General features: G+C 69.7%; 47 protein-coding genes and 9 pseudogenes. 32 read left to right on the top strand and 24 right to left on the bottom strand.

The window, feature by feature from the left end; translation table 11 throughout:
* Positions 1–89 precede the first annotated feature (89 nt).
* Positions 90–1,010, top strand: a complete 921-nt coding sequence (locus ACN6LD_RS17665) for a Rieske 2Fe-2S domain-containing protein (RefSeq protein WP_445043668.1) — start codon at positions 90–92, stop codon at positions 1,008–1,010.
* Positions 1,011–1,085: 75 nt separating this feature from the next.
* Positions 1,086–1,324: pseudogene (locus ACN6LD_RS17660) on the top strand (transposase); the annotation flags it as partial.
* 547 nt (positions 1,325–1,871) lie between these two features.
* On the opposite strand, the gene ACN6LD_RS17655 reads toward ACN6LD_RS17660, so the two are convergent.
* Positions 1,872–2,240: a hypothetical protein gene (locus tag ACN6LD_RS17655; protein ID WP_445043667.1), complete on the bottom strand. Its 369-nt coding sequence runs from the start codon at positions 2,238–2,240 to the stop codon at positions 1,872–1,874.
* Between the two features lie 70 nt (positions 2,241–2,310).
* Complete coding sequence (locus tag ACN6LD_RS17650; protein WP_445043666.1) at positions 2,311–3,375, bottom strand: DUF5937 family protein; 1,065 nt, start codon at positions 3,373–3,375, stop codon at positions 2,311–2,313.
* Between the two features lie 56 nt (positions 3,376–3,431).
* Between ACN6LD_RS17650 and ACN6LD_RS17645 the strand changes: the two genes are divergently transcribed.
* A complete protein-coding gene (locus ACN6LD_RS17645; RefSeq protein ID WP_319188790.1) occupies positions 3,432–4,715 on the top strand; it encodes an MFS transporter in 1,284 nt (427 codons plus the stop codon).
* A gap of 300 nt (positions 4,716–5,015) precedes the next feature.
* On the opposite strand, the gene ACN6LD_RS17640 is transcribed toward ACN6LD_RS17645, so the two are convergent.
* Positions 5,016–5,255, bottom strand: coding sequence for a hypothetical protein (locus tag ACN6LD_RS17640; RefSeq protein ID WP_319188792.1), 240 nt, complete (start codon positions 5,253–5,255; stop codon positions 5,016–5,018).
* 207 nt (positions 5,256–5,462) lie between these two features.
* Between ACN6LD_RS17640 and ACN6LD_RS17635 the strand changes: the two genes are divergently transcribed.
* The 9 genes from ACN6LD_RS17635 (at position 5,463) to ACN6LD_RS17595 (ending at position 19,166) form a co-directional block, all read left to right on the top strand.
* Positions 5,463–9,287, top strand: a complete 3,825-nt coding sequence (locus tag ACN6LD_RS17635) for a hypothetical protein (RefSeq protein ID WP_445043665.1) — start codon at positions 5,463–5,465, stop codon at positions 9,285–9,287.
* Between the two features lie 333 nt (positions 9,288–9,620).
* A complete protein-coding gene (locus ACN6LD_RS17630) occupies positions 9,621–9,803 on the top strand; it encodes a hypothetical protein (protein WP_445043664.1) in 183 nt (60 codons plus the stop codon).
* 450 nt (positions 9,804–10,253) lie between these two features.
* The gene (locus tag ACN6LD_RS17625) at positions 10,254–10,622 is read left to right on the top strand and encodes a DUF6191 domain-containing protein (RefSeq protein WP_319188797.1); all 369 of its coding nucleotides are present in this window, start codon (positions 10,254–10,256) and stop codon (positions 10,620–10,622) included.
* Positions 10,623–10,678: 56 nt separating this feature from the next.
* Positions 10,679–11,665, top strand: coding sequence for a HEAT repeat domain-containing protein (locus tag ACN6LD_RS17620; RefSeq protein ID WP_445043663.1), 987 nt, complete (start codon positions 10,679–10,681; stop codon positions 11,663–11,665).
* Between the two features lie 464 nt (positions 11,666–12,129).
* A complete protein-coding gene (locus tag ACN6LD_RS17615; RefSeq protein WP_445043662.1) occupies positions 12,130–12,726 on the top strand; it encodes a hypothetical protein in 597 nt (198 codons plus the stop codon).
* Between the two features lie 932 nt (positions 12,727–13,658).
* Complete coding sequence (locus tag ACN6LD_RS17610; protein ID WP_319188803.1) at positions 13,659–15,017, top strand: hypothetical protein; 1,359 nt, start codon at positions 13,659–13,661, stop codon at positions 15,015–15,017.
* A gap of 418 nt (positions 15,018–15,435) precedes the next feature.
* On the top strand, positions 15,436–16,776 hold the full coding sequence (locus tag ACN6LD_RS17605; RefSeq protein WP_445043661.1) for a radical SAM protein: 1,341 nt from the start codon (positions 15,436–15,438) through the stop codon (positions 16,774–16,776).
* Positions 16,773–17,789, top strand: coding sequence for an aminotransferase class I/II-fold pyridoxal phosphate-dependent enzyme (locus ACN6LD_RS17600; protein ID WP_445043660.1), 1,017 nt, complete (start codon positions 16,773–16,775; stop codon positions 17,787–17,789). Before ACN6LD_RS17605 ends, ACN6LD_RS17600 begins: the two co-directional genes overlap by 4 nt.
* An 84-nt stretch (positions 17,790–17,873) precedes the next feature.
* Positions 17,874–19,166, top strand: coding sequence for a hypothetical protein (locus ACN6LD_RS17595; RefSeq protein WP_445043659.1), 1,293 nt, complete (start codon positions 17,874–17,876; stop codon positions 19,164–19,166).
* A 188-nt stretch (positions 19,167–19,354) separates the two neighbouring features.
* On the opposite strand, the gene ACN6LD_RS17590 is transcribed toward ACN6LD_RS17595, so the two are convergent.
* From ACN6LD_RS17590 to ACN6LD_RS17580, 3 genes are all read right to left on the bottom strand, one after another.
* A complete protein-coding gene (locus ACN6LD_RS17590) occupies positions 19,355–21,352 on the bottom strand; it encodes a WD40 repeat domain-containing protein (RefSeq protein WP_445043658.1) in 1,998 nt (665 codons plus the stop codon).
* A 201-nt stretch (positions 21,353–21,553) separates the two neighbouring features.
* A complete protein-coding gene (locus ACN6LD_RS17585) occupies positions 21,554–22,150 on the bottom strand; it encodes an NADPH-dependent F420 reductase (RefSeq protein ID WP_319188813.1) in 597 nt (198 codons plus the stop codon).
* Positions 22,151–22,190: 40 nt separating this feature from the next.
* Positions 22,191–23,024 carry an inositol monophosphatase family protein gene (locus tag ACN6LD_RS17580; RefSeq protein WP_445043657.1) on the bottom strand — a complete coding sequence of 278 codons (834 nt, stop codon included), beginning with the start codon at positions 23,022–23,024 and terminating at the stop codon, positions 22,191–22,193.
* Between the two features lie 134 nt (positions 23,025–23,158).
* On the opposite strand from ACN6LD_RS17580, the gene ACN6LD_RS17575 reads away from it, so the two are divergent.
* Positions 23,159–24,058 carry a LysR family transcriptional regulator gene (locus ACN6LD_RS17575; RefSeq protein ID WP_445043656.1) on the top strand — a complete coding sequence of 300 codons (900 nt, stop codon included), beginning with the start codon at positions 23,159–23,161 and terminating at the stop codon, positions 24,056–24,058.
* A gap of 109 nt (positions 24,059–24,167) precedes the next feature.
* Here the strand turns inward: ACN6LD_RS17575 and ACN6LD_RS17570 are convergent.
* From ACN6LD_RS17570 to ACN6LD_RS17560, 3 genes and pseudogenes are all read right to left on the bottom strand, one after another.
* Positions 24,168–24,314, bottom strand: a pseudogene (locus tag ACN6LD_RS17570) (Rv2578c family radical SAM protein); the annotation flags it as partial.
* Between the two features lie 9 nt (positions 24,315–24,323).
* The gene (locus tag ACN6LD_RS17565) at positions 24,324–25,067 is read right to left on the bottom strand and encodes an MFS transporter (RefSeq protein ID WP_445043680.1); all 744 of its coding nucleotides are present in this window, start codon (positions 25,065–25,067) and stop codon (positions 24,324–24,326) included.
* 217 nt (positions 25,068–25,284) lie between these two features.
* Complete coding sequence (locus ACN6LD_RS17560; protein WP_445043655.1) at positions 25,285–25,767, bottom strand: ester cyclase; 483 nt, start codon at positions 25,765–25,767, stop codon at positions 25,285–25,287.
* Between the two features lie 47 nt (positions 25,768–25,814).
* Between ACN6LD_RS17560 and ACN6LD_RS17555 the strand changes: the two genes are divergently transcribed.
* Together ACN6LD_RS17555 and ACN6LD_RS17550 are read left to right on the top strand one after the other, a co-directional pair.
* Positions 25,815–26,399, top strand: coding sequence for a PadR family transcriptional regulator (locus tag ACN6LD_RS17555; RefSeq protein ID WP_319188817.1), 585 nt, complete (start codon positions 25,815–25,817; stop codon positions 26,397–26,399).
* Between the two features lie 21 nt (positions 26,400–26,420).
* The gene (locus ACN6LD_RS17550; RefSeq protein ID WP_445043654.1) at positions 26,421–27,401 is read left to right on the top strand and encodes an NADPH:quinone reductase; all 981 of its coding nucleotides are present in this window, start codon (positions 26,421–26,423) and stop codon (positions 27,399–27,401) included.
* A gap of 57 nt (positions 27,402–27,458) precedes the next feature.
* On the opposite strand, the pseudogene ACN6LD_RS17545 reads toward ACN6LD_RS17550, so the two are convergent.
* The 4 genes and pseudogenes from ACN6LD_RS17545 to ACN6LD_RS17530 form a co-directional block, all read right to left on the bottom strand.
* Positions 27,459–27,756: pseudogene (locus ACN6LD_RS17545) on the bottom strand (Tn3 family transposase); the annotation flags it as partial.
* A gap of 211 nt (positions 27,757–27,967) precedes the next feature.
* Complete coding sequence (locus tag ACN6LD_RS17540) at positions 27,968–28,189, bottom strand: DUF7489 domain-containing protein (protein ID WP_445043653.1); 222 nt, start codon at positions 28,187–28,189, stop codon at positions 27,968–27,970.
* A gap of 324 nt (positions 28,190–28,513) precedes the next feature.
* Complete coding sequence (locus tag ACN6LD_RS17535; protein WP_445043652.1) at positions 28,514–28,900, bottom strand: hypothetical protein; 387 nt, start codon at positions 28,898–28,900, stop codon at positions 28,514–28,516.
* Positions 28,901–29,970: 1,070 nt separating this feature from the next.
* On the bottom strand, positions 29,971–31,038 hold the full coding sequence (locus ACN6LD_RS17530) for an ArsR/SmtB family transcription factor (RefSeq protein ID WP_445043651.1): 1,068 nt from the start codon (positions 31,036–31,038) through the stop codon (positions 29,971–29,973).
* Positions 31,039–31,269: 231 nt separating this feature from the next.
* On the opposite strand from ACN6LD_RS17530, the gene ACN6LD_RS17525 reads away from it, so the two are divergent.
* The gene (locus tag ACN6LD_RS17525) at positions 31,270–31,623 is read left to right on the top strand and encodes a hypothetical protein (protein WP_445043650.1); all 354 of its coding nucleotides are present in this window, start codon (positions 31,270–31,272) and stop codon (positions 31,621–31,623) included.
* A 247-nt stretch (positions 31,624–31,870) separates the two neighbouring features.
* Positions 31,871–32,458: pseudogene (locus tag ACN6LD_RS17520) on the top strand (transposase); the annotation flags it as partial.
* 19 nt (positions 32,459–32,477) lie between these two features.
* On the opposite strand, the gene ACN6LD_RS17515 reads toward ACN6LD_RS17520, so the two are convergent.
* Entirely contained in the window at positions 32,478–32,882 is a 405-nt protein-coding gene (locus tag ACN6LD_RS17515) for a hypothetical protein (protein ID WP_445043649.1), read from the bottom strand.
* A gap of 1,651 nt (positions 32,883–34,533) precedes the next feature.
* Positions 34,534–35,034, bottom strand: a complete 501-nt coding sequence (locus ACN6LD_RS17510) for a 2'-5' RNA ligase family protein (protein ID WP_445043648.1) — start codon at positions 35,032–35,034, stop codon at positions 34,534–34,536.
* 342 nt (positions 35,035–35,376) lie between these two features.
* On the opposite strand from ACN6LD_RS17510, the gene ACN6LD_RS17505 reads away from it, so the two are divergent.
* Positions 35,377–35,838, top strand: a complete 462-nt coding sequence (locus ACN6LD_RS17505) for a hypothetical protein (RefSeq protein ID WP_157876416.1) — start codon at positions 35,377–35,379, stop codon at positions 35,836–35,838.
* Between the two features lie 275 nt (positions 35,839–36,113).
* Here the strand turns inward: ACN6LD_RS17505 and ACN6LD_RS17500 are convergent, their stop codons facing one another.
* On the bottom strand, positions 36,114–36,764 hold the full coding sequence (locus ACN6LD_RS17500; protein WP_445043647.1) for an NADPH-dependent F420 reductase: 651 nt from the start codon (positions 36,762–36,764) through the stop codon (positions 36,114–36,116).
* Between the two features lie 74 nt (positions 36,765–36,838).
* Between ACN6LD_RS17500 and ACN6LD_RS17495 the strand changes: the two genes are divergently transcribed.
* Both ACN6LD_RS17495 and ACN6LD_RS17490 read left to right on the top strand, forming a co-directional pair.
* A complete protein-coding gene (locus ACN6LD_RS17495; protein ID WP_319188831.1) occupies positions 36,839–37,228 on the top strand; it encodes a winged helix-turn-helix transcriptional regulator in 390 nt (129 codons plus the stop codon).
* Between the two features lie 529 nt (positions 37,229–37,757).
* Complete coding sequence (locus ACN6LD_RS17490) at positions 37,758–38,225, top strand: Pycsar system effector family protein (RefSeq protein WP_445043646.1); 468 nt, start codon at positions 37,758–37,760, stop codon at positions 38,223–38,225.
* Positions 38,226–38,738: 513 nt separating this feature from the next.
* Here ACN6LD_RS17490 and ACN6LD_RS17485 read toward each other — a convergent pair.
* The 6 genes from ACN6LD_RS17485 to ACN6LD_RS17460 form a co-directional block, all read right to left on the bottom strand.
* On the bottom strand, positions 38,739–39,152 hold the full coding sequence (locus tag ACN6LD_RS17485; RefSeq protein ID WP_445043645.1) for a VOC family protein: 414 nt from the start codon (positions 39,150–39,152) through the stop codon (positions 38,739–38,741).
* 525 nt (positions 39,153–39,677) lie between these two features.
* On the bottom strand, positions 39,678–40,256 hold the full coding sequence (locus ACN6LD_RS17480; protein ID WP_319188837.1) for a GNAT family N-acetyltransferase: 579 nt from the start codon (positions 40,254–40,256) through the stop codon (positions 39,678–39,680).
* A gap of 279 nt (positions 40,257–40,535) precedes the next feature.
* Positions 40,536–40,853 (bottom strand): hypothetical protein, encoded by a 318-nt coding sequence (locus tag ACN6LD_RS17475; protein WP_319188838.1) that lies wholly within the window; start codon positions 40,851–40,853, stop codon positions 40,536–40,538.
* 338 nt (positions 40,854–41,191) lie between these two features.
* The gene (locus tag ACN6LD_RS17470; RefSeq protein WP_445043644.1) at positions 41,192–41,842 is read right to left on the bottom strand and encodes a DUF7691 family protein; all 651 of its coding nucleotides are present in this window, start codon (positions 41,840–41,842) and stop codon (positions 41,192–41,194) included.
* A 1,023-nt stretch (positions 41,843–42,865) separates the two neighbouring features.
* The gene (locus tag ACN6LD_RS17465) at positions 42,866–43,606 is read right to left on the bottom strand and encodes a vWA domain-containing protein (protein ID WP_445043643.1); all 741 of its coding nucleotides are present in this window, start codon (positions 43,604–43,606) and stop codon (positions 42,866–42,868) included.
* A gap of 666 nt (positions 43,607–44,272) precedes the next feature.
* Complete coding sequence (locus tag ACN6LD_RS17460) at positions 44,273–45,085, bottom strand: hypothetical protein (protein ID WP_445043642.1); 813 nt, start codon at positions 45,083–45,085, stop codon at positions 44,273–44,275.
* A 242-nt stretch (positions 45,086–45,327) separates the two neighbouring features.
* Between ACN6LD_RS17460 and ACN6LD_RS17455 the strand changes: the two genes are divergently transcribed.
* From ACN6LD_RS17455 to ACN6LD_RS17440, 4 genes and pseudogenes are all read left to right on the top strand, one after another.
* Positions 45,328–46,674, top strand: a complete 1,347-nt coding sequence (locus ACN6LD_RS17455) for a HEAT repeat domain-containing protein (RefSeq protein ID WP_445043641.1) — start codon at positions 45,328–45,330, stop codon at positions 46,672–46,674.
* Between the two features lie 417 nt (positions 46,675–47,091).
* Positions 47,092–47,697 carry a TetR/AcrR family transcriptional regulator gene (locus ACN6LD_RS17450; RefSeq protein WP_445043640.1) on the top strand — a complete coding sequence of 202 codons (606 nt, stop codon included), beginning with the start codon at positions 47,092–47,094 and terminating at the stop codon, positions 47,695–47,697.
* 954 nt (positions 47,698–48,651) lie between these two features.
* On the top strand, positions 48,652–49,440 hold the full coding sequence (locus ACN6LD_RS17445) for an alpha/beta fold hydrolase (RefSeq protein WP_445043639.1): 789 nt from the start codon (positions 48,652–48,654) through the stop codon (positions 49,438–49,440).
* Positions 49,439–49,588 (top strand): annotated as a pseudogene (locus ACN6LD_RS17440) (IS701 family transposase); the annotation flags it as partial. The gene ACN6LD_RS17445 and the pseudogene ACN6LD_RS17440, both read left to right, overlap by 2 nt.
* Before the next feature lie 639 nt (positions 49,589–50,227).
* On the opposite strand, the gene ACN6LD_RS17435 reads toward ACN6LD_RS17440, so the two are convergent.
* A complete protein-coding gene (locus ACN6LD_RS17435) occupies positions 50,228–50,743 on the bottom strand; it encodes a hypothetical protein (RefSeq protein WP_445043638.1) in 516 nt (171 codons plus the stop codon).
* A gap of 412 nt (positions 50,744–51,155) precedes the next feature.
* Between ACN6LD_RS17435 and ACN6LD_RS17430 the strand changes: the two are divergent.
* The 7 genes and pseudogenes from ACN6LD_RS17430 to ACN6LD_RS17400 all read left to right on the top strand — a co-directional run.
* Positions 51,156–51,415, top strand: a pseudogene (locus tag ACN6LD_RS17430) (response regulator transcription factor); the annotation flags it as partial.
* 115 nt (positions 51,416–51,530) lie between these two features.
* A pseudogene (locus ACN6LD_RS17425) lies at positions 51,531–51,947 on the top strand (MFS transporter); the annotation flags it as partial.
* Positions 51,947–52,060, top strand: a pseudogene (locus ACN6LD_RS17420) (AMP-binding enzyme); the annotation flags it as partial. The pseudogenes ACN6LD_RS17425 and ACN6LD_RS17420, both read left to right, overlap by 1 nt.
* Positions 52,061–52,104: 44 nt before the next feature.
* Entirely contained in the window at positions 52,105–52,608 is a 504-nt protein-coding gene (locus ACN6LD_RS17415; RefSeq protein WP_319198397.1) for an MBL fold metallo-hydrolase, read from the top strand.
* Between the two features lie 168 nt (positions 52,609–52,776).
* On the top strand, positions 52,777–53,355 hold the full coding sequence (locus ACN6LD_RS17410) for a TetR/AcrR family transcriptional regulator (RefSeq protein ID WP_319193510.1): 579 nt from the start codon (positions 52,777–52,779) through the stop codon (positions 53,353–53,355).
* A 40-nt stretch (positions 53,356–53,395) separates the two neighbouring features.
* Positions 53,396–53,611, top strand: a pseudogene (locus ACN6LD_RS17405) (alkene reductase); the annotation flags it as partial.
* Between the two features lie 353 nt (positions 53,612–53,964).
* The gene (locus ACN6LD_RS17400) at positions 53,965–54,537 is read left to right on the top strand and encodes a TetR/AcrR family transcriptional regulator (protein WP_319193508.1); all 573 of its coding nucleotides are present in this window, start codon (positions 53,965–53,967) and stop codon (positions 54,535–54,537) included.
* A 252-nt stretch (positions 54,538–54,789) separates the two neighbouring features.
* Here ACN6LD_RS17400 and ACN6LD_RS17395 read toward each other — a convergent pair whose 3' ends face one another.
* Entirely contained in the window at positions 54,790–55,659 is an 870-nt protein-coding gene (locus tag ACN6LD_RS17395; protein ID WP_319193506.1) for an alpha/beta fold hydrolase, read from the bottom strand.
* Between the two features lie 625 nt (positions 55,660–56,284).
* Between ACN6LD_RS17395 and ACN6LD_RS17390 the strand changes: the two genes are divergently transcribed.
* Positions 56,285–56,476: TetR family transcriptional regulator (locus tag ACN6LD_RS17390; RefSeq protein ID WP_445043637.1), on the top strand; the 192-nt coding region annotated here is incomplete at its 3' end.

Raw genomic sequence — 56,476 nt, 5'->3', positions numbered from 1 at the left:
GACAGGCCTAGCATCTGCGCATGCTTTCACGTCGCAGCCATGACAACTTAGCCTCTCTTCCGCGCGATCCCCGAGCTGACCGCTATCCGATGCCGACCGTGCCGTACGGCTGGTACGCGGTGCTGCGCAGCCGCGAACTGCGACCAGGAAAGGTCGTCAGCCTGCACTACTTCGGGCGGGCGCTCATCGCCTTCCGGGGAGCCGACGGCCGGGCAGCTGTCCGGGACGCGCACTGCCCGCACTACGGCGCACATCTCGGCGCGGGCGGGAAGGTGGTGGACGGCACGGTGGAATGCCCCTTCCACGGGTGGCGGTTCGGTGCCGACGGTCGGTGTGTGGAGGCGCCGTTCGCGGTGCACACGCCCAAGGTCTCCCTCGACGGGTTCCCGGTCCGTGAGCACAGCGGGCTGGTCTTCGTCCACGCCGGTCCGGGCGAGCCGTCGTGGGAGGTGCCCGAGATCCCCGAGACGGGATCGCCAGAGTTCGCCGCGCCCATCGACGACACCTGCCGGGCACGCGTCCACATCCAGGAGATGCGCGAGAACATCGTCGACGAGTCCCACTTCCACTTCATCCACGGCCAGAGCGAACCCCCTGTTCAGGAGTGGCGGGCGGACGGCCCGTTCGCCGAGGCGCGGGGCCGGATCTCCCGCCGCGTCCTCGGCCGGAACATCGACAACACCTTCGACGCGTTCATGTACGGGCCCGGCGTCATGGTGGTTCGTACCCACGGCCCCGTGCTGTCGGTGACCGCCGTCGCCCTCAGCACTCCCGTCGACGACCGCACGAGCGAACTGCGGATGCTGTACTACATCCGCAAACCGGCGCGGCTGCCGTTTCTGACACCCCTGGCCAAGCTCGTCTTTCGCATGGCGGCCTTGGACGAGGTGCGCGAGGAGGTCGGGATCTGGGACCACAAGATCCACCAGGCTCGCCCCGTCCTCCTTCCCCACGAAAAGGGCATCAAGGCGCTGCGCCGCTGGTACGCGCAGTTCTATCCGACCGCCTGACCGACCTGGAGCGTGTCTCTTTGGTGGGCTCATCGGTTATCGGATGCGCCTGTCCGACCAGTGATCACTGATGCGATGCGGGACCGGATCGAGCCGCTGACGCCGGTCGATCCGGTCCGCGGACGGCGGTGGGCCGACCACCGCCGCACGCTCGAGGTCATCGGTGGAAGTACCGCACCAACTCGCCCTGGCGGGACCTCCCCGAGGATCTCGGTCCGTTCCAGGCCGCCCACAAGCGGCTGATCAGGTGGGCCGTCGACGGCACATGGGAGAAGATCCTGGCCGCCGTCCTCGCGGCGGCGGATGCAGTCGAGCGGTGCGTCGACCGCCCCAAGCAGTGGCGCGGTCTGGCCACACGATGCGACAGACTCGCCATCGCCCACCAGGCCGCTCTCCACCTCGCCGCCATCCTCATCTGGGCACGACACTGACCCAGGAGACATAACCTGGGCCGGATGAAGACACGGCGGCGGAACTCTCCCGGGGTGAGCGGGCGCAGTGCCGTTCGTGGGAACCGAAGGCTCCAGGGCAACAGGCCGTCGGTCCGCGAACGGGAGACGTACTTCCTGCTTGTGGATCAAGGAATGCGCTTTGCCGAGGCGGCCAGGACCGTCGCTGTCAGTACCGAACCGGCGAGTGATGGCGCAACGGACGAGGTACCTCGGATCGGTTCACGGCAGCACCACCGCTCAACGCGGCACCCGTCGAAGAACCGCGCGATCCCTCCGGGCGCCGACCTTTCGGTCCACCTCGTGAGCACCTTGATGCGGTAGCAGCCGAGTTGAACAGCCGCCTTCGCATGACGCTCGGCCGGGCAACGCCGGCTGATCGTCTGCACGAGTCGACGGCTTCTCCGTCGAACTACTTGGGGTCCTCACTCTCCCAGGGGTAGACGAAGAGGCCAGGCCAGACGCCCCATGCCTTCAACACAGCAATCAGCTCGGACTCGTCCGTGGCGTCAGCGGACCCGATGAGGACTGCTCCGACGTCGTAGTCGAAGCCGTCGATGCGTTCGCAGTCGTACTCCCAGTGCTCAGGGTGGAAGCTGCGTTCGGCGTCGCTGCGAATCCATCCCTCGCCCTGCGCCCGGGCATCGGGAACGCTCTTCTCGGGGCGGACGTCCACAAATGCCCGGTGGCCCGGCCTGGATGCCGGGACTTCCGCAACCAGCCTCCTGCCGAGACGGAGCGCGGTGAGTTTGTCCACGGGCCAGCTCGATCCGTCGTTCATGAGGCGTCATTCTGGTCTGGCGACGCATGGGCGAGCAGCGCGGCCGTGAACGAACACGCCGCCGGCGAGGTCACAGTGCACGACGCGCCCCTCGGCGTTCACCGGCAGCCTGTGAGTATCGGGTCTTCGTGTTCGCGGCGGACGGCGGTGAGCCCGACTCCGCAGCCTCTGTCAGTGTCTGGCCGGCCCGGGTGCGTGCGTACAGGACCAGCCTGCCTGCGCGGTGGGCGCTCACCAGGCCGGCGTTCCGCAGGGCGGTGAGGTGCTGGGACGTGCCGCCGGGCGTCAGGCCGGTACGGCGGGCGAGTTCGGTGGTGGATGCGGGCGCGGTCAGCTCGGTCAGGACCATCGCGCGGGAGCGGCCCAGCACCCCCGCCAGGGCGTCGGGGACGGTCGCGGGCCGGGTGTGCCAGAGCGTGCCGACGGCACGGGGTGGATAGCGCAGCGAGGGCTGCCACGGTTCGTTGAGTACGGAGAAGACGCGTGGCCAGACGAAGACGGAGGGCACCAGCAGCAAGCCCTGGCCGTCGAGCCGGCGCGCTCCGCGCACGGTGCGGTGATCCAGGTGCAGGGTGCCTTGAGCCCAGGTGACCTGCGGGTCGAGGTCGGTGAGCAGGTGCTGGGCGCCGCCGTCGACCAGGCGGCCTGCGCGGTAGCGGATGTCGCTCTCCAGCAGGGTGAGAATGCTCGACCAGTACGGGGCCAGCGCCAGCTCCCAGTACGCCTCGATCGCGTCTGCCAGCCGCGCGAGCTCGGCGGCCGGATTGCCGCGCAACGCCGCCATCCGGGCTTCCGGCACCTCGGCCGTGGTGTGCAGAAGCGCCGGCGGCATGGCCCGCACCGTGGCAAGCTCCATCTCCAGCGACGGCAGCGGCGTCGTGGGTGCCGGGCAGATGAACCCCGGGATGCGGCCGGCCCAGGGTGAGCGCACGGGCACCGGGACGAGGTCGAACAGCGGGCTCAGGTCGAGACCGGCCGCCGCCAGCCGGGGGCGTACCTGGTCCGCCCAGGTGCGGTGCAGGCCGTGTTCGTCCGCCCCCTTGAGCACCCTGACGCTTGCCACCACCTCCCACAGCGGGGAGATCGCGAAGCGGGTGCGGGCCACGTCCTCCATGGCGAATTCGATCTCGATCATTCAGCCCAGCGTAAATCTCTATGGAGAGCCGCACAGCGTCCCGCACCGTACGCCGCATGACCGAAGCCCCAGATTCCCCGTGGCGCATCGGCGCCTTCCGCACGCTCTTTGCCGCAAGCGCCCTCAGCCACCTCGGCAGCAACGTCGGTTATGTGGCGATACCGCTGCTCGCCGTCACCGTGCTCGACGCCGGCCCCGGCCAGGCCGGTGCGTTGGCTGCGCTGTCCACCGCCGCCTTCCTGCTCATCGGGCTGCCCGCGGGCGCGTGGGTGGACCGCATGTCCGGGCGCCGCCTGCTGGTTGCCGCCGACGCCGCTCGCGCGGTGTTGCTCGCCTCGATTCCGCTCACCTGGTGGCTGGGCGTGCTCTCGCTGCCGCAGCTGTACGCAGTGGTGCTGTTGACCGGCTGTGCCACCGTGTTCTTCGACGTAGGCTCGCAGAGCGTTCTGCCCGAACTGGTCGGCCGCGAGCACCTCGTACCGGCGAACGCGGCCATCGTCAGCCTGATGGCCGGCGCCAACATCGCCGGCCGCGGCGCAGGCGGCTTTATGGTCCAACTCCTCACGGCGCCCTTGGCGATTCTCGGCGGGGCCCTCGCCTACCTCGCCTCCGCCTGCGGCCTCACCGGCATGGCCCGCCACCACCCTCGCACGAAGCCCTCGACCGCCGGGCGACGGCTTCGAACCGAGATCGCGGACGGGCTGCGCCACGTCTTCGGCACCCGCGAGCTGCGGCCTCTGGCGCTCACCGCGACCCTCACCAACCTCGGCGCACAGATGATCAACGCCATGCTGCCGGTGCTGTTCAGCCGCGAACTGCACCTGTCCGCCGGGGCACTCGGCCTGTACTGGGCAGCCGGCGGCCTGGGCATCCTGCTCGGCGCCCGCCTCGCCCGCCCCCTTGCTGCCCGCCTCGGCCACGGCCGTACCCTGGCCCTGGCCGGGCTGTGGTTCGCACCCGCCGCGCCGGCCGTTGCACTGGTCGACACCGGTCCGTGGCTGTGGGTGGCCGGAGCTGGATGGCTGGCCGCCATGACCAAGACGGGCATCGACAACGTCCTCGGCGTCACCCTGCGCCAGCACCTGACTCCGGACCCGCTGCTCGGCCGTATGAACGCCACCTTCCGTTTCCTGCTCACCGGCGCCCTGGCCGTCGGCTCCGCCTTGGGCGGCCTCATCGGTGAGGCCGCGAACGTACGCATCGCCGTGTGGGCAGGCGCGGTGTGCCTGGCCGGCGCCTTCCTCCCGGTCTTCCACTCCCCCGTCCGTGCACTCCGAGAGCTGCCGGCAACTGCTGCGCTGCCCCACCGGACATCGGCGACGTCCGCCACCGAAGCGTGAACCCGGCGCCGCCCGCACGCCCGTCTCGTGGGCCGACCACCGTGCCCGGCCGGGCGAAGAAGAGCGCTCGGGGGCCGGCTGAAGCGCTCAGGCACAGTGGCGCCCGCTTACCGCCCGTCTCGGTGACCACCCGTAGCAGGCCGACGACCGCACCGGCCGCCGTCGGCCGGGCAACGCTCCGTTTCCTTCTGGCCGCGGTCAGCGCGACCGGGAGAGCGGCCCCGCTTGCGCGGCGAGAAGGTCGTGCAGAGGCCGGGACCGCCGGTGGCGGTGCACGACGGGATCAGCGGGTGCGCCGTATCAGCGCTGCTGGATCCACCAGATGATCCACTCGGTCCCGCTCGCGCCCAGGGCGCCGGCGGCGCCGCGGACGATGCCGTGGCCCGCCGTACGGGCGAGGGCGCGCAGACGGCGGCGGCGACTGACGTCCAGCAGCTGGCGCAGCCGGGCCCGGAACTCGGACACGATGCGGCGCGGTGTGCCGTTGCCCTGGTGGCGCCGGGTCGAGGCAGGCCGGTCGGTGCGGATCCACTGGCTCATGTTCATGGTCCTGTCCGTGAGGAGGAGCGGGCCGGCCGGCGCCTGTGACGGCACGAATACTGCGCTTCCGCCGCCCCCCGACGGCGCGTTGTGCTGTCCTGTGTCCGGGAGGGGAGACAGGCACGTCGGCTGACCAGCGGTTCCGTGCCGGTCGCCGAGCCCGTCACAGGACACCCGGCGGACAGGCAGAAGAGGCGGAGAGCGTTTGTGGCGAGGGGCGAACCGACGAACCAGGGGCGGTGGCCCGAGTCCGGACCGGTGCGGGACCTGCTCCTGCACCTCGACAAGATCCGCGAGGCCAACGGCTGCGCGAGTCTGCGGAACATCGCAGCGGGGACGTCGGGCCTCATAGGCCGCAACGAGATCGGCAACATGCTCCGCGGCCTACGTCTGCCGGCCGACGAGGGCCAACTCGACAGCCTGGTGAAGGCCCTGGGCGGCGGCACGGACGAGATGGCCAAAGGACGGAAGCTCCTGCGTGCGGCCCGTACCGCGTGGGTCTCCTCCGCACCCGGCTCCCTCTACGGCAAGTACGTGCAACAGATCGCCCCTGCCGAACTCCTCGACCGCACCGCCGAACTCGATGAGCTGGCAGAGTTCGCGACCGGAGGTCCCGCCGCGCACGGCTACCTGTGGTGGCAGGCCCCCGCCTGGGCGGGCAAGTCCGCTCTGATGTCGTGGTTCGCGCTCAGCCCGCCGCCGAAGGTCGACGTCGTGTCGTTCTTCGTGACGGCCCGGTTCGCCGCCCACAACGACAGGTGGGCCTTCCTCGAAGCGGTCTCCGACCAGCTCGCCGTACTGGGCGGCACCGGACTGCCGCGTCCGTCGCGGGAGTTGTGGGAGGCGCACCTCGACCGGCTGCTGGAGGCGGCCGTCGCGTCCTGCCTGCGGCGCGGGCGTCGCCTCGTCCTTCTGGTCGACGGCCTCGATGAGGACCAGGGGGTGTCGGCGGGGTCCGGCACGTACAGCATCGCCGCGCTCCTCCCGGTCCGCCCTCCGCGCGGCATGCGGGTCGTGGTCGCGGGCCGCCCGCATCCGCCGATTCCCTACGACGTCCCCGACGACCATCCCCTTCGCCTGGGCGCGACCATCCGACGGCTGGACGCCTCGCCTCACGCCCAGGTGGTGCGCACGGCCGCCGAACGGGATCTGAGACGCCTCCTGCACGGCGACGCCGCAGGCCAGGATCTGCTGGGGCTTGTGACGGCGGCCGGCGGAGGTCTCACCCGGGACGACCTGGCCGAGCTCACGGGACTCCCCGGATACGCGGTCGAGGGACGGCTGCACGCGGCCACGGGTCGCGCCTTCACCACCCGTCCCGGGCTGTGGAGGCGTCAGGAAGCGGCCGGCGTCTACATACTCGCTCACGAAGAGCTGAGGGTCATGGCGGAGAAGGAGCTCGGCGGGGCAGACCTTGCCCGCCACCGCCGGCGGCTGCGCGCCTGGGCCGACTCCTACCGCGGGCGCGGATGGCCCGAAGAGACGCCCGAATACCTCCTCACCGGCTACCACGACATGCTGAAGACGGCGGTGGGCAGAGCAAAGGGGGAGGCCCGAGCGGAAGCGGTGGCCGAGATGCTCAGGTGCGCTGCCGACCGGGGCCGTCACGACCGCATGCTCGAAGTCTCCGGCGGGGACGCGGCCGCCTTCGCCGAGATCGAAACGGCTCAGGACTTCCTTCTCGCGCAAGCGAGCCCCGACCTGGTTCATCTGCTGCGGCTGGCCGTGCACCGCAACGAACTCGCGGACCGCAACCGCATTCTCCCCGCTTCCCTGCCGGCGGCCTGGGCCTTGCTGGGCGAGCCCCGCCGGGCGGAGGCGGCCGCCCGGTCGAGCTCCGACGAGTTCGGGCCCAGAGCAGGTCTCGTTCCTTTGGTGGAGGGCCTGGCCCAGGCCGGCGACTGGCTCGGCGCCCAGGAGACGGCGCGGAGCCTTCCCCTGCCCGGGGACCGGGTCCGCGCCTTCGCCGCGCTGGCGAAAGGGATCGCCCTCGGCGGTGATCTGGAGCAGGCCGAGATCGTGGCGTGCGGCATCGCCGAGCCCTTCTTCCGGGGGACCGCTCTGGCCGAGGTGGCACGGTCAGCCGCGGTCGCCGGGGAAACGGCCAGGGCCGCGCGTCTGGCGGAGTCCGTGGAGGAATCACTGCACGCGCTGAAAGCCTCGGACCGCTACCGCCGCACCTTCCTCTGGTGCGAGCTGGCCGAGGTGAGGGCGGCGTCCGGCGACACCGCGGCCGCCTTCGAGTGCACTGCCGCGGCGGAGCGGACCGCCCGCTCGATGGACGGGGAACAGCTCTGGCACCACGCCTACGCGCGTCTCGTGAAGAGCGCCGCCGCCGTCGGGGACGTCTCCAGAGCACTGCGCATCAGCGCGTCGTTCGAGCACTGGGAGTACCGGCGGGAGGACATGCTCGTCGGACTGGCCAAAGGGCTTGCGACAGCCGGCAGGTTCCGGGAGGCGCAGATGGTCGTCGATGCCATCGTCGCTCCCTTCACGGGCGTCTCCGCCGAGCAGAACGACGACACGTATTTGGCATCTGCCCAGCGGCGCAGCGCCGCCGAGGCGACCGAGGACCTGTCCTGCGCCATGGCGGCGGCAGGGGATCACGACCGTGCCGTCGAGATCGCCCGGGCACTTCCGGACGCCTACTCGCGTGCCAGGGCACTCTCGCTGGTGGCCAGGCGACTCGCGGTCACCGACCGGCCCAGAGGCGTGGAACTGGCTGCGGAGGCCGAGAACACCGCCCGTGGCGACAAAGCGTCGGACGACTACGGACTGGCCGACATCGCGAAAGGCCTCGCCTGGGCCGGTTCACTCGATGAGGCGGCCCGTCTGGCGCACAGGGCAGACGACGGGCTCGAGCGGCTCCAGGCACTCTCGTCGATCGCCCGCGCCAGGGCGGCCGCCGGGGACCACGCGGCTGCCGTCGCTGTCGCCCGTGTTGCGTTGTGCGGTGCGGGCGACGCCGAAGGAGCACACCCCCGGAGCCTCGCCCTCGCCGACCTCGCTCAGGTTCTGACGGATGCCGGCGACGTGCCCGATGCGGAACTGGCGGTCCGGCAGATCGACGATCACGGGCAGCGTGCCAAAGCCCTGATCACCCTGGCGAAGGCTCTCGTCCCACCGCGCCGGACGCCCCGGACCCGCTGCGGACCCCACGACCGACGACTCGCGGTCTTCGCTGAGGACGCCGAGCGATGGGCTCTCCAGATCGATATGGACGACGAGAGGTGCCAGGTGCTGAACGCCCTCACCGACCTCGCCGCCGCCCGGGGTGACCTCGACCGTGTCCGCCACTTCGCTCACCGCACCGAACAGCTCGCCCGCACCATCAAGGACAATCCGGGCATCCAGGAACAGGCTCGCCGGACAAGGAGCCTGATCAATCTGGGCGGGACGATGGCCTCGCACGGGCTGCACGACGAGGCGCGCCGACTGGCCGCGGACGCCGAAGCCCTCGCCCTCGCGATCGGCGACGACCTCTGCATGCCCTTGGAGCTGACCTGCGTGGCGGACCTCTGGACGACCCTGGGGGACCATGGCCGCGCGGACATGGCCATCGAGGCGATCGCGCATCCCGGAGCACGCGCCGAGGCCTGTGCCTGCTGCATCCGGTCGATACAGGTCCGCCCCTCGGCCGCTCCGCCTCCACCGGATGCGGCCGACTCGACCGGCCGAGAGCGGGCAGCCGCACTGGCCACCCTGGCCGAGACGCTCATCGGCGGACTGCCGCCCCGTTCGCGACTGTCACCCCTCACCGAACTGGCGGTGGCTCTGGCCCAGGTGGGCGACACACGCAGAGCCACGGCGCGTGCCGCTGAGGCGGAGGAACTGGTCCACCTGCAACACCAGAAGACCGCGCAAGCGCACACGCTGGCACGTCTCGCGGACTCCGTTCCCTCGCCGCACCGCGAACGAATGATCGCGAAGGCCCTCGCCCTCGGCTCGTGGCAGGGCCTCCTCAAGCAAGTTGCACACCTCGCGCCGGAAGCCGTCCGAACCTTGGCCGCCGAACGGTTCGGCGGGCCCTAGCAGTCCCGGCGCGATCCAGCCGACCTCTGTTCCGCCTCCACCGAGCGCAGACACTGCGCTACAGACGACCGATGTCAATCGGCGCCCGGCGGCTCCACCTCTGCCGGCATGCCACGGCCTATCGTCATCGCCCAATGAACAGCTGGGGACGCCTCGACGGAGACGGCCCCGCCACGCTCCACCCCGGCCACCGCAACCTGGTTGGCAATGGTTGTGACCTGGGGAGCACCGCACTCCAAGGGAAAGGACACCTGCACGGGCTGCACGACTACCGTGACCCTCCCCTTTCCTTGGCAACTCACCGCGATGGTGAGGGCATCACCTTTCTTGCCCATGCCGTACGGAACGGTGGCGTTCCCGGTGGTCACCTCCTGGCGGCCGGCGAGTGAGGTGTCCGGCTCCAACTCCGGCGGCCTGCGCAGGGAAGGCTGCGCGCTGCTGGGCGCAGGGGCGGCCGTTGCCCGGCTCGGCTTCACCGGCCCCCGGGGTCGCGTGGGCTGTTCGGCTTCCGAATGATCCGTCGTGCACGCGGCGACGCAGAGAAGTGCCGCCATGCACGCGAGGCTCGGTACCGCACGGGTTCGCCAAGACATATCAACTCTCCGGGAAAGCCCAGCCGGCATGACGCGGCGTGTGGATGATGACGTCGCGTCACTGCCCTGTCGCACCTGTCGCGATCATGCCAGCGCTCCTGACGGGCCACCAGCCATCGATGCCTTCCCTGAGCGAAACCTGAGCCTGGCGATCAACTGGCGACAACTCATCGAGCACACGTCCTCGGCAGACCACCCCCGGGGAGAGCGGGCGCTGATCATTCTGATCACAGTTCGTGACGATACGAGGGCTCGGCATGTCGATGAGATCTGACCGCGCACTCTGTACCGCTGCCTCCGCGACAGGTGGCGTGATCGCACGTGCTTCCGAGGAAGTCATGTGAATGCGTACCTTGCCCCGGATACTGGGGGCATGGGATTCGCCGTCTTCATGACCCTGCCCGGACTGGTCATCGTGCTGACCGTCCTGGCCTTCGCTGATCAGCTTCTTCTGCGCGCAGGGCGTGCCGGGCTGCTGCCCTGGCGGAACAGCGCCAGACAGGGACAGATCTCGGCAACCGGCTTCGAGCAGCTTCATGCGAGCTTCTCGCCGGGCAAGCAGAGCGAACTGAAGGAGCGCCAGTCGGCCCTCATCCTGCGGGACGACGAGGAGGACGGAGCACCGCCCAACCGGACCATGGTGGATCTGGAGGGCGGGACAGCGGTCGTCCGGATGCCTCCAGCCGGTCCGTCCAGCGCCGCAGGGGGCGGACGGGATCTCATCGGCGTCCCCTCCGCATAGGATGTCGCCGACCGCGGCCTCCCATAAGGTGACGCCGCCCCTCGGAAGAAGCATCCATGGACGACAGAGTCGCCCGCATCCGATCCAAACTGGCTGCTGCCTGCACGGAACCCGTTCCCCGCCCGCGGACCTTCGCGCGTGCGCCCGGCGGTCGACGCCTGGGCACCCCTCTCAGTGAAGAACGCGTGGTCGCCTTCGAGACACGGCACGATGTGCGTCTCCCCCATGGCTATCGCACGTTCCTGCGCGAGGTCGGCGACGGCGGCATCGGACCCGACTACGGCCTGCTCCCGCTGGCTCGTCGGTCCGCTCATGACATCCCCACCGCCGGTCAGCAGCTTGGGCGTGCCTTCGCACTGGAGCCGTCCGACTCCGTCGCCGCTGATTGGGCTCGGCTCCGCGACATGGGGAACAACTCGTACGCCGGCACCCACCCTGTTGTCCATCGCGGCTGCCTGGAGATGACACTGCTGGTGATCTCGGGCCCCGCTCGAGGCAAGCTCCTCGACGCCAACCTCGGAGACCTCGCCGCACCTCCGGTCTTCCATCCCCAGCCGGACTTCCTGACCTGGTACGAGGATTGGCTCGACGCCTTGCCGGCGGGTGGGCTCGTCCCCGACTTCCGCGACCAGACGCGCGGCAGTTCCGAGGAACTCGTCGACATCCTGACCGCATCGGGTTCCCCCTGCGAACGGCGAGCCGCCGCCTACACCCTGGGCGGGCGTCAGCCCCTTACCGGCCGCGCCCGGAACGCGCTCGTCCAAGCCGTGACCGACGACCCCGACCGGCGAGTGAGGATGGACGCGGTGCGGACCCTGGCCGAGCTCGACGGTGACGCCGCCGGGGTGCTGGCTTCGGCGCTCAAGGATCCGGACCACTGGGTTCGACGTCGGGCCTTGGTCTACCTGCTCCAGGTCAGCGACGACGAGGCCGCCTACGGGGCGACGGCCCGCGAACTTCTGCAGGACGAGAATCCGAACGTCCGGATGGCTGCGGCAGATCTTCTTGCCCGGGCTGGATGGACATCTTGCGGGCACCGCTGATTCCGGTCCGGAGGTAGGCGATGGACCCGTCGAGGGGCGCGTGCGGCGAGCTCGCCCCTCCCACCCCACCTCGCACGCACGCACGCACCCACGCACCCACGCACCCACGCACCCACGCACCCACGCCGATGCTCCCGTAGTGTGCGCGGGTCGTCGTGGAGAAGGGCGGCTCGAAATGGCGCCCAGGCAAGGCGGCCGTGGTCGACGCAGGAGGAACATCGTGCGGTACGTCGTGCGAGGGGTGGTTCTCGACCGTGCAGCAGGCGCTGGATCTGGTCCACCGCTGAACTCCCGGGCGCCTCACCAGTCGGCGACCAGGCGGAAGAGGTCGCGCAGGATCCTGACGGACCTGATCCAGTCGGCGGGGGCCGGCGAGGAACCAGAAAATGCAGAGGCCCCGCGCGGGCACGTCTGGGAAGATTCAGTCCGGCCTTCAGGGGTGGAGTGCACAGGGGGTGGAGTGAATGGGGCTCAACTACAGCTACGAGATCTTTACACCGGCCCAGAACGTTGCCGGCGCACTGACCGAGCTCGCCGAGCTGGCGCCGCGAACCCAGCGAGTGCCGCCGCTCACGGTCACCCTGCCTGGCGGTGACCAGATCATCCTCCCGTTCACCTCCAACTTCAGGAGCGAACCGGTCGATTGCTCGACAAGCCGTGCGCTTGACCTCGACACCTCCATCATGTTCGGCGTCGACGACGTGGTGCGCGAGTTCTACGACGTCGAGGACTCGGAACTCGATGAGCTGGGAAGGATCGCGATCGGTTACGTCTACCTCACGGTCCGCTTCGCGCCCGCGCTTCACCCGCGCTACGCGTCGCTGCAGTTCACCGCAGCCACATCCGGGATGAGTCGGATGTTCGAGCGGTCAGCAAGCATCAGAGCCGTGTTCACCGGCCTCACCGCCAGCAGCGGCGGAACGTGCTGCGTGCTCGACACCGAGAGCGACACCTTCACCATCTGCTGGCTGAACGGCGAGCCGGTCCAGGACACGGTTCCCGGCCCCGGCTTCGCAAGCCACCGCGACCTCGTGGCAACTTGGCCCGGTCAGGACCGGTGACGAGGCAAGGGCAGACACCCGAGCGGCCCGGAAGAGCTCCGCGTCGGCTCTCGCACCCGGCGAAGAGCCCGCCTGGCACGGGCGCCTCGCCCGGCACCTGCGGGACGTGGAGGCCGTCGCTGCGGCGGAAGAACCGTCCTGGTGGCCGACGTCCGGCACGACCAAAACTCGACGACGACGGACAGCGGGATTTCGCGTGCGTCGGGCACCGCTCCTCGAGACTGGGCGGCACCGTTGCTGGAGCTCGGCTCGGGCAGCGGAGATCACCGCCGAGCTCGGCGCTGTTCCTGCTTGGACCCGAGGTGCGCACGGTCATCGCGCATGACGGCAGCCGGACGGCGCTCGGCACAGATACACCGGCGAACGACATGAGGCGGGCCGAGTGGACTCTCTGCACAGGACGTTGTGGACTCTCCGCCAACGACAGGAGTGCAGCCGGCGGTGCACGGTTGCGGTCGCGCGAAATGACACACTGATGACGGTGCAAGTAGCTTTATGCCCGAGCGAGTTGCCAGACGACGCCGTTTCACAGCAAGCTCCTCCCGGCAGTTCGTGCCGAGCTGCACCCGACCGACCCGATATGCCGAAGAGAGACATGACATACCGATTGGCCGGGGCACTCGCCCTGGCGGTCAGCCGGTCTCCTGATCGGCGGACGGATTTCATACGCCGCCGACACGCGTGCCCCGGCACCGGCAAGGGTGGCAGCTGGGCCGGACGGACCGAGAACCGGCGACACCCTGACGGTGTGCGGCCTGAGCTCGGACGGGCACGGCGTCCGCGGGTACCTCGACACCCCCGGCTCCAGCAGCGACCCGGGTAAAACGGCACCGTCCTCATCAAGGGCAACGACCCGAGCAACGAAGGCGACTGCGCCACCTGAGAAACGCCGTCGCCTCCGCCTCAACTCCCGTCAAATAAGGATCCATAGGATGCGTAGAAAAGGCCTGCGAGCCGCTGTGGCCACCGCCTGCTTGGCGGTGGCCACACTGTTGGCGCCGGCGAGCACTGCTGCGGCGGCCCCCGGCGACAATCCCGGTGCCCTGACCCCGGTCACCTCCTCCTCGGAGCTGGCGAAGCTCCGACTGGTCGAGCATCGCGTTCCGACTGCCTCTCTCGACAATCTGGCGAACGAGATGGGCACGTCCCGCGGGGTCGACCAAGTACTCGCCAGTGCCAACCACACCATGCGCAACGGGGCGAACTGCTCCGCCACGGAGACCGCCGCGCTGCCGGTGAAGCCGACCGCTCAGGTCTCCTACTGCTGGGACACCGGCGACGCGGTGACCCAGGACTGGCTGCCGCAGTCCGTGACTTCTTCAGGAGACGCGGACAACGACGGCGTGTGGGGCAACAACAAGGTCATCCTGTCCGGTTGGGGCCAGAACGGCACCACCACCACCGACCACATGGGCCGTATCGCCTTCATCGACGCCAACAACCCCAGTGCCTTCAAATACCGCTGGGTACTGCCGGTCGTCCCGCTGAGCGGCGGCACCGACTACCGCGCCCTCAAGTCCCACATGGGCGGCATGGTCTGGTACCAGGACAAGCTGATCGTCACGTCCTGGGAGAAGGACGCCGACCAGAACGTGATGTACGTCTTCGACATGAAGCGCATCCTCCAGGCGACCGTCAACAGCTCGACAGTCGGCAAGGTGAGCGGCGGATGGTCGGCCGGAGGCTACCAGTACGTGATGCCCGCCATCGGCTCGTACAGCCTCGCCGGTGGGAGCTGCACCTCTACCGATGACGACTCCCTGCCGTGCTTCGGGTCCATCTCGCTGGACCGCAGCAGTGTGCCGGACAGTCTGGTCGCCACCGAGTGGTTCTCTTCCGGCGGCTCGCAGCCGGCCCGTATCTGGCGGTACGACTTCGGTTCCGACCCCGGCTATCTCGCCACGGACAGCAGCAGCCGCGTGAACGCCTCGCAGGCGTACGAGACGAAGGCTGTCGGACTCCAGGGAGTGCTGTCACACAGCGCCACCAGCGGCGGCACACCGAATTTCTACGTCGACGACGCGCGCGGCGGTGTCGGCCAGCACGGCATCCTGTGGCGGCAGAACACCAGCGGAGCCAAGGCGGCCGCCAACTGCGGGCAGGACATCACGTATGCCTGCTGGGGCCAGCACACCGAGAGCATGTCCTACTGGTGGAGTACGGGTCAGGTATGGACACTCACCGAATGGGCGGCTGACAGCTCGGGACACTGGTCCGGCACCGATACGGCGATTCCACAGCGCGTGCTGTTCTCCGTGCCGCTCTCTTCGATAGACGCATCCCTCAGTTGACGGTGAACGCGCCCCGTGCACCCCGTGCACGGGCCATTTGGTCGACGCGGGTGTTCCCGAACGCCTGGCTCGACAGGGCGATGACGCGAATGTGTTGCCACAGACGTTGATCGGCGCCTCGGCGGGAACCTCGGCAGGTTCCCGCCGAGGTCTCCGCGAGGACGTTCCCGGCGCCGCCGGTCGGGCGTCGGGATGCGATCGGGTGCTCGTGACACAGGGCGGGCCGTCGGCGACACCGGGCCGGTCCACGGTTTCCGTCACCGGCGGGCGTGCAGCGCGCGGGCGGCGCGCACTGCAAGAGGGCGGCCGTGTCGTGGCCGGCGCGGGTTGGCGACGGACCGGATGGGAACCCGGAACAGCCCGTTCCATCTGCAGTTCGGCCCATGTCATCCGAGGCCCGTTCATGCATCATGACGGGATGAACCATGGCGACCAGCGCTTCCACGTCATCGTGCTGTCGAACTTCGCGAAGGGCTTCGACAAGTACGCGTACGCCTACGGCAAGGCGGGTATTCCGGAGAGCACCTACCCCGACCGGTTCCATCTGCTGACCCGTTCGGAGTTGGGAATCGGCATAGGCAAGGCAGGACGTCTGCTGGACCGTCTGGCCATACCGGGCGACCGGCTGCTGGTGCTGGAAACCGTGGTGGACCCCGGCACGCTGGTGCCCAACGTGTCGACCGGCCTCGGCATGGAACTGCACGAGGATCGCATCCGCCTGTCGGCAGTCCACGAGCTCGACCAAGCAGGCGACGGGTTCGCTCTGCGTCCGACAACCGTCGAGGACGCTATGGCCGCCTCCCTGCAGCTGCACGGATCGACGCTGCATGGCTACGCCGACACGCGACCGCGCTCGATATCGCTTCTGCCGGTCGCCTCCGCGTGCCAGGCCAGGTGCTCGTTCTGCTTCTCCTCGGCCTCGATCTCCAGCGACCAGGCGCCGGCAAGGGTCCCATGGGACGCGGTCGCCCACTGGCTGGAGCGCGCCCGTAGGGCGGGCGCCGAGCGCGCAGTGATCACCGGCGGCGGGGAACCCACCCTCATACCGTTCGACCAGCAGTTGCGACTGGTGTCCGCCTGCTCGGCGGCCTTCCCGAAGGTCGTCCTGATCACCAACGCGCACACCCTGGCGAAAGGCCCGCACTCCGACCGGGCCGACCGCCTCGCAGCCCTGGACACCGCGGGTCTGAGCGTGCTGGCGGTCTCCCGGCACCATCACGACGACGCCGTCAACGAGCGGCTCATGATGCTGCGTACTCCGGTGAGCTCGGTGATCGACACCTGGCGCGTGGAACGTGACCGCTGGCCGGGGCTGCGGACGAGGCTGATCTGCGTGCTCCAGCACGGCGGCGTCGCCGACGCGGCCGCGGTCGCCGACTACCTCTCGTGGGCCGCGGCCCTCCATGTCGAGGAGGTCTGCTTCAAAGAGCTCTACGTCTCCACCAGTACCGAGTCGCTCTACTTCGACCGCACCGCCAACGTCTGGAGCCGAGAGCACCAGGTCTCGCTGTCCATAGTCACCCGGTTCGCCGAGCAGCACGGCTTCGCACTGGCGAGCCGTCTGCCCTGGGGCGCGCCGGTCTACCACGGCAGCTGGGACGGACGGCCGATGCGGATCGCCGCTTACACCGAGCCCAGCCTGCTCTGGGAACGCGCCAACGGGATCGCGCGCAGCTGGAACGTCATGGCCGACGGGCGCTGCTACGCCTCCCTGGAAGACCGGGCCAGCGAGATCGTGCGGGAAGGCGCAGTGGCATGAGGTTCGAGGAGTTCCAGGACTTCCGGCAGCGGGAGCTCAGTGCTTCCGCGTCGCTTCTGGACGCCGCCGAGACCAACGTGTACCGGGCGCTCGCTCCGATGCGACCGGAACCGCCGACCGACATGAGTACGGTGCACCGGTGCGATCTCGCGCGTGCCTGGCTGCGGCGCTTCGAGCTGCCGGAGGAGTGGTCCGGCCGGGCCATGGTCTGTCGAGGGGTCCGGCACGGGCTCAGTGTGGTGTTCCGCCGGCTGCACGCCGTGCAGGCGCGGTTGTGGCTGCCCAGTGACGTGTATCCGGTCTACTTCGAGCTGGCCCGCGCTGCGGGACTGGAGCCGGCGTCCTACCCGACGCTGCCGGCCCCGGCCCTGCCGACGCCGCCGGCGGACCGGCGCCCCGAATACCTCCTGGTCGCCAACCCCAGCAAACCGCTCGGCCGATACCTGTCCGATGCCGAGTGCGCCGCGCTGATGTCGTGGCTGCGGGAGTCACCGCGCCGCCGCGTGCTGATCGACGGCGTCTACGACCTGGGAGCCCCGTTCGCTGCCGGCACACGGCGATTGCTGGACACGGGTGCCGCAGTCCTCCTGCATTCGGTCACCAAGGGGTGGCTGTGGCCACGCACGTTCGGCGTGGTCCTGCTCGGGCCGGCGCAAACCGAACTGGCCGCAGCGTTCCGGGCGGAGCCGCCGACGTCGGCCCAACTGAGGCTCGCCGAGCGTCTGCTGACCGAGCACAGCAATGTGCCCCGGCAGGTCGCCGATGAACTGGCCGCGCGGGCCGAGCGGCTGTTCGAACGGTTGCCGGACGACGTGCTCGGAGCGATTCCCACGGCGAGCCGGACTTGTCCCGGCAACTACTTCTTCCCGGTCGGCATTCCAGCAGAGACGCTCCGGCGCGAGTGCGGGGTGCTCGCCATGCCGGTCAGCGTGTTCGGGGAGAACAGCTGGTCCGGCTCCATCCTGACCAGCCTCGCCGACGCTTTCGGCCCGGCTCCCACGGGGGCGTGTTGAATCGCTGGAGGACGCGGCCGTATACGACGAGGCGGACCCCGACCATCAGGAGTTCCGCGAGCCACCGCCGACTACGGTGTAGGGGTGAACGCTGCACAGGTCGAGGTCATATCCCAGGTGCGGGTCGGTAGCGGACGTCCGGTCGAGCGGTTGGCCTGCCATCCGCGGCTGCCCCTGGTGGCCGGCTGGGACTCGGAGCGCCCTGCGGTGCACGTCTGGGCATGCGAGGCGGGCCGGCTGCGCGAACTCGCCTCCATCGGCGCCGAGTCGAGTGCGTACGGTGACTCCATCGGCTGGGACCGCGCGCGGCGGACACCCGCTGCGGCATGGCATCCAGACCTGCCACTGCTCGTCGTGGCCGGCGAGGACCACGTGCTGCAGTGGACTCCTGCCGGGCTCAGCGCACCGGACGGCATTCCCGCCGCCGCCCGCTATCGCAGTCTGGCGTTCAGCCCTGACGGTCGCACGTTGTGGGCATCGCCGTCCTCGAACTCTGATGCGGACAGCGCTTGGGAGAGCTCCGACGTAATCGACCTCGTGTCGGGAACCGTCAGCACCGGGCCACGTTGGGACACAGGGGTGGCAGAGCATCCCGCAGGGGGGCTGCTGGCCACGCTGGCCAGCGATCAAGGCGCGACGTTCGGACTCTTCGCGCGGGTCGATCAGGAGAACCCGGCCGCCGTGATGCGGGTCCTTCGCCGGGCATTGATACTCGATGCCGACGGCTATGAGACGCCGGTCTTCAGCACGGACGGACGTCATCTCGCGATCCGCGGCGACGCATACGGGAATTCTCTGCAGGTATTCGAGTTCCCTTCACTTCACCGCGTTCTCGCGACCGCTCTCGGCGACCCGAGCCCCGGCTACCCATACCCGCAGGAGTGGCTCGACCAAATGCGGGCCTGGTCGCGGCACAACATCGCGTTCGCACCGCACGCTGCTGTGCTCTGGATCGGAACTCCGACCGGTTCTCTGATCGAAGTCGACCTCGAGACCCGGCAGGCGGTCGAGCACGACGTGCTCGCCGGCCTCCCGGTCACCGCGCTCGGCACCACTGCGACAGGCGGACTCGTCATCGCCGGCGGCGCAGGCGACCTCGCACTCGTGTCCGTGCCGGTCGCCTGCGCGGAGCCCCTGGACACGGGGGCCGATACGTCGACGGCAGCAGTCGCCGCTTTCTTGGAGGCCACCTCCGTCATCCCTGACGACGGCGACCTCGAATCGCACCTCGTCGTCACCGACGGAGCTCGTACCTGGGGCCCGGACGATCTGGAGGCGGTGACGACCGCGACCTCGACCGATCCCTCCTGGCTGCAGCTCAAAGCCGCCATCAACCACATGCATGTCCAGGACGGGGAACCGCGCGCACCTGCATAGTCATCGGTGTCACTCCGGTGGGCCGGCAGCGGCTCCTACGGCCGCTTCGCCCCCCGGCGGCCGTCCGTACGTGAGGTCGGGTCGGTGCCGACGGTCGCGCCGACACCGCGCCTCCTCGCTCCGACTCGTGGGTTGCGTGCGGTCTCACCCGACGGGTGGGTTCCGCAGGTCCCACCGGAGCGAAACGGTCAGAGTCCTGTGAGCGGGAGTTTGAGGACTCCACGGTCGTGTCCGACGATCAGCTCCGGTCCTGCGGTGGCCAGGCAGGTGATCGTCACGTCCAGGGCGATGTGTCGCAGCGCACCGGTCTCCGGTTCCCAGACCCGCAGCCTGCGACCCTGACTGCTGCCGGCGACCAGGACGGTGCGACCGCCTTGCAGGGTGGTGCCGGTGATGACCGGCAGGCCGGCGGTCCCCGTCGAGGCGGGCAGGCCGTCGCCGATCGGGGCGCCGGTGGCGGGGTCCCACAGCATGACCACGCCATGGTTGTCGCCCGTGGCCAGCACCGTTCGACCGGGAGCGGGCACAGCCGCCACGGCTGCCACACGGTGGTCGGCATCGTCGAGCGCACGTGCGCTCAGCTGGACGGCCGCACCCTTTTCCCAGGGGTCGTCGACGGCCGGATCCCACACATGCAGGCGGCCCGCGGTGTCCGAGGCCGCGACCAGCGTGTGGCCGGCGGAGATCGGGACGGCGGCGATCGACTGGATCGGACTGCCATAGGGGTTGAGGCGCCCGACGGACTCACCGGTGAGCGGGTCCCACAGCCGGACCGCGCCTCGGGGGGTGGCGGTGACGAGCAGGGTCCGACCGTCAGGGACGATCGCGGCACACATCCCGGTCACCCCGCCGAGCCAGTTGCCCGCCGGTTCACGGAGTGACTGCCCCGTGACCGGATTCCACCATGCGAGGGTCCCGGCGTCGCCTCCGCTCGCCAGGAGGACCCGGCCATCGGGCAGGGGCAGGGTCGTCAGCGAGCGGACGCGGTCAGGATGCCCCGGAAGAGGCCCATGGACGAGTCGACCGTCGGCCATGTCCCACAGGCACACCACGCCCCCGCCCCCGGCGCCGGCCACTAGCGTCGGCCGGCCGGGGCGGGATATCACCGCCAAGGAGTCCACACCCCCGAACGGACCGGGCACGGGATCAGAGAACACCGTGATACGGCCCGAGGCTGTGCCCTGGCCCGTGAGCAGGGCGTCCCCCTCCTGCCGGATCCGGGGCGCCGTCTCACCTGCGCGTCCGGCCGGCGGCTCCCCCGGGGCGGCCGACCCGTCGGCGTACGTGGCCGCCTCGGTCGGAGGCTGTTGGGGGCGCGCACCGCCAGGGCTCTCCGCCAACCCGTCAGCGATCGACCAGGTCCGTTCGCAGTCCCAGCAGCGGAAGTACCCGGTGAGCAGCATCAGTTCGCGGGCCCACTCCTTCCCGGCCCGTTGCGAGGCGCCCCCGACCGCGACCACGCCGGCAACCAGGCACAGGACGGCCTGCCCCGGTGTTTCAGGAGGTACTCCCGCCGCCGCGACCTCACGCGCCACCCGCAGGAAGGGCTCCCACCCCTCCCCCAACGCCTCGTCCTGCAACGCGGCGGCGATCCCGCCCCACGGGTGCTCTCCCTGGCGGACAGACGTGGGAGCAGGCAGTCCCGGAGCCTCGAAAGCCGGACGCACCGGGTCCCGGAAGAACTCGGGCATCTCGGTATCGCTCTCACACCCGGGACACACCAGCATGAGGCCGTTTTCCCGCGGGGCGACAAGCTGCCACAACGCTGCGGCGGTGTGGTGACCGGCGAAGGCCGCACAGGACAGTGCGAGGTGGGCGAGGACCTGCGCGGTAACGCTCCCTTCGCGCCCTGCGGCGAGAAGGCTTCGGACGGCCGCCCGCTCGGCCAGACGCAGTGCGGCGTCGAACCCCTCTTCAAGATCATCGGGGACGGGGCGCCTGTCCTCCGCGGTCACGAGGAATCCCAGGTCGACCCAGAAATCCACGGACTGCACCGGCGGCAGGTCCGCGGCCGCCTCGACGACGTACGGAAGGGCCGCGTAGGCCCCGTCGAACACGGTTCCGTCGTCTGTCAGGCCGTCGGTCATGTACGTCCAGGCCTGCCGCCATGCGTCGCCGGTGGCGGTGGCGGTGGCGGCCGTGGACGTCATCTGCTCCACGAGCGCTCCCACGTCGGCCGCCGTCACACCGTGAAGGTCACGCCAACGAGGGCTTTGCAGGGGCAGCTTCGCAACCATGGAGTGAGTCTTTCGGTCGGCGGTGACAGGCAGGAGGCATCGTCTCAGACAGGTCACCCCGCAGAGAGGCGATGCCTGCACCCGGCAGGCCGCCGGTGGCCTCCGCCGTGAGCAGCAGGCCACGTCCTCAGGAAGAGTCGCGTCGGGCTTTCAGCGGGTGATCGAGACTGCGAAGGGCGCGAATCCGCTGGATCGGATCACGTGGGGCACGAAGAGGATCGCGGCCTCGGCGGCCCTCGCGGTCTCGATGCCACCGAGGTCCGTGATCCACTCCTGCCGCCAGTCGAGGTCGCCGAGAAGCCCGCGTACGACCTGCTTGGCCTCCGGGTCCTTGCCGGAGAGGAAAGCGGTCGGCGCCTGGCTGAGCGCGGCGGGCGCGGTCATCACGGTGTGGAGCATCGTGTTGAGCGTCTTGACGACGCGCGTGCCGGGGAGGGCTTCCTGAAGGTGCTCCGCGAGGCTCGAGCCGGGGTAGAGCAACTCGGCCGGCAATCCGTCCGGTCCGTCGACGGTGGCGTTGGAGACGTCTACGAGAATCTTGCCCTGCAGTTCCTCGCGCAGCGCGACGAGTCGGTCCAGCGAGCCGGCACCCGGTGTGGCGTTGATGACGATCTGCGCTGCCCGGGCGGCGTCGGAGGCAGAGCCCGGTGAACGGTCCGCCACGGTCACCTCGTGCCCGGCCCGGGTGAGGGCCTGGGCGAGGCTGCCGCCGACGCGGCCGTTTCCGAGAACGGCGATCATGGTCATGTTGATGTGATCCTTCCGGTGCTTGTCTTTGTCGTGGGGCTCAGCGGGAGAGGGTGGTGACGGCTTCGGTGTGCACGCCGGGCGCGGCGGCCAGGAAGCTCTCGCTCTCCGGGGTCCAGGGGCGGCCGTCGGCGTCGGTTATCCGCCCGCCGGCCTCGGCGACGAGCAGCGCCCCGGGGAGCAGGTCCGCGCGGGCTCCGGCAAACTGCCAGAAGGCGTCGATCCGGCCGGCGGCCACGTGCAGCAGGTGCAGGGTGGCGGGCACGGACGTCCGCACCACGAGCGCGCCGAAGAGCATCGCGGTGATCGAGGAGCCGATGCGCCGTACGACCCCCTCGTCCTCGTCCGGCCTGGCCTGGCTCGTGGCAACGATGCCCAGGCCGAGATCCGTGGTCCGGGACACGTGCAGCGGGCGGCCGTCGAGGTGCGCTCCCGCGCCGGCGAGTGCGGTGTAGGTCTCACCGCTCAACGGCAGGTGCACTGCGGTGAGCACCGGCTGGTTGTCGCGCACGAGTGTGGCGGTGACCGCCCATTCCGGCAGGGCGTGCAGATGGTTGACGTTGCCTTCGGCCGGATCCAGGACCCACCATTCGCCGGAAGGCAGCGCCCCGCCCGCGAGTTCGTCCTCCACGAAGCGGGCCTCCGGGCGGAGGAGTTCGAGGCGGGGGCAAAGGATGTCGAGGGCCAAGTCGTCGTTGGCGGCGAGCGCGCGCATCAGTTCTTCGCGGGTCCGGTAGCGGACCACTTCGCCGAACCGCGCCCGCAGCGCCGAACCTGCCGCGCGCACGGCGTTCGCGGTCTGCGCGAGCAGGTCGGCGTCCGACGCGGTACCGGCGGTTGCAGGAATCCCGGTGGTCTGAATCGAATCGGGCATGGCTGTGCTCCCATCTGAAAGGGCGTGGTGAGGCGGACCGGGCGAACCCCGTGTTCTCTCGCTCCCGCATCTCGAAGGTAGGAGAGCGCACCATTAACTACAAGTGCATGTAAAGCACGCCTAGGATGACTCTCATGCAATTGGACTTGAACCTGCTTGCGGCGCTCGATGCGCTCCTGGAGGAAGGCAGCGTGGCCGGAGCTGCTGAGCGCCTGCACGTCACCGCCCCCGCGATGAGTCGAAGCCTCGGCCGGATCCGGCGCACGACGGGGGATCAGATCCTGGTGCGTACCGGGCGCACGATGACACCGACGCCCTACGCGATCGCCGTCCGCGAGCAGGTGCACGAGCTGCTGCAGCAGGTCCGGGGCGTGCTGGCGCCGAGTCGCGAACTCGACCTGACGACGCTCGAGCGCACCTTCACACTCCGCTGGCACGATTCGCTCGTCGCACTCGGCGGCCCCGCGCTTCTCACGGCCGTACGCAGGCAGGCGCCGGGCGTGCGTGTGCGCTTCCTCGCGGAATCGAGCATCGACACACCCGAGTTGCGTCGAGGCGAGGTCGACCTGGAGGCGAACGCGAACCGCCCGACCGCACCCGACATCCACGCCGAAAGAGTGGCGGAGACCCGGCACGTCATCGTCGTGCGGCGGGGGCACCCGCTCACCCGGGTCAAGGCTGTCACCGCCGCGAGGTACGCCGCGGCCGAGCACATCACCGTCTCGCGGCGCGGGAGGCTCGGCAACGCCCTCGACGACGCTCTCGCGCGACTCGGCCTCACGCGACGCGTGGTGGCGTCCGCGCCGACCGAAGGGGCCGCATTCGAGTTCGTGCGCGGCTCGGACCTCCTCGTCACCGCCCCCGAATCGACGGCGCGCTCAGCCGCCACGGTTCTCGGGCTGATCCAGCTCCCGCTGCCGCTGGAACTTCCGCCGGCCGCAGTGTACCTGTCATGGCATCAGCGCTACGACACCGACCCCGCACACGTCTGGCTACGCGATCTGGCGCGGACCGCGTTGACGGCCTCGACGTAACCCATGTGCTGGTTCGTGCAGCCTGTGGCTCGGTGGACAGTGTCATGAGCTCGGCACCGCTGCGGGCCAGGCGCTCGAGCCCGTGGACGGTGAAGACGACCAGGGTGTCCGGGACCCGGTTGACGATCGACTTCGCGTGGACCTCGTGGAAGGTGACGCCGAGGGACTCCGGGGTGTCGAAGGTCCGGGTACGCACTGCGCCGGGGGCGAAGAGTGCGGCGGGCCCGGCGGCGTCGGGGAGGGGGTTCCAGCGCACGAAGTCTGCTCAGCGGGACTGCGGTTCGGGTTCCGGGGCGAGAGGGCCGGGCTGGGGTGCACGGACGGCTGGCGCGGTTTCCGGGAGGCGGCGCAGGACGGCCAGGGCAGTGGCTGCGACCAGGGCGCCGGGGATCAGGGCCCAGCCGGTGGAGTCGACCAGGACCTGGGAGGCGTAAGGGGTGAGTCCGCCGAAGAGGGCGGTGGCAGCGGTGGCGCCGAGCGCGAGGCCGCTCAGGCGCTGGGCGACGGGGAACTGTTCGGCGATCGCGGAGGCCGCGACCGCGCTGATGCCGCCCGCCACGCAGGCCAGGACGACCGCGCCGGTCCGTGCGGCGGCGAAGCTGCTCTGGGTCATCAGGCCGAACATGGCCGGCGGCAGGATCACCGCCAGGGCGCCGAAGAGCGTGAGTGCGGGGCGGCGGCCGGCCCGGTCGGACAGGGCGCCCGCGAACGGCGTGACGACGATGACGACGAGGGCCGCGATGGTCGACAGCCACAGGGCGTCGGACTCGCTGAAGCCGCTGACCGCGCCGAGGTAGGTGGGGACGTAGCTGATGCCGACGTAGTACGTCACCGAGCCGAGCGCCGAGATCGCGAACGTCCGGTAGAGCGCGGGGCGCTGGCTGCGCAGAGTGGTCATCAGTGGGCCCGCGCCCTCGGCGCCGGGCGGGGGCTGCTGCTCGAAGGCGGGGGATTCGCGCATGGTGGAGCGGGCGATCAGCACCGTGACGGCGAGCAGCGCGCCGAACAGGAAGGGGATGCGTCATGTACAGGTACAGCGTGAAGTCGTACCACTCCTGGACGGTGGACAGGGCCGCCACCAGAAGGAGGACCGGGGCAGGACGGCTGTCGCCTGAGCGGGCGGCGCGGGTGCGGGTGCGGGTGCGAGGGATTCCATGATGTGCTTTGCGGAAGGGCGGCAGCGCGGACCTGGACGGTTGCGCGGGAGGAGGAGGCGACCGTCTGCCTCACGGCGCCGGAACGGCGCCGATCTGCTGCATGAGCCCGAGGAGATCGGGCTGACCCCGCTCTTTGACGATGCGTCCATCGGCCAGGCAGTAGAAGTTCATGGCCTGGACCGCGATCTTGCTGCCGGTGGCAGGGATGCCGAAGAACTCGCCTTCGTGAGTGCCGCGCATGGTGAACCGTGCGGCCACCGTGCTGCCTTCGGTGATGCTCTCCTCCAGCGTCCACCGGACGTCGGGGAACGCGCTGCGCATCATCGCGATGATTTCCAGGTAGCCCTCAGGGCCCCGCAGCGGTTCAGCGTGACTGGGTGCGTGGAACACCGCGTCGGGCGCGATGACCTCCCGGGCAAGGTCCTCGTCGGCTGTGTTGATGAACTCGACGAAGCGCTTCATCACTGATTCAACGGATTGCGGTGCCATCTGCCTCTGCCTCTCTGCCTGCGTGGTGGTGTTCGAAGCGAACGGCAGGACCACGACGACCATAACATCGAATCGATGTGAACCTCGTTTCGATGTGACACCATGAAGGGATGCTGGAACTCTCCATACTCGGCTTCCTGGCCGCAGGCCCCCTTCCCGGACACGAGCTGCGCCGCCGCATCACGCACCTCACCGGATACAGCCGGCCGGTCAGCGACGGCACCCTCTACCCGGCGATCAACCGCCTGACCAAGGCCGGACTGATTCAGCGGCGACCCGCGCCGGAAGCAGGAGGCGGCCGGTATGTGCTGAACCTGACCGACACCGGCCGCGAGGACATGCTCCGGCGGTTGCGCGAGCCGGCCGAGCACGAACTCACCGACTTCCCCCGCTGGTTCACGATCCTGGCCTTCCTCTCCCTGCTCCCGGACGTGGCCGACCAGCACGCGGTGCTCAGGCGCCGGCTCGCCTTCCTGGAGGAATCGGCGAGCTTCTTCTACGACGGAGACAAGCCGCTGCGCGCCGAGGAGGTCGCAGACCCCTACCGGCGCGGCATGCTGCTCACCGCCCGCGCCACCAGCCAGGCCGAACGAACCTGGATCCGTGAGTCCCTCGGGCTGGACATGCTCACCCCCGAGCCCGGCCCCACGCGCGACCCACACGCCTCCTCCCCGCTCGACGCATCGGCGAGCTGACAGACAACGAAAGGCGCCCCCATGCTCGCTTCCTGGTACGACGCACAAGGCCGGGCCACCGAAGTACTGCAGGTCGGTGAACTGCCCGACCCCGCCCCTGGCCCTGGCGAGGTCCGGGTCCGCGTCACCGTCTCGGGGGTGAACCCCGGCGACACCAAGAAGCGCACTGGCTGGACCGGCTCCGGCATGCCCTACCCGCGGGTGATCCCGCACAGCGACGGCGCCGGCGTGATCGACGCGGTCGGCTACGGAGTCGACGAGCGCTGCGGCGGGCAGCGCGTGTGGGTGTACGGCGCCCAGTCCTACCGGGCTTTCGGTACCGCCGCCCAGTACACAGTCGTGCCCGCCGGCCTCGCCGTCCCGCTGCCCGACCACCTCTCCGACGATCTCGGCGCGAGCCTGGGCATCCCCGGCATCACCGCGCACCGCAGCGTGTTCGCCGACGGCCCCGTCGAGGGCAAGGTCGTCCTGGTCAACGGGGCCCTGGGCGGGGTCGGCTCGCTGGCAGCCCAACTCGCCGCCTGGGGTGGGGCCGCCGTCATCGGCACCGTCCGCCGCACAGCCGACCTGGGCCGGGTCGATCCGGCGGTCATCTCCCACGCCGTCGCCCTCGACGCCGCCGACCCGGCCGCCGAGATCCGCGCCCACGCCCCCGCCGGTGTGGACCGGATCATCGAGGTGTCCTTGTCCGACAACGCCGAACTCGACAACGCCGTCGCCGCCAACGGCGCGGTCATCGCCGCCTACGCCACCCGCGCCGACCGCACCGAAATCCCCTTCTGGACCCTGCTGTTCAACAACGTCACCCTGCGTTTGATCGGCAGCGACGACTTCCCCGCCGACGCCAGACTCCAGGCCGCCCGTGATCTGACCTCCGCGGCCGCCGTCGGCGCGCTTACCGTCGAGATCGGCGACCGCTACCCGCTCGCCGACATCGCCAAGGCCCACGACCGCGTCGACGCCGGCGGCCGCGGCCGCGTTCTGATCGACATCCCCCGATAAGGCCCTGGAAAGCCGCCGTAGCAGCGGCCGCTGCCGTCTGTCGGCCCCGGACGCGTCTCAGTCCTCCGCGCCGTCGTCATCGTCATCGTCATCGTCATCGAGGTCGACCGTGTCCGGGTCACGCAGGGCCCGCAACCCGTCGACCGGCTGGGAGGGGTTGCAGTGGTAGCGGCCGAGCACATTCAGATTCCTGTGCTTGAGCGGGGACAGCCGGGCCGCATCCTCGTCCCGGATCTCGCGGCCCTCCGCGCGCAGCTGGGCGACGGCGGCGTACGGCGGCGTCGGTGTACCGGGTCGTCCAGAGGACTGCCGTGTGTAGCACCAGGCCCAGCGAGCCGAGTTGGTGCTCCATCCCGGTAAGCCTGGTGGACGTGCCCTGACGACGCTGCCATCGAGACCGGGACCGATTCCTACCGCTTCACCACCGACCGAGCATGCGCCCAGGAACCCGCCAAGGCTGGCTGACACCTGCCCCCACGCCGAGACGCGGGAGTCGCCTACTCACCGGCACGGGCCACGAGCAGCTGTTGGAAGAAGCGCCCGAAACCTGCCACGTGAGACAACTTCTAAGCCTTGGCTGGGCCGCTCCCCGGCTCCTTCACGATGCGGTCGCCGATCGCGATCGACTTCCACAGCCCACGGTCGATGCGCACCTTCATGGACTGGCCGTCTGCACGCCTCAGTTTGATGAAGTGGTACATGTTCGCGCCATCGACCATGCCCCGCGATTTGTCCTCGACGATGCCTTCCCAGGCGTCGTCCGACCCTGGTTTGTGGGATTTGAACATGCCGCAAGCCTACGGAGGTCGACAGACGTGGTGCAGTGTCATCAGGCACGAATACTGCAGTACATATGTCCCGCAAACGGGGTCAGGTACGGCGAGCCCCCACCGTGCTCGGCACTGTGTACCGGCTTCCTTCTGCAGGCGCAAGACTTCGCGGACAAGGGTGGCCCGCGGCCCGGCGAGCAGATCGAGCGTGGGGTCCCACCACGGTCGAACCCCACGCTGCGCGCCGTACTTCCAAGGAGTCAGGCGCCGCTCGCTGCAGACAGCGCCACCGGATCCTCCCGTCTCCACCGTCCGAGGAGCAGACTCCCGACACTCACACGGTCATGCGCGTTGCCGCGGCTCCTCCTGAAGAGCCGCCCGAAGCTCCCGCCCCTCGAACGCAAGCGACTCCGTCGGACGGCCCTCCAGTTCCCGCTGCCTCGCGGCCAGGGCCCTGGCCAGCACCTTCGACCGGTAGGGATTCCCCGTACTGAGAGCCTTCGCCACCTCCACGGCCTCGTCCAACAGCGCCGACCGTCGCTCGGGCGACTCCCCCACCAACGGCGACGCGCTCGCCTCCACCAGGACGTACGCCAGCTTCGACCCGTACACCTCCGGCTCGACCTGCGTCAGAAGGCGGTAGATCCACAGTCCCTCAGCCCCGCGCACCACCCGCCGGTTGGCACTGAGCAGCCTGACCCTCGCCAGCACCACCATGTCCTGATCCATTGATCCCCCTTCGTCCCGCCACCCCCGGCCGTGCACGTCACACAGTGCGACAGCACGGCGATCGCACCGACAGCCAGGCAGGGCTGCCGACACGTTGATCGGAGAGTGGATGACGACGAGTTTCGCGAACGAAATCGGCCGCGACAAGGTTTCACGGACGTGCGTTGGGTCCTACCGAAACCGCCTCCGAACAGGCATGATGGACCTGACACTCTCTCAAGTCCTCTGTTCGTCCCGCTCACATGGACGCAGCTGACGCATCCATTGGACTGTTCAGACGACCTCGACGGCCGGCTGATCCGGGTGGGAACGAGCGCAGCACGGCATCGTGTGCCGCACGCCTCCCCGCGGCACGACCCCACTCCCGGGGCCCATGGGTTCCCCGGAGCAGCAGGTCCAGGAAGTCCGGCGTTCCGATCAGGCGGTGATCACACCCGCGCGCATTCGGACGGGGCGATCATGGCCTGACCGAGGAGACCGGCCGCGCGGGCCGGGACCGCACCCAACGGGGCACCACCACGGGAGCCAGGGGTGCGTGGTAGTGCCACACCAGGGCGGGCGTCGGGCCTGGTCCACATTCGGCCGGCGAGGACCGAGGAGCCATTCCGCAGCCCGCCGGTCAGCGGGCTGACTGCCTCAGCCGGCTTCGGCCCTGCCCGGCGCACGCCCCGGACCTCCCACCGAGATACGAACCCGATCGGCGATGTGTGCGTCTGCGCCCGCCGCCGAACCGCCGAGATGAGGGCGCGCAACCGCATCAGCGGCAGCCTCGGCCTTCCAGGCGCCCACGCCAGACCTCGCCCAGGTGGGCGGAGAGGTGCCGCACCAAAAAGGCCTACTGCACCGTCACGACCGGCCGCGTCAGCATCAGGTGTCCGCGGCGGGAGCGGCAGTGGTCACGCCAGCCCATAGGCGGAGCCGCACTGAGCCCTGTCGCCCTTCACCGCGCTGACCGAGACGACGCTCGGGGCGCCCTCCGCGATGTTGCCGGTCTTCCAGGGGAAGCGAAAAGTTGCGTCGGGGCGCTTCTGCCGCCGCCTTCCCAGGGTGGCGCCCGCCTGCGGCGGTCTTCAATCGTGCAGCATGAGGAGGCTGAGCCCGGTGCTGGTGGGGGTGTGCACCGCGCTGTTGCGGTGCCGGAGGGTGGTGACCAGTCCGGCCTGTCGTAGGACGGTGGCGTGCTGGCTGGCTCCGGAGGGGCCGATGCCCAGAACAGCAGCGAGTTCGGCCGTGTTGCATCCGGGATGCGTGGCGATGGCATGGAGGACTGCAGCGCGCGTCCGGCCCAGCAGCGCGGTCAGAGCCTCGGGTGCGCTTGCGGCCGCGGAGTCTGCGGAGAAGGGGGTCAGGGGGGTGAGGGCCGCACCGAAGTTGGCGGGGTAGGTCAGGAAGGGCTGGGGCTCGGCATCGGGGTCGATGACCGGTGACTGCGACCCGAACAGTGAAGGCACCAGCAGCAGCCCCCGGCCTTCCAGCAGCAGATCGCCTTGCATGCCGGAAGCCATGGCGACTTCCAGCGTCGGCGCTCTCCACCGGATACGCGGCGGGTACAACCCGGTCAGCAGGCGCTCGACGCCACCGTGGAGCAGTTCACGTATCCGAACGGCACGGTCGGCGGCCAGGTCGGTCACCACGTGGGGCCAGTACGGCGCCATGACCGTCGTGTGGAGGAGACGCATGCTGTCGGCCAGCTGCTGCAGCACGAGTGGGTCATCGTCCAGCCGCCGGGTCCAGGACGGCAGCGTCTGGCGTTCCGCGAGATCTGCCAGGGTCTGACGGATCTCTTTCCGTGAGGTCGAACGGATCTGTTCCAGCAGATCCTGTGGGCTGCCCGGTTGCACCCGGGCCAGGAAGTCCGGTGTCCATCCGCGCGACGGGATCAGATCGAGGGCCAGACGCGCCTCGGGCGGTAACCGGGCAAAGGACCGCCGTCGCCATGCGTCGTAGCGGACCGGCTGATTCCGGTCCTGCAGAATCCGTACCGCGTTGGTCAGTTCCAGCATCGGCCTCGGCGATTCGGCCACCCGGGTCCGGGCCAGGTCCTCGGCGGTGAAATGGATCCGGTAGACCACTGCTTCCCCCATGCTCCAGCCATGCCTGGCGATCGCCGGCGATTGTCCGAACAGCCCGTGATTCAAGCCAGGTTGAAACACCTCGCCCGTTCCCGCTCGGGTGGGACAGGCTCATCAGGCAGGCAACAACGCCCTTGGGCCCCCGTCCTGCGTAGTGCGCGGGATGCCAAGAAACCGATGAACTCGTCAAGCATCACGTCGCCGCATCCTCCCCGGTTCGCTCGCGGGGAGCCACTCAGGGGGAGGGGTGGCGCAGTTCGCTCCGCCACCCCGCCACAACCGGAAGGTCTCCACAAGATGAACGAAGTACGCCAGCGCATCGCCCTCGCCGCCGCTTTCGCGGTCCTCGGCGGGGGTCTCGCCGTGACCCCGGCCACCGCAGCACCCTCGCACGCACTCGACGAGGTGGCCAGCTGGACACGAAGCTGCGGCACCACCTACGGAGCACAAGTTTACAAGAGGTACGCCTTCACGGTTAAGGGAACCGACGGTTCCTGCGCAGGAGACGCCTGGGTAAGGGTCAACGCGGGCGGCAATTGGAGCAGCTGGGTGCACAACTCCCGTCGCGCACGGATAGACACGCCCTCCGATATCCGGTCCTCTCAGCACAAGGGCTGCGCCGACTGCAAGGTGTACACCCTCACTCCCTGACGAACAGGGTTCGCGACGCCTGGGGAAGCAGTGCGCTGAAAGAGCTCGGGTCCGTCACCACGGGGAAGCGACGGGCCCGGCCTTCCCATGCCGGGGAGGGGGCGCACCAGGCCAGGAAAAAAATCACTCCACCCAGCTTACGACCACAGCTACACCCCTGGTGGTACGCCAGGCAACCACCTGGATTACAGGCGCAGTTCAGCCCACAGCTGGGCGAGAGGAACAGGTCGACGCCGCAGTGGCGGCCCAAAAGACGGCGGCGGACCTGGGCGCCTGGCTCTGCTTCGAGGACGAAGCCGGCCGGGGCCTGAGGCCGCCCAAGGGCCGCACCTCGGGCCGCCGAGGCCACACCGGGTGGTGCGGGTCACCGCCGGGGGCGCCGAACGTGTCTCCATGGCTGCGCTGATCTGCGCCAAAGCCGGCCACCGGCCGCGGTTGATCTACCGCATCCACCCCGACCGAGGTCCTGCCAAGGACCGTGGCAAGGGCTTCACCGAGACGGACTACGCCCGCCTGTTGGATGCCGCGCACCAACAGCTCGACCGACCGATCGTGCTCGTCTGGGACAATCTAGACACGCACGTCAGCCGCACCATGCGCGAGCTGATCGCCGCCCGATTGTGGCTGACCGTCTACCAGCTGCCGCCGTACGCTCCCGAGCTCAACCCCGTCGAGGGTGTGTGGTCTCACCTGAAGGTCGCTGGCCGACCTCACCGAACACAGCCTTGACCAGCTCACCGAGCTGGTGAAGACACGGCTCGAACGGATGCAGTGCCGCCCCCGCCTCGTCGAGGGCCTCATCGCCAAGACCAGGCTCGACCTCGAACCTCCCTGACCCAGCCGTTGAAGATCTTCTAGAAGGCACCAGGGGGCAGCAGGTGCGGGGCACGGCTACCGAGGATGCCGAAGACCTCGTTCTTCGCCTGACCCCGCAACTCCGTCATGAAGGCGCGGTCCACGAGGCCGGTCCTGGCCCAGATCCCGCCGAGGGACTCCGCACACTCCTGGGCCAGCACGCTGGTGAAGTCCTCGGCGCGGATGATCCGGATCAGGCCCGATTCGACGAGCGGCCCGGAGAAAAACTCCAGGTTCATGGCAGCGTCGGACTTTTCATCCTCGCGCGCCGTGGGGTCGTCGAGGATTCCGACCAGCAGAACCGCCCGTTCCTCGGGCGAGATCTCCGCCCGGCTCGCCGGCACGGTCTCATCCGAGGTGCGGCGCCGTCCCCTTGTGAACAGCCCCTCCAGCCAGGTCCTCATCTGCACACATCCTCGATCCCGTCCACAATGTGCCCCCGCCGCTGCCGATGCCGACCACGCACCGAGGCCACCGCCCACGACGCCGTCGACCGCGGTCCCGACCGGCCCGCCGACGAAGCCGACTTCCGCCCCGGTCTCGGCGCCGTTGCCCGCGCCGGCGAGGCCGCCCGCCAGGCCGGCGCTGTCGTCGATGGCCGTCTGGGTCCGCTCGGTGCGGACGCCACATCGTAGACGCCGTAGGCAATGGGGTGGCAGCGATTGACAGCCTGCCGCCGACCTCCCAGATCGATGGCTCCGCGAGGCACCCACGGCTAGCCCAAGGTGATGTGCTCAAGGTTCGCAACCGTGCTGTGCTCGGCTGCGGCAGCAGGTCGATCTTGGCTTCATGCCCTCGCCATCAAGACCAGAATCGCCCAACCTCCGTAACCCCAGCCGTTAAAGATCTCTAGCTTTGCCTGTACCCCGGCAACATCGGCCCGGGCGGACAGCCGCACCCCCGCTGGGGACGGACTCCTCTGCATTCGGGAGCTGAAGGGACCTGGAAATGAAGCGACTGCTCATGAGCTCGTTCGCCATCCTGACCTTGGCCGGCTCCGGCCTCGTGGTCCTGCTCGGTCGACGAAGGCCGCGCAGCCGGTCAGCTGAGCAGCTCCTGAGAGCTTGATCTTCGCAGCCCACGAGTTCCAGGGTCGGGGCGACCCAACGTCTTCCTACTGGAAGTGTTCATGCCTCGCCGGTCACCGGGCGAGATCAGAGCGCAGCTCCCGCGACGCCGAACGCACCGTCGGCGGGCACCCGTGATCCGCGGACTGTCCGCCTCGGCGAACAGGCAGATCGCCGTCTTTGAACGGGGTCATGGCCTCCCCGCAGGCGAGGTCGCACACGCGTTCCGCCGCTGGAATGCGGATGTCCGACGGCCACGCGAGGCCGCCGACCGGTTCTACGAACGCGATGACACGGGCCTCCGCGACGGCGACTGCCACGTCCGCTCCCTGCTGGAGATCACACGCCGTGTCCTCAGGCGCGAGGCACGACGCGAGCTGAGCGCAGCCATCGGCCCCGCAGACGAACGCGTCCTTGACCGCACGCTCAAAAATCCCTTCGCACCCCAGGACCTCCCCTGGTGGATGCGCCGAATCGGTGTCTGAACCTCCAGCCGTTCCTGGTTTTGACCGACATCGCCAGGCGCCTCAGGCCGGAAGCGCTGTCGGGTACAACGGCATCAACTGCTCCCAAGTGGCCCGGGAGACCAGTGACTTCGCGCCGTACGACATGACGCCGATCAACTCCGTGGTTCTCGTGCCGTAGGCGTAGCCCGCAGGCGTAGGCGAAACCGCAGCCGCAGCCGCGGCCGCGGCCTGGAGCGTCTTGCAGATCAAAGCAGTCGCGCGGCGGGAAGACGTCCGCGGGCGTGGGCGGGGGCCGCGCCGGTGATGCGACGCCACCCGGGCGCCGGACTCGGCCGCGCGGTCCTCGCCGGCGCGGTGGCCTCCCCCCCTTCGGCCTCCTCATCCGCGTCCTGGGAACCCGCTTGCACGACCACAAGGGCACCCCATGGGCGCCACTCACTCCCGCACGAACGTGACCGGTTCAGCCGTCGACGGTTCGCGATGGGCCCGGCAGCAGAGGCGGCAGAGCATCGCCTGACCGATCAGCGCAACCGCGCCTCCCCCAGCGGGAAGGACGCGCGCTGCCTCCACTGCGTGCCGTCGTGGACCAGCAAGTCGACCGACGATACTTGCGCGACGACGGGGAGACCGGTGAGCAGGTCGGCCTCGGCCTTCTCCAGGACAGCCTCGTCCTGGCACTGAGCGATGGTCAGGTGCGGGACGACATCGTCGAACTGCCCGCCGAACGGCGGGTTTTCCGGCCACCGCTCCACGATCGCCTGGGTGAGACGCCTGAAGCCGGTGTCCGATTCAGGGGCGAGATACAGCACTCCGGGGAACCGGCCGCAGCGACCGAACCAGGCCTCGAAGGACTGATGCCGGCCGAGTGCCCCTCCGATGGCGGCGCAGACTCCCTCGTCAATGCGGTTCGCGTGGAGAAACGGGAAGAGCACGGTGACATGCGCCGGAACACCGGCACGGGCCGAGGGGTCAAGCCGGTCACGCCACGCCCGCACCAACGGCTCCGCCTCCGCAACCGTCACGACGAGTCCCGACGCCCCGGCCTGCAGTCCCCGCGCGTAGTCATCCGCCCTCGCATCTGTCTACCAGCGGACCCCGACCTGCGGCGACCCGATAGTCCGCCGCGGCCGAATCCACAACGGGTCCCCTGGCGGGATGCCGACGAGGGGTGGCTGTTGTTCAGATGCCCAGGTCACGGCTGGTTCGCAAGGTTTCCGCAAGGTCCGTGGCGCACTATTTCGGTGGGCAACGCGGAATGCCGCTGAGCGGAATCGAGACGGCGATGCGCTTATGCCGCCGGTCTCTGCCTGTCCGGTGCAGTGGTAGGCCCCCACCCGTACATGTCACCCACAGAAGGAACCCTCGTGAAGAAGCCCCGCATGGGCCGCGTCGTCGCGGCCTCGGCCGTGCTGATCAGCAGCGGCGCCGTAGTCTTCATCCCCGCGTCGGTGGCCTCGGCCACCGAGGCCGACTGCGACGGCATCGCCGTCATCGGCCGCTTCAGGGCCGTCGAGTCCGGCGCCTCCTTCGACTTCAGGGGCCGCCGCGTCGAGCTGCAGAACGAGTCGGCGCTCGACCGATACAGCCGCGCGGAGATCAAGTCCGGCCGCAAGGCCGGCGACCGGCTGTGGGTCGACCGCAGCTTCCATTCGTTCCCCAACACCAAGGGCATCGTCACCGACCAGCAGGCGAAGAGCGAGGGCTGGAAGATGTGCGGCCCCTACACGGGCAGCCGCACGCAGTCCGTCTTCAATTCCAACTTCGCCGCACGCGCCTGTGCCGAGATCGAGGGCATCACCAAGTGCGGCAAGTGGTACGTGGACTGACCTGTCCCGGCGGTGGGGCGCCGAAGCGGTGCCCCACCGTGTAACCGCATCCTGCAAGGCCGCCGCCCTTCCCCCTGTGGACGGGCGGCGGCCTTCCAGGCCGTGTGGTCACGTTCGTGATGTGGGCGGCGGCTCACCGTGCAACGGCGAGTGGAGTAACGTCTCCGCCCTGGAGCACCTGCCCAAGCAGGGAACCGCACCGACGGTCGCGGGCGGCGGCAGTACGGGCGCCCCGCTCGCGGCGGAAGAGGTCTTCCGGTCGGACCCCCATGCGTCTAGTGGCTCGGTCCGGCCGCGAATGCCAGCGGAGGTGCGATCGCCTGCGCATCCGCTCCTTCGCCGACCCACAGGGCGATGAAGAGAGCAGCGGTCGCCTCCAGGAGTCCCGCACGTTCGAGACCTCCGGCGGCCACAGGTTCGCAGCCCACGTCCTGCACCAACTCGCGCACGAGCACGAGGGCCGTCTCGTCGTCCCCGCAGACCGGAACGGCCAGCGGGCGTCCCTCGAAGACGGGTGGCCGCATGCGCCACACGTCCTCGTGGCAGAGGTTGAAAGCCTTGACCACGCGAGCTCCCGGTGCCGCCGCGGCAAGTTGCTGCGCGGCTGAGGGGCCGCCTTCGGTCAGCAGCCGGAAGCCCGGCCCGACCGGGTTGGAACAGTCCAGCAGCGCCTTGCCTTCCAGGGCCGTGCGCAGGTCCCGTGCCACGTCTGCTCCCGCCCCGAAGGGCAGCGCGGCCAGCACCACCTGCCCGGATTCGGCCGCGAAGCGCAGACCGGCAGGCTTCGCGCCGCCCCCTATGCGTCTCGCGAGCCGCTCCGCCTTGTGTGCATCCCGTCCTCCGATGATCACCTCGTGCCCGGCCCGCACCCAGTGGGTGGCGAGCGCGTCGGCCATGTTGCCCGTACCCAGTGCGCCGATTCTCATCACGCGGTCCCTCTCCGTTCCTGCTTCGACCGTTCACACCGACGCTAGAAGGCCGTTCGGGCACCATTCGGTACGTGACTGACGACGCCTTCCTCGCCGACTGCCGTGCCCGCCTCGCCTTCGACCTGCTCTCCAACACCTGGAACGCTGTGGTGCTTTGGGCACTTCGCGACGGTCCGAGGCGCCCGGTCGAACTACGGGAGCGGATCGGTGGCATCAGCTCCAAAGTCCTCACCGAGACTCTGCGCCGGCTGCAGTTCAACGGACTCGTCGACCGCCTGCCGGCCCCCGACGCACCATCACGGGTCGAGTACCGACTCACCGCTCTGGGAGGCACCTTGCTGGCGCCCATCGACGCCGTCGGCGCATGGGCCTTCGAGCACGGCGACGAGGTCATGGCCGCTCAGGATGCGGCATGCGCTCCCGCCCCGCGCTCCCCCTCGTCGAAGTCGCCGGACAGGTGAACGGGCGAGCGCGGACGTCACCAAGAGCTGAACCGCAACTCCGGGGCGAGGAATGCTTCAGGGATGCGTCGGGGATGCGTCGGGGATCTCCTACGGGATCCCGGAGCCCTCAGCACACCGGCAGGTGGGCGAACGCACGTTGGAGGAAAGGCCGTTGGGAGCCCGACGGTGCGTAGCCGTGCTCGGATCCCCGGCGGGCACTCCGTGTCTTCCTGCTGATCTTGATCGAGACCGTGGGTATCTCAACCTGCTCGTCATCCATCGGCCGGTCTGACAAGCCCTCTGGACGCACCACCCGGGTGCCGGATCCGCACGAACGGGAGCGGCGAGGGAAGTGCGGCCTGGCAAGCGACGGCGAGCCGGTGCGTCCGCGTCGCGAGGCGCGACGCTGCTCGAGCCGGGCGGCGCACCGCCCCGACGGCCTTGCGCCCCTTGTGCGCTCGGCTTCGGTGAGCTGATGCGAGAACCGGGCCCGAAGCGCCGGCGTCGTAGAGAACACCTCATCTGCTTCAAGTGATGGAGAGGCCACATGTCGCAGCAGCCGCCAGACCTCACCGAGCAAAATCTGAGTATGGCCGACAGCATGTTGGGCAAAGAGCTCGTGCGCCACGACACGAAGGCAAGTCTGCTCATCGCCGTCGACGGGGGGATCCTGGCTCTGGTCGCAGCAATCGCTCATGGCTCCGACCTGAGTTGGGAAGTACGTCTGCTGGGGGTACTCGGGCTCAGCGCCTTGGCCGCATCCGTGCTCGTCCTGCTTGTCTCGATCAGGCCGGCCCTGGGTGGGCGTACAGGAGAAGGCTGGGAAATATGGTCGGCTTTGGGCCGCGACGACCTCTTGATTCACATGAAGGCGGAGCGAAGGCCTGAGCGCATCCTCTTCCTCTCGCGTGTGGTCCACCGTAAATTCCGGCGGCTGCGGCTCGCCGTCGATCTCCTGATCGCCGGGCTTCTCCTCTTCGCCGTCGCCACGTTGGTCACGGCAGTGGGGCGTTGAGGCGTCGGACGAGATCAAGTGGACCAAGTGGACCAAGTGGCAGCTCATCGCCGGCATCCGCCGGCGGGTGCGGGTCGGCGCACCGTGGCGGGATGTGCGCGCGTGCCACGGCCCCTGGCAAGCGGTGTTCGCGCTGTCGCGACGCCGGCAGCGCTACGCAGTCTGGTCGTGCATCCTGACCGCGTTGCAGGCCAGGGCACCGATGCGGCGGGGCTGGTCGCCTGGCAGGTGAGTGTGGGGACTCCACCTCGTGCGCGCGCATCCACCGCTGCCGTCGGTGCCCGTCTGCAGCCGGATGCCCATGGCGAGCCGGCAGGCGAAAGCACATCCGAAACAAGCCTCAGCGGGTCCGCGCCGACTAGGCGTGTCCCTCCCGTGCCATCCGCGCCCACCTGCGGCGGCGCCAGACCGCATCGCCCGCACCGTCCCCGAGCCTGCTGACCATGCCAGTCACTGGCGCAGGCGGGGCAGCCGTGGCGGCCGACTGCCCGCTTTCGCCCCGACTCGCAACCCCTACTGGTCCCGCTGGGGCCAGATCGGGCCCTGATCGGTCCAGATGACACCCTTGTTGTGGCAGAGGCAGAAGGGGTGGCCGACGGGGTCGGCGTACACGCGGAAACCGTAGCCGTTGGGGCCGATGCAGTCCCGCTGCAGGGTCGCCCCGAGGACCAGGACGCGGCGCTGTTCGGCCTCGATGTCGTCGACTTCGAAGTCGAGGTGGAACTGCTTGGGGTGTTCGCTGTCGGGCCACTGCGGGGCGCGGTAGTCCTCCACCGGGGTGAATGCCAGTTCGATCTCGCCCAGCCGGATACCGGCCCAGTTCTCGTTGCTGTCCTCCTTGACCGGGAGCCCCGTCACCTCAGAGTAAAAGGCTGCCAGCTCCATCGTGTCCGGGCAGTCGATGATGAAGTCGGTTAGTCGTAGCATCCCGTGATCTTGTCACAAGATCGAATGACCCGGGCTTTGAGACGGGCTCCAGCCGGCCGCAGTCAATGGTCGTCGCCCGGGCCGGTACCGGCCGTCGACAGCCCCTGTCCTGCCCACACCGGTCGGGCCGCCGAGCCTGAGTCATGGACGGAGTTTCGTTCTGTCCGTTGTCCGATGGGGGGACGGCACAGGGCCCTCCGGTGCGAAGGACCCTGGACCGGTGGCGACGTCGCTTCTGGCACCGTGCTCCGACGCCAGCAGGTGCGCGAACTGGTGGGGCTCGTCGGCCGGCTGGAAGCGTTCGAGGGCGGCGACGGCCCTGGCGACGGGAGCGGTGACGATCCAGGTGGCGGCCGTGACATGGACGCCTTCACACTTCAAGGCCGCTTCATGGAGCCGGTGGCGACAGATGCAGCCGTCGGCGTCGCGTTGGGCGCTCACACAGTCGCGCGCCTCAGGTGTTTGATCACTGGCGGGAGGGGGCTGTTCCGACCGTGCACCACTCTCCGTCTTCGGCGTCGTTGCTCAGCCGTTGCTCAACCGCTGCGTCGCCCGATGTCCGCTCGGATCGCTGACGCCTCCTGGCCAGGTCAGGTCCTTGCGCATCAAGGTGCACATGGTTTCGTACCGCTTGGCCGCGCCGTCTTCGGTCTCCACGTCCCAGGAGTCCAGCGCACGGCCGTAGGGCCGGTAGCCCAATCGCTCGTAGAGGGATCGCGCTCTGGGGTTGCTCTCCTCCACGCCCAGTTCGGCCACCGCCAGACCACGGGCTGTGATCCGCGCCTCTGCGGAGCTGATCAGCAGGGTGCCGATGCCGCACGACTGAAGCGCCGGATGGACTCCGAGCTGCCAGAGCGTGCCGGCCCCACTCCTGAGCGCGTAGTCGACGCCGCCGATCGCCACCGGCACGTCTGCGGGCCCGCAGACGGCCAGGTAGTCGACCTCGCCGCGCTCGGCCCGGCGCAACTGCTCGGCGACCTGCCTCACGTGCATGGCGGAGCCCGACCAGTCGCACGAGGGCAGGTCTTCGTGGGTGAGATCGCGCACGGACAGAGAGATCCTGATGTCGGTCAGTGTGACCACCTCCGGCGTGAGAGACTCCACGACATCCCGGACAGACGCAACATCATTTGGGCAGCTTCCGACCGGAGTGGGACGGCTACCGTCCTGCACCGTCCGTCCGCCTCACCTCCAGCAACAGGCACTGCCCGCGCGGCGTGATGACCGAGTCGTTGGTCGTGGCCGCCCGCCTCGACCCCTGCAAGACCGCCTCAAGGGACGCCCCGCCTCAGCGGCCGTCGACCGCGAAGACGGGAGCGGGCCGCGGCACTGTACTGCGCCCCCGGTGACGAGGCGGCCGGCCCGGGCAGGGCGAAGCCGCCATCAGCAGTGGCCGACCGACGTCTGGTTCGAGACCTGGGTGGCGATCATGTACCCCTGCCCGTACCCCGTGCCGACCTTGAACCAGCGGTTGGTGCCGTTCCACCACTGAGCGTCGGTCCAGCAGATCATGGTCACCGGGGTGTTGCGGGGCATCTCGAAGTAGAACCCGCCCGTGCTGGGCGAGTTCGACAGACTGCACGTCGAGCTGTTGCAGTACGACGGCCCGAAGGCCGCGGCCGTGGTCGCCCCCACGAAGAGCGTCCCCACGGCAGCGCCCAGGGCCGCGGCCACCACCCCTGTCGTGCGCTTCCAACTCATGCCTCATCCCCCAGCCGTTCGCTCACCGAGTGCGACGCAGCGCAACGTACCGCCTGCACGCGCCGGGCCTGGAGGCCTCAACCGGACAAACGCCCGGCCGGCCGTCTCCCGGTCCGACATCCCGGAGCAAGGGGGGCGCAGGCCGATCGCCCCGCCGGGTCAAGAACACCTCGCCCCCTGCGGATCTCCGAGGCCGGCCGTCTTCTGCCGGCCCAGCTCAACGACGGGCACCCGATCCCCAGCCTTGCTCGATGGCCAGGACAGGGGTCAGTGCCCCCGCCCCCCGCCCCCCGCCGAGCGCGGCGCGAAACGGCGCAGACCGTTGCTCAGGCAGTCGATCAGGTGAGCTTGAAGAAGAGGGTGTCCTGGGAGTACCAGCCGATGTTCTTCGTGGCGTACTCCCACTCCTTGTGCTCGGTCTCGAGCTTTTCGATCAGCTCCTGCACGTCGTACTGGAAGTCGGCAGGCATCCGGTCCACGACCGCGCGGTAGGCCTCGGCGGCGGGCTTGGCCCTGGCGAGCGGCAGATGGCCGATGGCGGGATAGCCGTCGATCGAGTACGGGATGAACGGGAAGCCGTCAGGCAGCCCGTCGTAGAGATATCCGTGGGGCAGCAGGTCGGCGGGTACGCCCAGGCGTCGCATCTCGTCGTCGACCAGGCCGAAGAACGTCGAGGGCTTCGAATAGGTGCCCAGGTGCATCGGATCAGACGCGTTGTGGTCGATGATCAGCTGCACAGCGCAGTGGTAGGCGTTGCCCGCACACTGCGCATCCGAGTCGGCGCGCCCAGCGATGAGGTGATCGAGTGCCACGGGGACGGACAGGCCCCAGTCGACGTCCTGACGGTCAAGGTCGTCCTGGGCAGCCCGCGCAGCCCGGCGCATCGACTCGAGGCGGCGCAGCTGATCTGCGCTCAGATTGCCGTCGCTGCCCAGAAAGGCCAGGACATCCGCCTTGTCGGCGGTGGAGTACGCGATGTTGTGACTCATGATCACCATCGTGCCAAACGCCACTGACACCCGCCGAGGGTCGCCCTGACGCTCTCAGGTGAGCTGCGCGGACCTGCGAGCGTGACCCGCGATGCCCTGCACGACGTCCTGCCCGACGTCCTGCCCGGGCGACGGCCGTCCGGTGTGGAATTGCCGGCCGGCTCCGCCGCAGGGCGGCGCGGGCAGGGATCCGCGCGCGAGAGCGGACGGGATCCGGCGTGCGGCGAAACGGCGGAGAGGCGGAGCGTGCGGGATACCCGGCAGCCAGTGGACTGCGGCCCGTGCCCAGCGGCCAGGTGGGACGGCGCGGGCACAGCCGGGCCCCGTTCACCTGGCGGAGGTGCTACCCCCTGATCGCCTTCGGCCGGCTGCCGGCTGCCGGCTGCCGGCTGCCGGCTGCTGGCTGCTGGCGACCGCCGTGATCGTGGGTGTCACCCGCGTCGTCACAGCCGAGATCGACGTCAACATTCGCGCCGTAGCGCGCTACACCGCAGCGCCCCGCCCCCGTGACTGATTCCCGACGATCCCTGTCAACCAGTGAGCCGTCAGCTGCGGTGCATGGAGTCGTCGATCGCTGCAGTCCGCGAGCAGGACGAAGCGCCCCGCTTCCTCGCTTGGCCGGGTGACTTCGACCTGGACCGAGGCGATCACGTCGAGACGGTCCACCTCGCCTCCCGGGGTCGCGCTCGAGGGATTCGCCGGCGGCGGAGCCGGGGGCACGTACTTCTTCTGCGGTGAAGGCGGCGAGGAGCGTCCGATCCTCTATGCCGACTCCGAAGGGGGTGCGGCCCTGGTCGCATCGGGCTGCCCGAGCTCCTGCGGCTGCTCCCGGTCGCCCCGTGGCGGCGCGACTGCCGAGCGTTCACGAACGAGGAGAGTCGCGATCTCGCGACCGAGTACTTGCTGGACATGCCGGACCTCTTGCCCCGAAAGGACCGTGCTGCGGCAGCTCTTGGCCTCGAGATTCCGGAACAGGCAGACGTTCTGGCCCGCTTGCGGGGCAGCCATTCACGGCTCACGGGTTCACTGCAGGACCTGAGCGGCGCGAGCCGCCGAGAGCCAGTCGGGGAACTCTTGCAGAAGCCGGTCGTAGAGGAGGTCGTCGCGTACGGTGCGCGGATCACGGCCGGCGTGGAAGAAGCCTGCGTTGTCGACGACTCGGTGTGCCGGGACGGCCAGGGTGTCCAGGCGGCGGAGAAAGGCGAACTCGTTGTCATCAGGGTCGCCGAACCCGACGAACTGCCAGAACAGCGGCAGGCGAGCAGCCTTGCACAGGTACCGTTCGGCCGCGAACTTGCTGGTGGGGCCGCCGTCCGTCTGGAATATCACCAGCGCCGGGTCGTCACTGCCGGAAGCCAGGTAGTGGTCGATGACGCCGTCCATGGCCCAGTGGTAGTTCGTCCGCCCCATGCGACCGAGGTTCTCGTGCAGCTTGTTGATACGGCCACGATGGCCTCCGAGTGTGAGGTCGGTGGATCCGTCGACGTCGGTGGAGAAGAACACCACCGGCACGATGCCGTCGTCATCGAGGTGAGCGGACAAGGAGAGGACCTGCTCACCAAGATGTTGCATGGTGCCGTCCTTATAGTAGGGCCGCATCGAACCCGAGCGGTCAAGCACGAGATACACCGCAGCACGTACTCCCTCAAGACCGTGCGCACGCACGCTGGACCCGGCCGCCTTGTAGAGGCTCACCAAGTCCGGGGCCTGCGCCTGCATCTTGGACAGACTGATCGCCGGGGCCTCGCTGTGAACCCTGTCCATGGTCGCCCCTCCAGTTTCGCGGGGCACCCGCTCCTCGGTCGCCCGCCGTCGGCTCTGCGCTGCGTTGCATCCGCGTCTTGTGGAGATGATCCCAGTCCATGACCCCACGGAGGGGCTGATGCGCCGACTGCCCCTGCACCACCTGGCATGACCGGTGTCGGGGCATGGCGCGAGCGGCAGATGCCGCATCCAAGAGCGGCCCGGGCCGAGGTGGCGCGTGGAGCCGTCTCACCGCGGCCGGGTCTCATCGTCGTCGACCACCACTACCCGGATCACGCGCTCCGCCTCATCTTCGATCATGTCGTCCGGCCCTGCCTGCTCGACCCTAAGGCCATGCAGAGCCCCTGCGGCCGGGCGAACGGCAGCTCCGGCCACCCGGCGGGGTGGCGCCCGCCGGGTGGCCGGGCCAGGGCAGCCTGCCGTCGGACACTCCATGATCGGCCAGGTCACCAGCCGAGGGGCACGACCCGTCCCCCGCGCCTCGCGCTGCTCCCGGCCGACGCCGCGTCCCTCGCACGCGAGCGTGGTGAGCCCTCGGCCGGTGCCCCTGCGTGGGCCGGCCGATCGGGGCTGGACGTGGCCTGCGGCCCGGCCGTCATGGCCGGACCTTGACCCCTGCCCACACAGCCGAACCAGTGCAGGTAGCCGTAATCCGGCGGACAGCGCCTAGCCTTCGGCGACGGTCCCGGCGTGCCGCGCCTCGATCGCGCCGATCACCCGCTCGCGGGCCAGCCGCCGGGCCTGCTTGAGTCTCGCGTCCGCCAGCAGCAGGGGCACGTACCAGAACCAGCCCCAGACGCTGTAGGAAACGATCCCGCTCAGCACCAGCGCCTTGTTGGTGGCGAGGACCAGCACGAAGGTGGCGCCGTACGCGGCCGCCCGGTGGCGGACCAAAAACCGGAGCGGCGCCCGCCACGGGCCGGCCAGCAGTTCCAGCGCGGCCGCCACCTCGGCGGCCTGCAGGTCCTCGGGATGCGCGGGCGTCCGGCCTCCCTGTTCCAGCGCTTCGGCGACATCGGCGCTGTGGGACGTCAGAGCCGCCCGCTCCGCCCGCGCGGAGGCCGCCCTCTCCCGGGCGTCCTGCCAGTAGCCCCGCCCGGCCCGGGCGAGCGCGTCCTCCACCAGTGCCGCCTCAGGCGATCCTGCCGGAGCCAGCAGGGCGATCCGCTCCTTCAGCGAGCCTGCCCGAGCGCTGCGCCCCGGGTACGTCCACGCGTCGGCCCGCAGGCACAGTTCGAGGTAGGAGACGAGCAGTCCGAGGTCGTCGGGCCGCTGTGCGAGTCCGGCCCTGTAGGCCTTCTCCGCCTCGGCGTCGTGGTCGTCCTCGTCCTCAGCCGCGTGCGCGAGGCCGAGCCACCGGTAGAGCACCGGATCGGGCCCGAGTTCCTCCAAGCCTGATTCGGCCAGCTTCCGGACCTTCGTGAACGCGCCCACCGCGAAGAGCTCCTCGCAGCGGACGATGTATTCCTCATGTGTCATGCTTCCCGCCCCAGTTGATCAGTGGGGCTACTTTCTGCCACACGAACCCGCTGGTCAAGGCATGTCAGTGGCAGCCCGGGAGCGGGCGGACGTGAGCGGAGCCGCCGTGAGCCGCGCTGCCTGGGCGGTCGCCACGAGACGTACTCGGGCTGCCGACAGCCTGCCCGCGTCGCCCAGTCGTGTGGGATGATCCGACCCATGATCGGAACTCCAGCACGGAAGGGCGACTTCCGCCCCGCACGATGACGTGGCCGGACGAGGCCGTGGCCGACGGCAGCGCCATGACACCCGCCCACCCTTCCCGTATCGCGCTCTTCGAGGCGGTACGCGCCGACCGCTCCGGCCCCGTCGCCACCCGGCTGCTCGGGCTCGCACACGCGGACTCCCCCGTCGTACGCCTAGCGGCGTTGGACCTCCTCCAGAACCTGAGCCACCTACAGCCCTGGCCGGAGGCCGTCGACGCCGCTGTGGCCCGGTTCGGTGACCCCGACGAGGACGTGCGGCGCCGGGCTGCGTGCCTCGTCGGCCACCGCGGGCAGCCCGACCTGGTTCTCGCCTTCCTCGGCGAACTCGATGATCCTGTCGTGCGCACCGTTCTGGCCAGGGCGCTCGGCCCGACCGCCGCCGACCTGACCGGCGACGGCCTCGCGTCGGTCCGCTTCCTCGCCCACCTGGAGACACTGCGGGCCGCGCCACCCGCGCGATGGCGATCCCTGGACGACGCACTCCTCGACGACGCCCGGGAAGCCGCTCACCACCTGGAGGACGTCGGGCACCTCTGGGGAGAGGCCCTGTACGGACTCGGGCGCGAGCACGACACGTACACCCTCGTGGCCCGTCTCCTCGACGACCCCGAAACCCGGGACATCGGCGCCGACTTGGCCCGCGAGGCATGCCACGGCTGGCGGATCGCCCCGGTCAGGCTGCTGCCGCTGCTCGTGCGACACCACCGTGAGGGGATCACCCCCGCTCTCGGTGCGGCCCTCACGACAGCCTCGATCTCCGAGGCGGCGGTGCGGGCACACAGAGCTCTCCTGTCCGAAGCCCCCTGCACGGCGACCACGAGGGCCCGCCGGATCCCGTCCGCCGCAAGGTCGTACGACAGCGCATCCGCCGCCGCACTTCTCGCCGCCAAGCCCGTGGGCGTCACCCGCCTCGCTCACGCCTGTGAGATCTTCGGGGCCCTGCTGGACGCCGGCCCGCTGACCTTCCGACAGGCGGCCCAGCTGTACAACCTGACGTTCCGTCGCCCCTGCCGCTCACAGGCGGAGTGCGCCCCGCTGTGGCTCAGGCACGCCGGTCCCGGCGCACTGTCCCGGCTGCTCGCCCTCATGACACCGCACCTGGCCGACTACGCGGTGGGCGAGTACTACCTGGCGGGTCTCGCGCGGATGGGCGGCCACGCGCGCCCCGCGCTGCCGGCCGTGACGGCCCTGATCGACAGGCGTACCCGCATCCCTGTCAACGACTCCACCCGCGACGCCGAGATGAGGCTGGACGAAAGCCTGCTGGCCGCCGCTCTCAGGGCGCGCCGGGCGATCCTCGCGCACGCCGATCCGTCGCCCCCTGCCCCTCTGCCTCCCCAATAGATCGATCGCGCTCGTCGCGGCTCCGCTGCGGCGGCGAGCAGCCGACGCCCGCAGGACGTGAGGACGTTGCGCGGCGGGGCAGGACGACCGCTGCCTGCTGATCCTGCCCCTCTTCCACGTCAACGGCATCGTGGTCAGCATCCTCACGCCTCTGCTCGCGGGTGCCGGTGTCGTCATCGCAGGCCGCTTCGACGCCCAGACCTTCTCGGCGAGCAGAGTTACGCGGCAGGTCACGCGCCGACACGCAGGCCGACGGCCGAAGCGTTTCGCCGCGACCGCGGGCGCGGCGTCGAGCAGGCAGCGTCACAGCCCCGATCGAGCGGCCCGATGCTCCGAGCTATTGGATTACGTTCACAATATAATGCGTTGAAGCAGTCGGCGGCGGGCGCACAGCCCTCCCGGCAGACAGAGGAGTGCGTGGTGCGATACGGGAACGAACACAAGCAGGCGACCAGGCAGAGGATCATCGAAACGGCCGGCCGCCGCTTCAAGAAGGACGGCATCGAGGGCTCGGGCATCGCGGCACTCATGAAGGATGCCGGGCTGACCAACGGCGCCTTCTACACCCACTTCACGTCCAAGGACGACCTCGTGGCCACCACGGTCGCCGACCAACTGCACGCCCAGAACGCGCACATCGTCGCGCACGCAGTACCCGGCCACGCCGGACTCGAACAGATCGTGCGCTGGTACCTGTCCCCCTGGCACCGCGACAGCCCCGACGACGGCTGCCCCTCCGCCGCCCTGCTCGACGAAATAGGACGTCGCACACACTCGACCAAGCAGGCTTACACCGACGGCGTGCTGGTGGTCGCGGACGGCATCGCCGCCAGGCTGGCGCCGGATGACCCGCTCTCGGCCCGCGCCAAATCACTGAGCGCCTACGCCATGATGGCCGGAACGCTCCAGCTCTCACGGGCCCTGGCCGATCGGCGGCTCGCCGACGAAGTCCTGGAGCAGGGCATCCACAACGCCCTCGCACTGCTGGGCGTCGAGCATGAGCAGACTGGGACGGCACGCTGACCGACGCATACGCGAAAACAGCGCAGCGGCGCGCCGCTCGCCCTCCACACCGCCCCCACTGCACCAACGCCTTCCCCTGGGCTCGACACCCACGCGCGAGGAGGGATCCATTCGACACCGAGAACCTGCACACGGTCACCGGGACGTCCGCGGACACGACCGGACGGGATGCGGCGAAGACACAAGGCCACAACCGCGGCACGGCCGTCGAGGCGTGCGATCCGGTGATCGCGTGACAGCGCGGGCCGCCTCCGCCCACGACCATGCCGCCGGGGTCGACCGGCCACGCCCCTGGACGTTCACCAAGCCCGCGACCGGCTCATCACCACCATCCCGACGCGAAACGGATGGCGACCGGCATCCCCTTGCGGCCCATCGATCAGCCACTTAGAATGATGAGCGTAATTTAAATAGCGGGGAACCTGATGCCCCTCACACCGGCATCCAGGACGCGAGGTGGGGCAGCTCCGAAGAGTTCTGGCACCGAGACGCACGTCGGGCACTGCCCCCCAGCGTGACTGACGCGCGCTCATCGCCCGGCCCGATCCTCTCTTGGGAGCCATACCGAAAAAGGCATCCTCCAGCGCCGGGGAAGCCCGGGACGAGCAGCACCCGCGTCCACTGCCAGAACGACATGCAGAAGACAGCGACGAGGGGCCACGGCAGAGCGCTACGGCGACAAGGCCCGCGTGCGGGCAGGCGAGGCGCCCGGCCGACCGTGGGTGCGGACGAGTGCTGGGCCGGATCCAGTCCCGCGGGCATCAACCCGCTCGACCGCACGATCCGAGACGCCTGAACGAGATGAAGACGGTCCCCCGTCCGCCCCTCCCGTAATGAGAACGCCGAATACCCGCCTACATGAAAGACCTGGACATGAGCGCACCACGCAATTCCCCGCACCCCTCACGACCGTCGCACAAGAACGCGCCGACCCGCTCCGTGTCCGTTGACGGGGTGGACTTCGTGTATCGGCAGCACGGCCCCGAGAACGGCGTGCCGCTGATCCTCCTGATCCACATGACCGGAAACCTGGACAACTGGGATCCGCGCGTCGTCGACGGACTCGCCGCCCGACGCCGGGTGATCACCTTCGGGAACCGCGGGGTGGGCGGGTCGGGCGGCTCCACGCCGGACACGATCGCAGGGATGGCCCACGACGCGGTGCGGTTCATCCGTGCCCTCGGCTTCGACCAGGTCGATCTGTTGGGGCTGTCGATGGGCGGCTTCATCGCGCAGGTCGTCGCCGAAGAAGAACCGCGCCTCGTCCGCAAGGTCATCCTCGCGTGCACGGGCCCCGCCGGCGGCCAGAACATCGACAAGGTTCCCGCTCTCGCCATCCGGGCCACGATCAAGGGCGCCCTGACCCGCCAGGACCCGATACTCTCCATCTTCTTCACCGAAACCGCAGGCGGCCGACGGGCAGGACGCGCCCTCCTGCGGCGACTGGAGGAGCGCACGGACAACCGTGACAAGGACATCTCGCTGTCGTCGGTCCGCGCCCAGTTGAAGGCCGTCAAACGGTGGGGCCGCCAGGCGCCCTCAGACCTGTCGGCCGTGCGCCAGCCCGTCCTCGTGGCAAGCGGCGAGAACGACCGGATGGTGCCCAGCCAGAACGCCATCGACCTGGCCGCGCGTCTGCCCCGGAGCGAGCTTGTCCCCCTCTACCCCGATTCCGGCCACGGGGGGATCTTCCAGTACCACGACGATTTCGTCACAAGGGCGCTTGAATTCCTTGAGTCCTGAGTACCGCGAGCTCAGGCATGGCCTCGGACTGGACCCCTCCGAGGGCCGCACCTGGCGTCGCCGGCCCCACCACGTCGCTCTCGTCACCGCCGCCCAGGCATTCCTCACCCTCAGGCGGCTCGACCGAAGAGTCCGCAAACCGGCCTGACTCTCTACCAGGTTCTCGACGCTGCTACTCCGAGCGGCCGGACCACGAGGTCCGCGAGCACGGCGTCCGGGTCCTCCTCGTCCAGCCCGCACTCACCAGGACGGGTTTCGATGCCAACGCCGCGCGGCCCGACACCCCGCTGTCCCTGTACGCGGAACGGCGGCGCGCCTTCGACGAGGGCATGGTGGCGGCGATGAAGAAGGGCGACGACCCCGCCGTCGTCGCGAAGGTGATCGTCGAGGCAGCCCCACCGACAAGAAGCCGAGCCCTCGCCACACCGCCGGCCCCGTGGCCTCACGCGTCAGCGACGCCCGCTGCCTCGTTCCCGCCCGCGTCTTCGACCAGCAGATCCGCAAACTCAACCAGCTGCCCGGCTGACACCGCCTCCCGCACATCGGCCCGACTGCGCGCGACAAGGGGGTGCAGCACGGCTGACCCGACCCAAGGGATCGTGACGGAGATGTCCCCCGGTAAGGATCCGAGCACCGGCGAGCCACCCGGGCAGCCTCGGGAATAGCGCCATTCACCCCATCAACCGCAGCCCGTCATCGAAGTCGATTGCGTTCGCCGCGGCCGAAACCCACGAGCCTTGCACGATGTCGGGCGCCACGGTCTGGGCCAGCGCCTGGGTCAGGGCGGTCACCTGGTCCGTGTGCCGCAGTGCATCGGTCTCGCGGCGGAGCGCCTCTTGCAGGGCGGACTCGATGCCCCAGGCCACGCCAGCGGTGCCGGCGGCATCAGGAGCCAGGAACTGCCGCTGAGGCGGGTGAGGATCTCAGCGCCGGGGGCCACGACCTGGTCGCCGTTGTCGGAGCCGCCGCCCTGTTCCTCCTTCCGCCATCCGCGCAGCAATGGCAGCAGGTCAGCATTGGGGAAGTTCCCCTGTGGGAGCCGCCGTTCGAGCCGCTCGAGCGCCTCGCGCTGCAGTTCGCCGTGCCCCGCCGCCCGCAGCGCCATGCTGCCGAGCCTGAACGCCTGACCGGGATCGGTCACCCGCTCCATGTCCCGGGTCAGTCGACGGCAGGCGATTTCCAGATCACCGTGCGCGAACTCGATCAGCCCGCGCAACCCCTCGCCGAGCTCCGCGACCGTGGACGCGGACCTGTGACCGATACGGTGACGGATCCGCTGCCATCCCTTTGTCAGTAGCGTCAAAGACGTGAGCAACCGGTCGGCCGACTGTCGATCTGTGAAGTCCTACCAAGGTTCCAAAGCAACGGCAGCAAGGGGAGGTGCGCCGCTCCCGTACACGGCAGCGCGCCGTCGTCATCCCCGCCCTCTACGCCGTGGACGGCCATGGCGGTGGCCCCCAGAGGCCGGTCGGCCTGCGCGAGGGGGCCGCCCGCCGCCAAGGAGAGGTCACTGCGGGCCCCGACTCCAGCGGCGACTGGACGGTTTGTGCCCCTCTCCTCCCCACGACCCCCACCACCGCCCACACGGAGACCCGGCATGACCACCGTTCTCATCGTCGACGACCACGCCCTGCAGCGCTTCGGCTTCCGGATGCTTCTGGAGCAGCACCCCGAACTGACCGTGATGGGTGAGGCCGGCCCAGCGCGAGCACGAATCCCTGACCCGGCACGAGCGCGAGGTACTGACCGCCGTCGCCTCCGGCTGGAGCGACCTCGAGATCGGCGAACGGCTGTCATGGGCCGAATCCACCGTGCAGACCCACGCCAGCCACATCCTCGCCGAGATCGGCGCCCGCGCGTCCAGGCCGTGATCTTCGCCTACGACACCGGACTGGTCAGGCCCGCACGAGCGGCGTCGCCGCGCACAGTCGGCGCCGGCCGCAGAGGTCCTGACGCTCTGCCCGCAGCCGGCTGAGGTCCCGTCACGCGGGAATCCGACTCGGCCTGCCGCTGACGGGGCTCGGCTTCACGCCGGCGCCGACAGCGCCATCCCAATGACCAATTACCAACCCAGTCCGTCAAGGGAAGTCATGGAGCAGCGAAGCCAGCAACCGGCCCGGGGCGGCAGCGCCTTCTGGGCCGTACTCATCACCAGTGCGGCCGGATTCATCACCGCGCTCGACAACCTGATCGTCACCACCGCCCTCCCCTCGATCCGCGAGGACCTCGGCGGCGGTCTGGAAGACCTCGAGTGGACGGTGAGCGCCTACACCCTCGCCTTCGCCGTCCTGCTCATGTTCGGCGCCTCCCTCGGCGACCGCTTCGGCCGCCGAAGACTGTTCGCCGTCGGGCTCGCGATCTTCACCGCGGCCTCGGCGGCCGCCGCACTCGCACCGGGGATGAGCGAACTGATCGCCGCGCGCGCGGCGCAGGGCGTCGGGTCCGCGATCGTGACGCCGCTGACGCTCACCCTGCTGTCGGCCGCCGTCCCGGCCGAACGGCGCGGCTGGCCGCCCATCCCGACGTCGCCGAATGCGCCGTCATCGGCGTGGCCGACGCGCTGAAGGGGCAGGTGCCGCGCGGTCTCGTCGTCCTGAAGTCCGGCACCAGGGCGCGGCCCGCTTCGGCGTACCCATTCACGCTCTGCCCGTCACGCGTGATCAGATGGCGGCGAGGGGCGACCTCAGGGACCCGACCGGCATCCCGGTCCCCGCGGCGGAGGTGGCCCCCACCGTCCTGATCACTCCGGGTACCGAGGTCATCGACGGCGTTCCCTTCGTCTTCGAAGCCCTCTTCGGCGGTGAGACCTCCGACCAGTTGCTGATCCGGCTGCCCGAGCACGGGGTGCTGGTGGCGCAGGACGTCGTCTACCACAGGACGCATGTGTTCGTCGGAAACCACGACATCGACCGCTGGCAGGACATCCTCCAGGAGCTCGCCGACCCGGCCTACGACACGATCCTGCCCGGACACGGACTGCCCGCGGGACAGGCCGTTCTCACGGAGATGGCCGAGTACCTGAAGGTCGCGCGCGAGCTCCTCGGCGACGACGGCGCGGCCTACAAGCAGGCCATCATCGAACGCTTCCCCACCTATGGCGCCCCCTTCGTGATCGACATCAGCAACTTCTACCTGTTCGGCACCCCGATCGTCATTCCGTCCTCCTGACCTCCCCGCCTCCCCGCCTCCCGCCAGGGGTCCGCCACCCCGCCAGGGGTTCGCCTCCCCCGCGAACGACCCGCCCCCACGGCGGCTCCCCTTCCGGCCCTGTCCACGTTCCCTCGGGGCAAAGACTCCTCCGCCTCGCAGCACCCTGACCGAAGGCCCCTGCGCATCATGTCGAGCCATGACACACCCAAGCCCCTCCGTGCGGACGCGGCACGCAACCGCACCCGCCTGCTCGACGCCGCGCGCCACGCGTTCACGTCCGGACAAGTGCCGGTGTCCTTGAAGCAGATAGCACGGGACACCGGGGTCGGGATCGGTACGCTCTACCGGCACTTCCCCACCCGGGAAGCGCTGGTCGAAGCTATCTACCGGCACGAACTGGCCCAGCTGTGCGCCGACGCCGAGGCGCTGCTGCGCACCGAGGATCCGGTCCACGCCCTGCGCGGCTGGATGGACCGATTCGCCGACTACGCGATGACACGACGGGAGACAGCACAAGCGCTGCGGGCAGTTCTCACGTCCGAGGCCGAGACCGCCTCGCCGGCACGTGAACAGCTCTCCGCCGCCGTGCACACCATCCTCGCCGCCGGAACAGCCACCGGGACACTGCGCGACGACGTCCACGCGGAGGACGTCGTCCTCACCCTTGTCGGCATGCTGGCCACGACCTCACCGACCGAGGGGCGCGACCAACTGGGCCGCATGTTCGACCTGCTCATGGACGCCGTCCGAAGCCGGCAGCCATGAGGGCTCCGGCGCGCCGTCGCGACCGGCACGGCCCTGCAACACGCTGCTCCTCAACCGCGCCGGCGACATCGCCACCCGCGCCAAGGACATCGAGAACGGCCTCGCCGACGTCATCACGGTGGGCTCGATGGCACTCGCCAACCCCGACCTGTTCGAGCGCATACGCGTCGGCGCTCCGCTGAACGCCCCGGACCCCGCCACCTTGTACGGCGGCGGCGCGGCCGGATACACCGACTACCCCACCCTCGCCGCCTGACGAAGGGGCCGCGGCATTCGGGGTCTTGGGCCCCCGGGGCCATGGACAGACGACGGCGCACGAAGGCCGGGCAGCCAGAAGTCTCGGGCTGCCCGGTCTTCGTGCGCCGCGGACACCGGCGACCGGTCGCCGAGGACACGCTGGATGGGCGACGCCGGTCCCCCGCGCTCCCGCCCCCGTGAAACCCACAGCGAGCGCCGCCACCGATCAGGAGGGCACACGAGCGCCGTCGGCCCCCGCATCACGGGCCGCCTCCGCCGGACAAGCCCACCGAACGTAATATTACGTACGGCAGGGCATGGATTAAGCTGGGGCGCGACGCAGTGTTTTTACGGAGCGAGTGGAGAACGCCAGTGGTGCGCTACGCCAAGGAACACAAACAGGTCACGCGGCAGCGGATCATCGACAAGGCGGGCCAGCGGTTCAAGCAGGACGGCATAGACGGTTCCGGCGTCTCCACCCTGATGGCGGACGCCGGGCTCACCAATGGAGCCTTCTACGCGCACTTCGCGTCCAAGGACGACCTCGTCGCCAACGTCGTCGCCGCGGAACTGCGCGCGCAGACGGAGGCGTACGACACCCTGCGGCCGGGACGCCAGGGGCTCGAAGACCTCATCCGCCAGTACCTCTCGCCCCAGCACCGGGACCACCCCGGCATGGGCTGCCCCTCCGCCGCCCTGCTCGACGAGATCGGCCGCTGCGGGAACGCGACCAAACAGGCGTACACCGACGGCGCGAAGGCCATCGTCGAGGAGATCGCCGCCCGCCTGACGCCAGAGGATCCGCAGTCAGCCCGCGGCAAGGCGGTGGGGCTCTACACCATGATGGTCGGCACGCTGCAGCTGTCCCGTGCGCTCTCCGACCAGACGCTCGCCGACGAGATCCTCGAGCAGGGCGTCGAGAACGGCCTCGCCTTCATGAGCTGAGCGTTCGCGCGCCCCGCGATCGGGACGACCCGCCCGCGGCCGCGTGGGGGAGCGCAGGAGATGGCCACCTGGCTCCGCCGCGCCACGCCCCCTGGACGTCGACCCCGTCCGCGCCGTGGCCGGCGCCGTCACGGGGCGTCCCGAGCAGCGAACGGGCCGAACGGGCCGAACGGCCCCTCGAGCCGCTCGCCCCGGCGGGCGTCGCGGCTCTGAGGCAGTTTCTCAGGCTTGACTGACGCCCGTGTCCGGCGTCTACGGCCGTGCGAGGAACTCGAGAGCGGTCCGGACGAATTCCTGGTGGAACTGGAAGATGCCGCCGTGACCGGCGTCGGGGTAGATCACCAGCTCGGCGTTCGGCAGCCGGTGAGCCATGTCGGTCGAGTTCGGGGTCGGCACCATCCTGTCGTTGTCGCCGTTGGCGACGAGCACGGGCTGCCGAATGACGGACAGATCGTGCGGCCGCTCGAGCCCCCAGCGGTGAATGGCCTTGAGCTGGGTGAGGTACGCCGTCGGGGAGATCGCCTTGTCCCGGTCCTGTGTGCGCTCCTTCAGCCGGGCCAGGAACTCCTTGCCGGCCCGGCGCCCGTTGGCCGTGCGGGTGAAGAAGAGGAACTGCTTGGGATCCTGAAGGGTGAACAGCGCCCGGACGGTGTCGAGGTGGGACAGCCGCGTCACGTTCTTGATGCCCTCGCCGCCGGCAGGGCCGGTGCCCGTGAGGATCAGCTTGCGGACGAGCTGCGGCTCCTCCTGCACGATCACCTGGGCGATCATGCCGCCCAGCGAGAAGCCGTGGATGTCCACCTGCTCGAGCCCGAGCGCCCGGATGAAGGTGACCGCGTCCTTCGCCATCGCCTGAATGGTGTCCGGCGTCGAACCGCTCGACGCGCCGATCCCCCTGTTGTCGAACGTGATGACCCGGTGCTTGGCGGCGATCCCGTCGACGACCCTGGGGTCCCAGTTGTCGAGCACGGCGGCGAGGTGGGTGATGAACACCACCGGGACACCGGTGCGCGGGCCGAGGTCACGGTAGGCGAAGGTCACTCCCCCGGCGGTGACGGTGCGGGTCGGCGCGTTCTTGTACGACGTCACGACATCGCCCCGGGCTGCTTGTGCGTCATTCATGGTCGTGCCCTTCTTAGGGAGGTTTCTGTCCGCCTGCACCCCTTCACCTTGCGGGAAGAAAGGGCGCAGGGCAGCTGCACACATCTCCGGGCTGCGACTGCAGTCCGGGGTCGCATCGAAGGCTGAGGGAGTCGGACCCTGTGCGGTCCGAGCCTCTCGGCCCCCGTCGACTATTGAAGTATGACCGTAATTCCATCTGGGCGCAAGCCGCGCGCCGGACAGGGCGGCGTCGACACCGGGAGCGGCGCACCGACGCCACCGGCAGCACGGGGAGCCGCCTCGCGGACGCATGCGGCGGCCTCTGCGGCGACTCGCGGACCGCACGCCGGACAGGGTTCGGCGGCACGACGGGAGCGGCCGGGCTACGGGGAAGGGGCCGGGCGACAGGAAGGAGCCGGGCGACGGAACGGCGGGGCAACAGGAGGGGCCGGGCGACGAGAAGGGTCGACCACGCGCTTGATCAAGCGGTCGGCCTCGGGCGCACACCGGGGGCCGCACACCCTCGCCCGCCGCCCTCCCGCAAGGGCGATCGCCGCACGGAGCATTGAATTACGTTCACAATACAATACGGTGGTGGGGCCGATGAAGGGTGAGCGACCCTTCCGGCGACGAAGGAGAGTGCGCGGTGCGATACGGGCAAGAGCACAAGCAGGCGACCAGGCGACGGATCATCGAGACAGCCGGCCGCCGGTTCAAGCGGGACGGGATAGACGGCTCGGGCATCACGGCCCTGATGAAGGACGCGGGCCTGACCAACGGGGCCTTCTACATCCACTTCACCTCCAAGGACGAGCTGGTGGCGACCGCGGTCGCCGAC

The sequence above is a fragment of the Streptomyces sp. SAS_272 genome, assembly GCF_052543235.1.
This window is presented reverse-complemented; position numbering and strand designations above follow the sequence as displayed.

What these genes read in the sequence shown, in the direction of transcription:
- ACN6LD_RS17585 (WP_319188813.1), bottom strand. Translation starts at nt 22,150, where the DNA reads ATGACCATGATCGCCGTTCTCGGAAACGGCCGCGTCGGCGGCAGCCTC.
- ACN6LD_RS17615 (WP_445043662.1), top strand. Translation starts at nt 12,130, where the DNA reads ATGGGGCTCAACTACAGCTACGAGATCTTTACACCGGCCCAGAACGTT.
- ACN6LD_RS17535 (WP_445043652.1), bottom strand. Translation starts at nt 28,900, where the DNA reads ATGGATCAGGACATGGTGGTGCTGGCGAGGGTCAGGCTGCTCAGTGCC.
- ACN6LD_RS17460 (WP_445043642.1), bottom strand. Translation starts at nt 45,085, where the DNA reads ATGACACATGAGGAATACATCGTCCGCTGCGAGGAGCTCTTCGCGGTG.
- ACN6LD_RS17605 (WP_445043661.1), top strand. Translation starts at nt 15,436, where the DNA reads ATGAACCATGGCGACCAGCGCTTCCACGTCATCGTGCTGTCGAACTTC.
- ACN6LD_RS17515 (WP_445043649.1), bottom strand. Translation starts at nt 32,882, where the DNA reads ATGAGGACCTGGCTGGAGGGGCTGTTCACAAGGGGACGGCGCCGCACC.
- ACN6LD_RS17555 (WP_319188817.1), top strand. Translation starts at nt 25,815, where the DNA reads ATGCTGGAACTCTCCATACTCGGCTTCCTGGCCGCAGGCCCCCTTCCC.
- ACN6LD_RS17465 (WP_445043643.1), bottom strand. Translation starts at nt 43,606, where the DNA reads ATGGACAGGGTTCACAGCGAGGCCCCGGCGATCAGTCTGTCCAAGATG.
- ACN6LD_RS17580 (WP_445043657.1), bottom strand. Translation starts at nt 23,024, where the DNA reads ATGCCCGATTCGATTCAGACCACCGGGATTCCTGCAACCGCCGGTACC.
- ACN6LD_RS17525 (WP_445043650.1), top strand. Translation starts at nt 31,270, where the DNA reads ATGAACGAAGTACGCCAGCGCATCGCCCTCGCCGCCGCTTTCGCGGTC.
- ACN6LD_RS17650 (WP_445043666.1), bottom strand. Translation starts at nt 3,375, where the DNA reads ATGATCGAGATCGAATTCGCCATGGAGGACGTGGCCCGCACCCGCTTC.
- ACN6LD_RS17620 (WP_445043663.1), top strand. Translation starts at nt 10,679, where the DNA reads ATGGACGACAGAGTCGCCCGCATCCGATCCAAACTGGCTGCTGCCTGC.
- ACN6LD_RS17500 (WP_445043647.1), bottom strand. Translation starts at nt 36,764, where the DNA reads ATGAGAATCGGCGCACTGGGTACGGGCAACATGGCCGACGCGCTCGCC.
- ACN6LD_RS17645 (WP_319188790.1), top strand. Translation starts at nt 3,432, where the DNA reads ATGACCGAAGCCCCAGATTCCCCGTGGCGCATCGGCGCCTTCCGCACG.
- ACN6LD_RS17630 (WP_445043664.1), top strand. Translation starts at nt 9,621, where the DNA reads ATGCCGTACGGAACGGTGGCGTTCCCGGTGGTCACCTCCTGGCGGCCG.
- ACN6LD_RS17455 (WP_445043641.1), top strand. Translation starts at nt 45,328, where the DNA reads ATGACGTGGCCGGACGAGGCCGTGGCCGACGGCAGCGCCATGACACCC.
- ACN6LD_RS17490 (WP_445043646.1), top strand. Translation starts at nt 37,758, where the DNA reads ATGTCGCAGCAGCCGCCAGACCTCACCGAGCAAAATCTGAGTATGGCC.
- ACN6LD_RS17395 (WP_319193506.1), bottom strand. Translation starts at nt 55,659, where the DNA reads ATGAATGACGCACAAGCAGCCCGGGGCGATGTCGTGACGTCGTACAAG.
- ACN6LD_RS17540 (WP_445043653.1), bottom strand. Translation starts at nt 28,189, where the DNA reads ATGTTCAAATCCCACAAACCAGGGTCGGACGACGCCTGGGAAGGCATC.
- ACN6LD_RS17485 (WP_445043645.1), bottom strand. Translation starts at nt 39,152, where the DNA reads ATGCTACGACTAACCGACTTCATCATCGACTGCCCGGACACGATGGAG.
- ACN6LD_RS17410 (WP_319193510.1), top strand. Translation starts at nt 52,777, where the DNA reads ATGTCGAGCCATGACACACCCAAGCCCCTCCGTGCGGACGCGGCACGC.
- ACN6LD_RS17470 (WP_445043644.1), bottom strand. Translation starts at nt 41,842, where the DNA reads ATGAGTCACAACATCGCGTACTCCACCGCCGACAAGGCGGATGTCCTG.
- ACN6LD_RS17655 (WP_445043667.1), bottom strand. Translation starts at nt 2,240, where the DNA reads ATGAACGACGGATCGAGCTGGCCCGTGGACAAACTCACCGCGCTCCGT.
- ACN6LD_RS17575 (WP_445043656.1), top strand. Translation starts at nt 23,159, where the DNA reads ATGCAATTGGACTTGAACCTGCTTGCGGCGCTCGATGCGCTCCTGGAG.
- ACN6LD_RS17610 (WP_319188803.1), top strand. Translation starts at nt 13,659, where the DNA reads ATGCGTAGAAAAGGCCTGCGAGCCGCTGTGGCCACCGCCTGCTTGGCG.
- ACN6LD_RS17640 (WP_319188792.1), bottom strand. Translation starts at nt 5,255, where the DNA reads ATGAGCCAGTGGATCCGCACCGACCGGCCTGCCTCGACCCGGCGCCAC.
- ACN6LD_RS17625 (WP_319188797.1), top strand. Translation starts at nt 10,254, where the DNA reads ATGGGATTCGCCGTCTTCATGACCCTGCCCGGACTGGTCATCGTGCTG.
- ACN6LD_RS17415 (WP_319198397.1), top strand. Translation starts at nt 52,105, where the DNA reads ATGGCGGCGAGGGGCGACCTCAGGGACCCGACCGGCATCCCGGTCCCC.
- ACN6LD_RS17550 (WP_445043654.1), top strand. Translation starts at nt 26,421, where the DNA reads ATGCTCGCTTCCTGGTACGACGCACAAGGCCGGGCCACCGAAGTACTG.
- ACN6LD_RS17475 (WP_319188838.1), bottom strand. Translation starts at nt 40,853, where the DNA reads ATGAGTTGGAAGCGCACGACAGGGGTGGTGGCCGCGGCCCTGGGCGCT.
- ACN6LD_RS17560 (WP_445043655.1), bottom strand. Translation starts at nt 25,767, where the DNA reads ATGGTCGTCGTGGTCCTGCCGTTCGCTTCGAACACCACCACGCAGGCA.
- ACN6LD_RS17665 (WP_445043668.1), top strand. Translation starts at nt 90, where the DNA reads ATGCCGACCGTGCCGTACGGCTGGTACGCGGTGCTGCGCAGCCGCGAA.
- ACN6LD_RS17600 (WP_445043660.1), top strand. Translation starts at nt 16,773, where the DNA reads ATGAGGTTCGAGGAGTTCCAGGACTTCCGGCAGCGGGAGCTCAGTGCT.